The organism is Streptomyces sp. NPDC001492 (assembly GCF_053597275.1).
Genome location: NZ_JBSFHW010000010.1, coordinates 56,663 through 114,333 on the forward strand (window position 1 = coordinate 56,663; position 57,671 = coordinate 114,333).

General features: G+C 70.3%; 46 protein-coding genes and 3 pseudogenes (2 of these 49 running past the window's edge). 26 read left to right on the forward strand and 23 right to left on the reverse strand.

Annotated features, from left to right (window positions below):
- The 6 genes and pseudogenes from ACWC1K_RS15260 to ACWC1K_RS15285 all read left to right on the forward strand — a co-directional run.
- On the forward strand, window positions 1-266 hold the 3' portion of the coding sequence (locus tag ACWC1K_RS15260; RefSeq protein ID WP_450831561.1) for an alpha/beta hydrolase. It extends 1,300 nt beyond the left edge of the window; 266 of the gene's 1,566 nt are visible here — the last part of the coding sequence; its start codon lies off the left edge, out of view; it ends in the stop codon at window positions 264-266.
- 240 nt (window positions 267-506) lie between these two features.
- Window positions 507-758: pseudogene (locus tag ACWC1K_RS15265) on the forward strand (thiamine pyrophosphate-binding protein); the annotation flags it as partial.
- A 118-nt stretch (window positions 759-876) separates the two neighbouring features.
- Window positions 877-2,154 carry an AAA family ATPase gene (locus ACWC1K_RS15270; RefSeq protein WP_450831562.1) on the forward strand — a complete coding sequence of 426 codons (1,278 nt, stop codon included), beginning with the start codon at window positions 877-879 and terminating at the stop codon, window positions 2,152-2,154.
- Window positions 2,154-2,837, forward strand: a complete 684-nt coding sequence (locus ACWC1K_RS15275) for an RloB family protein (RefSeq protein WP_450831563.1) — start codon at window positions 2,154-2,156, stop codon at window positions 2,835-2,837. Before ACWC1K_RS15270 ends, ACWC1K_RS15275 begins: the two co-directional genes overlap by 1 nt.
- A gap of 97 nt (window positions 2,838-2,934) precedes the next feature.
- Window positions 2,935-5,559, forward strand: a complete 2,625-nt coding sequence (locus tag ACWC1K_RS15280; RefSeq protein ID WP_450831565.1) for an N-6 DNA methylase — start codon at window positions 2,935-2,937, stop codon at window positions 5,557-5,559.
- A gap of 46 nt (window positions 5,560-5,605) precedes the next feature.
- Window positions 5,606-6,760 (forward strand): restriction endonuclease subunit S, encoded by a 1,155-nt coding sequence (locus ACWC1K_RS15285; RefSeq protein WP_450831566.1) that lies wholly within the window; start codon window positions 5,606-5,608, stop codon window positions 6,758-6,760.
- Between the two features lie 60 nt (window positions 6,761-6,820).
- On the opposite strand, the gene ACWC1K_RS15290 is transcribed toward ACWC1K_RS15285, so the two are convergent.
- Both ACWC1K_RS15290 and ACWC1K_RS15295 read right to left on the reverse strand, forming a co-directional pair.
- The gene (locus ACWC1K_RS15290; protein ID WP_450831568.1) at window positions 6,821-6,973 is read right to left on the reverse strand and encodes a DUF397 domain-containing protein; all 153 of its coding nucleotides are present in this window, start codon (window positions 6,971-6,973) and stop codon (window positions 6,821-6,823) included.
- Window positions 6,970-8,319, reverse strand: a complete 1,350-nt coding sequence (locus ACWC1K_RS15295; protein ID WP_450831570.1) for a hypothetical protein — start codon at window positions 8,317-8,319, stop codon at window positions 6,970-6,972. The genes ACWC1K_RS15290 and ACWC1K_RS15295 overlap by 4 nt, the downstream gene beginning before the upstream one ends.
- Before the next feature lie 206 nt (window positions 8,320-8,525).
- On the opposite strand from ACWC1K_RS15295, the gene ACWC1K_RS15300 reads away from it, so the two are divergent.
- The 4 genes from ACWC1K_RS15300 to ACWC1K_RS15315 all read left to right on the forward strand — a co-directional run bounded on the left by ACWC1K_RS15300 (window position 8,526) and on the right by ACWC1K_RS15315 (window position 13,741).
- The gene (locus ACWC1K_RS15300; protein WP_450831571.1) at window positions 8,526-8,873 is read left to right on the forward strand and encodes a hypothetical protein; all 348 of its coding nucleotides are present in this window, start codon (window positions 8,526-8,528) and stop codon (window positions 8,871-8,873) included.
- Window positions 8,870-9,226 (forward strand): hypothetical protein, encoded by a 357-nt coding sequence (locus tag ACWC1K_RS15305; protein ID WP_450831573.1) that lies wholly within the window; start codon window positions 8,870-8,872, stop codon window positions 9,224-9,226. The genes ACWC1K_RS15300 and ACWC1K_RS15305 overlap by 4 nt, the downstream gene beginning before the upstream one ends.
- A 158-nt stretch (window positions 9,227-9,384) precedes the next feature.
- On the forward strand, window positions 9,385-12,957 hold the full coding sequence (locus ACWC1K_RS15310) for a type I restriction endonuclease subunit R (RefSeq protein ID WP_450831575.1): 3,573 nt from the start codon (window positions 9,385-9,387) through the stop codon (window positions 12,955-12,957).
- 4 nt (window positions 12,958-12,961) lie between these two features.
- On the forward strand, window positions 12,962-13,741 hold the full coding sequence (locus tag ACWC1K_RS15315; protein WP_450831576.1) for a M48 family metallopeptidase: 780 nt from the start codon (window positions 12,962-12,964) through the stop codon (window positions 13,739-13,741).
- 49 nt (window positions 13,742-13,790) lie between these two features.
- Here the strand turns inward: ACWC1K_RS15315 and ACWC1K_RS15320 are convergent, their stop codons facing one another.
- Both ACWC1K_RS15320 and ACWC1K_RS15325 read right to left on the reverse strand, forming a co-directional pair.
- Window positions 13,791-14,594, reverse strand: a complete 804-nt coding sequence (locus tag ACWC1K_RS15320) for an endonuclease I family protein (protein ID WP_450831578.1) — start codon at window positions 14,592-14,594, stop codon at window positions 13,791-13,793.
- Between the two features lie 136 nt (window positions 14,595-14,730).
- Entirely contained in the window at window positions 14,731-16,971 is a 2,241-nt protein-coding gene (locus ACWC1K_RS15325) for an ArnT family glycosyltransferase (protein WP_450831579.1), read from the reverse strand.
- A gap of 157 nt (window positions 16,972-17,128) precedes the next feature.
- Between ACWC1K_RS15325 and ACWC1K_RS15330 the strand changes: the two genes are divergently transcribed.
- The 5 genes from ACWC1K_RS15330 (at window position 17,129) to ACWC1K_RS15350 (ending at window position 24,897) form a co-directional block, all read left to right on the forward strand.
- Window positions 17,129-17,989 (forward strand): serine hydrolase, encoded by an 861-nt coding sequence (locus ACWC1K_RS15330; protein WP_450831581.1) that lies wholly within the window; start codon window positions 17,129-17,131, stop codon window positions 17,987-17,989.
- Window positions 17,990-18,037: 48 nt separating this feature from the next.
- Entirely contained in the window at window positions 18,038-19,063 is a 1,026-nt protein-coding gene (locus ACWC1K_RS15335) for an esterase-like activity of phytase family protein (protein WP_450831582.1), read from the forward strand.
- A 98-nt stretch (window positions 19,064-19,161) separates the two neighbouring features.
- Window positions 19,162-22,908: an ABC transporter ATP-binding protein gene (locus tag ACWC1K_RS15340; protein WP_450831584.1), complete on the forward strand. Its 3,747-nt coding sequence runs from the start codon at window positions 19,162-19,164 to the stop codon at window positions 22,906-22,908.
- A gap of 77 nt (window positions 22,909-22,985) precedes the next feature.
- Entirely contained in the window at window positions 22,986-23,378 is a 393-nt protein-coding gene (locus ACWC1K_RS15345) for a hypothetical protein (protein ID WP_450831585.1), read from the forward strand.
- A 97-nt stretch (window positions 23,379-23,475) separates the two neighbouring features.
- A complete protein-coding gene (locus ACWC1K_RS15350) occupies window positions 23,476-24,897 on the forward strand; it encodes a S28 family serine protease (RefSeq protein ID WP_450831587.1) in 1,422 nt (473 codons plus the stop codon).
- Window positions 24,898-24,931: 34 nt separating this feature from the next.
- Here ACWC1K_RS15350 and ACWC1K_RS15355 read toward each other — a convergent pair whose 3' ends face one another.
- The 3 genes from ACWC1K_RS15355 to ACWC1K_RS15365 all read right to left on the reverse strand — a co-directional run bounded on the left by ACWC1K_RS15355 (window position 24,932) and on the right by ACWC1K_RS15365 (window position 28,775).
- Window positions 24,932-25,567 (reverse strand): hypothetical protein, encoded by a 636-nt coding sequence (locus ACWC1K_RS15355; protein WP_450831589.1) that lies wholly within the window; start codon window positions 25,565-25,567, stop codon window positions 24,932-24,934.
- 165 nt (window positions 25,568-25,732) lie between these two features.
- Complete coding sequence (locus tag ACWC1K_RS15360; RefSeq protein WP_450831591.1) at window positions 25,733-27,526, reverse strand: glycoside hydrolase family 3 protein; 1,794 nt, start codon at window positions 27,524-27,526, stop codon at window positions 25,733-25,735.
- Window positions 27,527-27,857: 331 nt separating this feature from the next.
- Window positions 27,858-28,775: a LysR family transcriptional regulator gene (locus ACWC1K_RS15365; RefSeq protein WP_450831593.1), complete on the reverse strand. Its 918-nt coding sequence runs from the start codon at window positions 28,773-28,775 to the stop codon at window positions 27,858-27,860.
- An 89-nt stretch (window positions 28,776-28,864) separates the two neighbouring features.
- On the opposite strand from ACWC1K_RS15365, the gene ACWC1K_RS15370 reads away from it, so the two are divergent.
- Both ACWC1K_RS15370 and aroA read left to right on the forward strand, forming a co-directional pair.
- Complete coding sequence (locus ACWC1K_RS15370) at window positions 28,865-29,779, forward strand: EamA family transporter (RefSeq protein ID WP_450831594.1); 915 nt, start codon at window positions 28,865-28,867, stop codon at window positions 29,777-29,779.
- Between the two features lie 4 nt (window positions 29,780-29,783).
- Window positions 29,784-31,037, forward strand: coding sequence for a 3-phosphoshikimate 1-carboxyvinyltransferase (gene aroA / locus ACWC1K_RS15375; protein WP_450831596.1), 1,254 nt, complete (start codon window positions 29,784-29,786; stop codon window positions 31,035-31,037).
- Here aroA and ACWC1K_RS15380 read toward each other — a convergent pair.
- The 3 genes from ACWC1K_RS15380 to ACWC1K_RS15390 form a co-directional block, all read right to left on the reverse strand.
- Window positions 31,021-32,532 (reverse strand): caspase, EACC1-associated type, encoded by a 1,512-nt coding sequence (locus tag ACWC1K_RS15380; RefSeq protein WP_450831598.1) that lies wholly within the window; start codon window positions 32,530-32,532, stop codon window positions 31,021-31,023. The two genes, aroA and ACWC1K_RS15380, sit on opposite strands and share 17 nt — an antisense overlap.
- Before the next feature lie 16 nt (window positions 32,533-32,548).
- Window positions 32,549-32,953, reverse strand: a complete 405-nt coding sequence (locus ACWC1K_RS15385) for a hypothetical protein (RefSeq protein WP_450831600.1) — start codon at window positions 32,951-32,953, stop codon at window positions 32,549-32,551.
- A 200-nt stretch (window positions 32,954-33,153) separates the two neighbouring features.
- Window positions 33,154-34,155 (reverse strand): LysR family transcriptional regulator, encoded by a 1,002-nt coding sequence (locus ACWC1K_RS15390; RefSeq protein ID WP_450831602.1) that lies wholly within the window; start codon window positions 34,153-34,155, stop codon window positions 33,154-33,156.
- A gap of 51 nt (window positions 34,156-34,206) precedes the next feature.
- Between ACWC1K_RS15390 and ACWC1K_RS15395 the strand changes: the two genes are divergently transcribed.
- Window positions 34,207-34,812: an RBBP9/YdeN family alpha/beta hydrolase gene (locus ACWC1K_RS15395; protein ID WP_450831604.1), complete on the forward strand. Its 606-nt coding sequence runs from the start codon at window positions 34,207-34,209 to the stop codon at window positions 34,810-34,812.
- Here ACWC1K_RS15395 and ACWC1K_RS15400 read toward each other — a convergent pair.
- From ACWC1K_RS15400 to ACWC1K_RS15420, 5 genes and pseudogenes are all read right to left on the reverse strand, one after another.
- Window positions 34,763-35,110: pseudogene (locus ACWC1K_RS15400) on the reverse strand (MFS transporter); the annotation flags it as partial. The gene ACWC1K_RS15395 and the pseudogene ACWC1K_RS15400 sit on opposite strands and share 50 nt — an antisense overlap.
- Window positions 35,111-35,288: 178 nt before the next feature.
- Window positions 35,289-36,089, reverse strand: a complete 801-nt coding sequence (locus ACWC1K_RS15405; protein ID WP_450831605.1) for a sugar phosphate isomerase/epimerase family protein — start codon at window positions 36,087-36,089, stop codon at window positions 35,289-35,291.
- A gap of 11 nt (window positions 36,090-36,100) precedes the next feature.
- On the reverse strand, window positions 36,101-37,033 hold the full coding sequence (locus ACWC1K_RS15410) for a bifunctional helix-turn-helix transcriptional regulator/GNAT family N-acetyltransferase (RefSeq protein WP_450831818.1): 933 nt from the start codon (window positions 37,031-37,033) through the stop codon (window positions 36,101-36,103).
- A gap of 191 nt (window positions 37,034-37,224) precedes the next feature.
- Entirely contained in the window at window positions 37,225-38,076 is an 852-nt protein-coding gene (locus ACWC1K_RS15415; protein WP_450831607.1) for an SCO6745 family protein, read from the reverse strand.
- 129 nt (window positions 38,077-38,205) lie between these two features.
- A complete protein-coding gene (locus ACWC1K_RS15420) occupies window positions 38,206-39,252 on the reverse strand; it encodes a LacI family DNA-binding transcriptional regulator (RefSeq protein ID WP_450831609.1) in 1,047 nt (348 codons plus the stop codon).
- A 316-nt stretch (window positions 39,253-39,568) separates the two neighbouring features.
- Here ACWC1K_RS15420 and ACWC1K_RS15425 point away from each other — a divergent pair, with 316 nt between their 5' ends.
- Genes ACWC1K_RS15425 through ACWC1K_RS15445 form a run of 5 tightly spaced genes read left to right on the forward strand, consistent with a single transcriptional unit; the run spans window position 39,569 to window position 44,116 of the window.
- Window positions 39,569-40,726, forward strand: coding sequence for a Gfo/Idh/MocA family protein (locus ACWC1K_RS15425; RefSeq protein WP_450831610.1), 1,158 nt, complete (start codon window positions 39,569-39,571; stop codon window positions 40,724-40,726).
- Window positions 40,723-41,874 carry a dihydrodipicolinate synthase family protein gene (locus tag ACWC1K_RS15430; protein ID WP_450831611.1) on the forward strand — a complete coding sequence of 384 codons (1,152 nt, stop codon included), beginning with the start codon at window positions 40,723-40,725 and terminating at the stop codon, window positions 41,872-41,874. The genes ACWC1K_RS15425 and ACWC1K_RS15430 overlap by 4 nt, the downstream gene beginning before the upstream one ends.
- A 35-nt stretch (window positions 41,875-41,909) precedes the next feature.
- Entirely contained in the window at window positions 41,910-42,707 is a 798-nt protein-coding gene (locus ACWC1K_RS15435) for a sugar phosphate isomerase/epimerase family protein (protein WP_450831820.1), read from the forward strand.
- A gap of 54 nt (window positions 42,708-42,761) precedes the next feature.
- Window positions 42,762-43,304 carry a hypothetical protein gene (locus tag ACWC1K_RS15440; protein ID WP_450831613.1) on the forward strand — a complete coding sequence of 181 codons (543 nt, stop codon included), beginning with the start codon at window positions 42,762-42,764 and terminating at the stop codon, window positions 43,302-43,304.
- Entirely contained in the window at window positions 43,301-44,116 is an 816-nt protein-coding gene (locus ACWC1K_RS15445; RefSeq protein ID WP_450831615.1) for an MOSC domain-containing protein, read from the forward strand. The genes ACWC1K_RS15440 and ACWC1K_RS15445 overlap by 4 nt, the downstream gene beginning before the upstream one ends.
- A 12-nt stretch (window positions 44,117-44,128) precedes the next feature.
- Here the strand turns inward: ACWC1K_RS15445 and ACWC1K_RS15450 are convergent, their stop codons facing one another.
- From ACWC1K_RS15450 to ACWC1K_RS15470, 5 genes and pseudogenes are all read right to left on the reverse strand, one after another.
- The gene (locus tag ACWC1K_RS15450) at window positions 44,129-44,917 is read right to left on the reverse strand and encodes a type VII secretion protein (RefSeq protein WP_450831616.1); all 789 of its coding nucleotides are present in this window, start codon (window positions 44,915-44,917) and stop codon (window positions 44,129-44,131) included.
- Between the two features lie 901 nt (window positions 44,918-45,818).
- Window positions 45,819-47,207 (reverse strand): type VII secretion integral membrane protein EccD, encoded by a 1,389-nt coding sequence (gene eccD / locus ACWC1K_RS15455; RefSeq protein WP_450831821.1) that lies wholly within the window; start codon window positions 47,205-47,207, stop codon window positions 45,819-45,821.
- 312 nt (window positions 47,208-47,519) lie between these two features.
- Window positions 47,520-47,909 (reverse strand): D-ribose pyranase, encoded by a 390-nt coding sequence (gene rbsD / locus ACWC1K_RS15460; protein ID WP_450831618.1) that lies wholly within the window; start codon window positions 47,907-47,909, stop codon window positions 47,520-47,522.
- The gene (locus ACWC1K_RS15465) at window positions 47,906-48,808 is read right to left on the reverse strand and encodes a ribokinase (RefSeq protein WP_450831620.1); all 903 of its coding nucleotides are present in this window, start codon (window positions 48,806-48,808) and stop codon (window positions 47,906-47,908) included. The genes rbsD and ACWC1K_RS15465 overlap by 4 nt, the downstream gene beginning before the upstream one ends.
- 133 nt (window positions 48,809-48,941) lie before the next feature.
- A pseudogene (locus ACWC1K_RS15470) lies at window positions 48,942-49,154 on the reverse strand (substrate-binding domain-containing protein); the annotation flags it as partial.
- Between the two features lie 59 nt (window positions 49,155-49,213).
- On the opposite strand from ACWC1K_RS15470, the gene recD2 reads away from it, so the two are divergent.
- Window positions 49,214-51,472 (forward strand): SF1B family DNA helicase RecD2, encoded by a 2,259-nt coding sequence (gene recD2, locus ACWC1K_RS15475; protein WP_450831621.1) that lies wholly within the window; start codon window positions 49,214-49,216, stop codon window positions 51,470-51,472.
- 261 nt (window positions 51,473-51,733) lie between these two features.
- Window positions 51,734-53,023, forward strand: coding sequence for a citrate synthase (locus ACWC1K_RS15480; protein WP_030934849.1), 1,290 nt, complete (start codon window positions 51,734-51,736; stop codon window positions 53,021-53,023).
- A 742-nt stretch (window positions 53,024-53,765) separates the two neighbouring features.
- On the opposite strand, the gene ACWC1K_RS15485 is transcribed toward ACWC1K_RS15480, so the two are convergent.
- From ACWC1K_RS15485 to ACWC1K_RS15495, 3 genes are all read right to left on the reverse strand, one after another.
- Complete coding sequence (locus ACWC1K_RS15485) at window positions 53,766-56,015, reverse strand: heavy metal translocating P-type ATPase (protein ID WP_450831623.1); 2,250 nt, start codon at window positions 56,013-56,015, stop codon at window positions 53,766-53,768.
- A 20-nt stretch (window positions 56,016-56,035) separates the two neighbouring features.
- The gene (locus tag ACWC1K_RS15490; protein WP_450831625.1) at window positions 56,036-56,275 is read right to left on the reverse strand and encodes a heavy-metal-associated domain-containing protein; all 240 of its coding nucleotides are present in this window, start codon (window positions 56,273-56,275) and stop codon (window positions 56,036-56,038) included.
- 106 nt (window positions 56,276-56,381) lie between these two features.
- Window positions 56,382-57,053, reverse strand: a complete 672-nt coding sequence (locus tag ACWC1K_RS15495) for a TetR family transcriptional regulator (RefSeq protein WP_450831627.1) — start codon at window positions 57,051-57,053, stop codon at window positions 56,382-56,384.
- Window positions 57,054-57,184: 131 nt separating this feature from the next.
- On the opposite strand from ACWC1K_RS15495, the gene ACWC1K_RS15500 reads away from it, so the two are divergent.
- Window positions 57,185-57,671, forward strand: the 5' end (the start) of a protein-coding gene (locus ACWC1K_RS15500; protein ID WP_450831629.1) for an MMPL family transporter. 1,796 nt of this gene lie beyond the right edge of the window; 487 of the gene's 2,283 nt are visible here — the first part of the coding sequence; it begins with the start codon at window positions 57,185-57,187; its stop codon lies beyond the right edge, outside the window.

The window sequence follows — 57,671 nt, forward strand, 5'->3', positions numbered from 1 at the left end:
ACTCCCAGACGCCCCTGGCCAGCGGCCTCGGCATGCACCGCGCCCTGAAGGGCTCACGCATGGTGTACGTCAAGGGCGGCGAGGGCCACGGCGTCTACTCCGACGACCCGCACGCCTGCGCCAACCGCGCCGTCAACGCCTACCTCGGCACCGGAAAGCTGCCGGCCGAGGACATCACCTGCACCCCGTCCGGCCGCCGTGGCCTCGGTGTGGTCCAGCCCCTCATCCCGGCGCCGCAGCACGCGCCGGGAGCGCCCCGCTTCTGACGCCCCGATGCAATGGACGGTGCCATAAAACGGCGCCGCCTCGCCCACTTGGGGCGAGGCGGCGCCTTTGCGTTGACAGCCGTGGCCCGACCGCCTACCAGATCGCCTCGGCCCACTCCGGGCCTGTGCAGGATCGGGGAGGAGTGAGACAGCTCCTTCTGCCCTCTCGGGCATCGGGGACCGCCGGGGAACGTGCGTGACGAGTTCCCCCGCGATCGCCGCAGAGATATTAGGCGGCCCGTCGTCGACGAGGGTGGCTACGACGTCCGGCGCGAGTGCATGACCGACGCCTTCGGCCAGACCATGGCGACGAAACTGACCCGCCCCGATTACGTGGCCCTGGCCGAGCCCTTCGGTGCCCCAGGGGTGCGGACGACTCCCGGGCCCCTGAAGACGGACCTCGTGACGGCGTTTGCGGCACCAGGTCTGTCGGTGGTGGTGCTGCCGGCGGTCCTGCGGATGTTCGCGCCTCCACACGTGGGCTCGGACTGATCCCCCGATCGGCTGTTCGCGATGACCTTCACGGGATATGTTCCGTGAGGTCACAGACGCCCTCAGCCAGGCTGATGTCAGATGCGGCCGTTACCCTGAGCCGGGAGAGGAGGACAGCGTGCTGCTGAGGTTCCGCGTCGCGAACGTACGGTCCCTGCGAGACGAGCAGGAGCTGTCCTTTGTCGCGTCCGGCGACGAAGGGGCCGGGTCGGCGAACCCGGTAGATCTTGCGGGCGGCGGATCCATCGCCGTACTGCCACTGATCGGTGTTTTCGGGGCCAATGCCTCCGGTAAGTCGAACGTGCTGGCCGCGATGACCGACATGCGCAACGCCGTCCTCAACTCCTATGCGCGCTGGGCCTCTTACGACGGCATCCCGCGCCAGGTCTTCGCCCTGGACTCCAAGAGCGAGAATGAACCGTCCTTCTTCGAGGTCGACGTCGTCATCGACTCGATCCGCTGGACGTACGGCTTCGAGCTCGGCGCCAAACGTGTCGAGTCCGAGTGGCTGCACAGCTATCCGCGAGGCCGCCGACAGGAATGGCTCGACCGGGACGCCTCCCGGCCCGATGTCTTCAAGTGGCCGGGCGGGCGTGTCAAGGACCGGGCACAGCTCGTACGGCGTACGCGTCCGAACGCCCTGCTGCTCTCTACGGCCGGCACCGACAACCACCCGCAGCTTTCTCCTCTCTTCCACTGGTTCCGCCGCAACTTCTGGATGATCAGCCCGGAGGTCGAGCGGGACGAGCGCGCGCGCTACACCACGAGGGAGCTGTCGGGTCCGAGGGCCACTCGGATCCAGGAGCTACTGAGGGTCGCCGACCTTGGCATCACAGGGGCGACGGTCATCCAGGAGGGCCCGGGCCAGGACGCGGTGAAGCTGACACACCGTTCAGCCGCCGGGGACGTGTCCTTCGACTGGCAGGAGGAGTCCTACGGCACCCGCTCCTGGTTCGCCCTCCTCGGCCCGCTGCTCCTCGCCCTCGACGAAGGCGCGGTCCTGCTCGTCGACGAACTCGATGCCAGCCTGCACTCCCGCTTCGCCGCGGAGGTCGTACGGCTCTTCCATGATTCGTACGCGAACCCCAAAGGCGCCCAGCTGGTCTTCACCTCGCACGACGCGACGGTGCTTACCACCCCGAGCGGCGAGCGGCTCCTCGACCCCGCACAGGTCTGGTTGACGCAGAAAGACAAGGACGGGGCGACCGAGCTGTATCCGCTCACCGAGGTGGAACCGAGCGAGGACGAGGACCTCACGCAGTCGTATCTCGCTGGGGCCTTTGGTGGCGTTCCGGCTCTCCTGGAGGGGCAGATCGCGCGACGGCTGTTGGCAGCGCGCGAGACCGGTACGTACGACGAGACGGGCGATCGAGCGGACGGGGCGGGGCGCGACTGATGGGGCGGGCGCAGAAGGGCAAGGACTCGTGGGAGCGTCCGGCCCGACGAGGCGGGCAGCAGCGCAGGCGCCAGGTTTTCGTCTTCACTGAGGGCAAGGTGACCGAGCCGTCGTATCTCGACATCCTCAAGGACCAGGGTGTCCCGTACGCCGACAAGGTCCCGGTGGAGATGCACATCGCCAACCGAAAGGCGGACAGTGGGCGCAAGCCGCTCGACCTCGTCGAGCAGGCGGTCGAGCTGAAGCGCGAAGAGGACCGCAAGGCGAAGCGGGCCAAACTGGACGCGAAGTACCTGCCCGAAGTCTGGTGCCTCTTCGACCACGACAGATACAAGTACATCCGCGACGCGTTGGAGAAGGCGGAGAAGGCGGGTATCGGAGTCGCCTTCTCGCATCCGTGCTTCGAGGTGTGGCGCCTCGCGCACTACAAGCCGGTCAGCGGCTCGTTCGACGGGGTGTGCGGTGAGGCGGCCCGACGGCTGCCGTTTCAGCGAGGTTCCCAGGACGCCGACAATGCCAAGCTCGTCCTGCCGGGCCAGGTCCTGGGCCGCTACAAGACGGCGCGGAAGAACGCCGAGCGGATGAACAGCCAGCACGCAGCGCATGTGGCCAAGTGGGACAGGGACCCGTACACAGATGTGTATGAGTTCGTGGAGAAAGCGCTGCACATCGACACGTACTGACCCCGTAGGCCACCACCGCAGGCTGATTTCGGTATGACCCCGGCCGGGCAATAAAGTCTCTCCGTTGTCTCAGGTCGGGTCGTAGGGAGTCGCGTACATGGCCAAGCTCACGCTCGCCCAGCTGGAACGGCATCTGTGGGCCGCGGCGGACATTCTGCGCGGCACGATGGACGCCTCCGAGTACAAGGACTACATCTTCGGGCTGCTCTTCCTGAAGCGCGCCAACGACGAGTTCGAGGCGGCCAGGGACAAGCTCAGGGAGTATGCGGTCGAGGAGCTGAAGCTCAGCGACGAAGACCTGCCCGGCTACCTGGAGCAGGCGGGCCCCTACCGCAAGCGCGATGTGCTCTACGTGCCGAAGGAAGCGCATTGGCACGAGATCTCCGCCGTCCCTCACAACATCAACGAGAAGGCGTTGCGTCCCGCGCTGCAAGCGCTCGAGAGGCAGAACGACAAGCTCAAGGGCCTCTTCGACCACCTCGACTTCAACCGCATCGGCGGATCGGGCGCCGCGTCCGGCGCGGCCAAGCTCGCCGACCAGCGCCTGAAGCTCCTCATCGCGCACTTCGGACGGATCCGTCTGCGCACGGAGGACTTCGAGTTCCCCGACCTGATCGGTGCCGCGTACGAGTACCTGATCAAGGAGTTCGCGGACACGGCCGGACGCAAGGGCGGCGAGTTCTACACCCCGCGCGCAGTGGTCCGCATGATGGTCGAACTCCTCGCCCCCACCGAGAACATGAGGATCTACGACCCGTGCGTCGGGTCGGGCGGCATGCTCATCCACGCGGCGGAGTACGTGGAGGAGCACGGCGGCGACACGTCGTCGATGTTCTTCGCCGGACAGGACGCCAACTCCGGATCCTGGATCATGTCGACGATGAACATGGTCCTGCACGGGGTGCGCCGCTTCGACCTGGCCACCGGGGATACGCTTTCGCAGCCGGCGCATGTGCCTCGGTCTGACGAGGACCGCTTCGACGGGGTGCTCAGCAATCCGCCGTTCTCTTTGGACTACGTCGTCGAGGACCTGGCGCATCCGGCCGAGCGTGCCAAGTACGGGAAAACGAGCGAGCGCGGCAAGGCCGACCTGATGTTCCTCCAGCACATGCTGTGGGAGGCCAAGCGGGACAGCGCGCGTGGTGGCATGGTGATCACGGTCATGCCGCACGGGGTGCTGTTCCGGGGCGGCGGTGAGCAGGCCATCCGTACGGAGCTGCTGGAGAAGGACACCATCGAGGCGGTCATCGGCCTCGCCCCGAACCTCTTCTACGGGACCGGCATCCCGGCCTGCATCCTGGTGCTCCGCCCGCCGGGCCGAAAGGACCAGGCGCGGGAGCGAAAGGTGCTGTTCATCAACGCCGACCGGGAGTTCCACGCGGAGCGAGCGCAGAACATTCTGCTCCCCGAGCACGCCGAGAAGATCGTCTCGACGTTCCACGCGTACGAGGAGGTGCCCGGCTTCTCGCGGATCGTGACCCGTGAGGAACTGGCGGCCAACGACGACAACCTCAACATCCGCCGGTACGTGGACAACACGCCACCGCCCGAGCCGCAGGACGTGCGGGCACATCTGGTGGGCGGGGTCCCGCGCGCGGAGATCGAGGCGAAGAAGCCGCTGCTCGACTCCTACGGGATCGGGGTGACCGATCTGTTCGTGGAGCGGGAGCCGGCGGACCCGGCGTATGTGGACTTCCGGGACGAGACGGCGGGCGGTCCCGAGCTGGGCGAGCTGGCCCGGCCTCGGGAGGAGGAACTGCGGGCGGAGTTCGGCAAGTGGTGGGAGGAGTCCGCGGCCCGCAGGTTGGAGGCGGTGGCGGCCACACCTGAGACTCTTGCCGCGTCCACGTCCTCTGAGCGCAAGGCCGCGCTGATGGCGGTGCGGGGACAGCTGATGTCGTCGTTCGTGGAACGGCTGGGCCGGGTCGGGTTGCTGGACCGGTACGCGTTGTCCGGCGCGGTCGCGGGCTGGTGGTGGGACGCGAAGTACGACCTGCTCGCGCTGTCGGAGAACGGGTTCGGGGGTGTCGTCGACGGGTGGGTCGAGAACGTCGACACGATGCTCTCGCCCGAACAGGACGCCCGGACGAAGAAGCTGCGGGCGAGGACGGCGGCGGAGCGGCGACAGGCGTACGACCACAAGGTGGTTGCGGCCATCGCTCCCGGATTCTTGGAGAAGCTGGCGGAGGCGGACGCGCGGAAGGCGGAGGCCGACGCGCGGTTCAAGGAGCTGAGTGCGCGGCTTGCCGGGGGTGGGGAGGAACCGGATGCCGAGGCTGACGGTGACCCGTCCGAGGGTGAGGACGCCTCTGAGGAAGTCGCCCTGAGCGTCGAGGAGCTGGCAGAGCTGACGGCTGAGCTGGCGAGGGTGAAGAAGGCACGCACGAAGGCGGGCGCGGACATCAAACGCCTTGAGGCCGACTTCCACCGCTATCCGTACCCGAGCGATCCGCCGATGCTGGGGGAGGAAGCGCCGGGGCTGTTCCGGGCGCGGGAGGAGTTGGACGCGGACGGGGAGCGCCGGGTGGTGCTCGACCTGCTGCGGGACGACCTGGCGGCGAAGCTGGACGGGCATGTGGTGCGGTGGCAGCGGGAGTTGGCGGCGTCTTATGAGACGTGGGAGCAGAAGTACGCGGTTTCGCTGAGGGAGATCCGGGCGGGGCGGGAGCGGGCGGCCGGAGAGCTGGACGGGTTCTTGAAGGAGCTGGGTTATGTGGAGTGACGCATCCGTCTCCTGGGTTCCCGTCAAGGAACTCGGGGACGTCCGTATGGGTAAGCAGCTCTCGCCGGCGAGCCGTACGGGTGCAGGACAGTGGCCCTATCTCCGAGTGGCCAACGTGTATGAGGGGCGTATCGATTACTCGGACCTGAACTCCATGGCTTTCTCGGCTGCGGAGCGGGAGACGTATGGGCTCCTGCCAGGCGACATCCTGCTCAACGAAGGGCAGGAGAATCTGATGAATGTGGGGCGGAGCGCACTGTACGACGGCGCACCCGGCGAGTTCTGCTTTCAGAACACATTGATTCGGTTCCGGCCCGGTCCGGCTGTCATTCCTGAGTTCGCACAAGCGGTGTTTGTCTGGTGGCGCGCCAACGCGGTTTTCGCGGGGATCGCGGAAAAGACGAGCATCTCGCACTTGGGTGGGAACAGGTTCGGGGCGCTGTTGTTCCCCTTGATTCCGGTGGCTGCGCAGCGGCGGATCGTTGAAGTGCTCGACAGTGTCACGGAGCTGGAGCGTGCCATCGAGGCGTCGATCGCCAAACTGCGGAGTGTGCGGCAGGGGACGTTGCTTGATTTCATGGGTCGGATTCAGCCCGAGTGGACACCTGTCCGTGATCTCGGTGAAGTGCGCATGGGTAAGCAGCTTTCGCCCGACAGCCGAGCCGCGACGGAGCAGTACCCATACCTGAGGGTAGCCAACGTTCATGCTGGGTGGATCGACTACTCGGACGTCAACACCATGGGCTTCACAAAGGCGGAACGGTTGGTATACGGGCTCCTCCCCGGAGACATTCTTCTCAACGAGGGGCAGAGTTTGGAGCTTGTTGGGCGTAGCGCCATCTACAGAGACGCGCCTGGGAAGTTCTTCTTTCAGAATACATTGGTGAGGTTTCGGCCTGGGGAGCGGGTAGTCCCGGGGTATGCACAGATCATTTTCGAACACTGGCTCCAGTCCGGCGTCTTCGCTGGGATCGCCAAGAAGACAACCAGTATCGCGCACTTGGGAGGCGAGCGATTTGCGGGTTTGGAGTTTCCGCTCGTATCGCTCACTGAGCAGCGGGATCTTGTAGCTGCTGTTTCTGCCTGCGATGTAAACATTGCAGGAGAATCCAGCGAGTTGAACAAGCTCCGTCGTCTCAAGCAGGGGCTTGTGGACGACCTGTTGTCGGGGCGAGCCGCAGCTTCCGTCGCAGCGGCATGAGCAGACGACGCCCGGCCCGCACCATGAGGCGGGGGCCGGACGACTTGTGGTGGGGAGCGGTCAAGCGGCGAGGGTTCCGTCCTTGACTGCCGAAACGAACGACGTCCAGCCGGTTGACGGGAAGATCAACGCGAGGCTCTGTGGAGCCTTGGAGCCGCGGACCGGGACGCCGGTCGGGTTGCCGTCCAGGGCCTTGCACTTGCAGCTGCTCATGCCGCCTTGGCCGCAGCCACATCCCGCGCACGGCGCGCAAGCTCACGTACAGGGCTGGCAGATGAATGCCGGCGCAGTTCCTGGCTCATCGCGCGGAAGTGGTCGTCACCTCGGTTGGACGAGACGTGTTCGTACTCGTCCAGGAACCGTGACCAGCTTTCACAGGCTGCGTCCAAGTGGCCCACTCGTAGCTGGCGCTGCGCGAGAAGCGCATAGGCGTGCGTGCGGCCCTGGCGCTCCTGTTTCGGCTGGAGGCGGATCGACTGTTTCAGGGCCTTGATCGAGCCCGCGAAGTCCTTCTCCTCGCAAAGGACGTGGGAGACGTGGAACAGGTAGGCGGTCTGGTCGTAGCCGCCGATCGCATCCCTGCGGTTGTCCGCCTTCGACAGCGCGTCCTCCGCCTCCTTCAGGCGAGCGTGGGCTTGTTGCTTCAGGCCCACCATGGACGCGGAATGGGCCTGCTGGCCGCGTAGGAATGCCACGAGACGTGGGCCCGCAGAGGGAGCTGCTTGTGCTGCGGAGTCCGCGAGTTCCAGGGCCTTGGGACCGTAGCCCAGGTTGGAGGCCTGGAGGGACATGCCGCGCAGGGTCCTGCAGTACGTGACGCGGTCTTCCGCCTCGCGCGCCAGGCCAAGGGCTTGGACGTAGTAGCGCTGTCCGAGGCCGTGGGCCTTCTCGTACATGGCCATCCATCCGGTCAGGTACGTGAGGTCGGAGGCGGCGGCAAGCATGTCCTTGCGGACGGGTTCCGTGGCCTGGGCCCGGAGCCAGGGACCGACTGTGTTGACGAGGAACGCGGACGCCATAGGCATCGCGTGTCCGGCGCCGAGCTCGTCGAGGATGTCGGCGATACGGTCGGTCATGGTGCGGATCGACTGCACCTGAGAAGAGCCGATACGAACGGTTTTCTTGCCGGGAGTCACCGATTCATCCGCCGCTCGTGCGGGGAGGGCGAAGGCCGGAACTGACAGTGCGGCAGAGAAGACCGTGGCGGCCAGCACGCTGCGGCGGGACGGATCCATAGTTGCCCTTCCGAGGTCGATCAACTCCTCGACAGTGTCAGCGTTCTGCGAGCCCGTGAGTGATGGTGCAGGCTCCAGGCCGGCTTCCGCGTGGGTGACGGGTCGTCCTAGCCGTGCCGAGAGCGCCTCGACGATCAGGGCCCTGACCTGGGACTTTGGCTGGACCCCTGCAATCCAGTGCGCGACCGCGGTGCGGTCGTACGTGAGGTCGAGTCCTGCCTGAGGGCCGAGGCGATTCACCTGCTGTGCGAGCTGGGTCCTGGTCCATCGTGCCTGGTCAAGCAGGTTGTCCAGGGCGCGGTTGGGGGTGCGTTTCCGTGCCATGTCCTCAACTCCCGACGGCCTGCATGGTGTTCAACGACGGCGTTCACGGTGTTCACGGTCCTACCGTCTTCCAACGGTACCTGCGGAGGGTGTCCGAGCGGTTACCTCTTGCACAGGCGCCGAGTGATCTCGGCCGAAGCAAGGACCCCCGCGACCGCTCGCGACGGCCCGGGGGCATGGCCCTCAACTGCAATGGAGTTGAAGACGTGTTGCACCATATCGCTCGCCTCATCGAGCCCCTGCTCTGGCTGCTCTGGCCCGCCTCCGGCCAGCACCGGCGTCGGGACCGTGTCGGGGCCCCCGTACCTGCTGCCCCCGCCGAACCTGCCAGCCACCGTCCCTCCCGCCACGAAATCCCCCTCCGCGGTGAGGACTCCCGACTCATCCGCCCCTACCTCCTCACCCACGAACAGCGCGAGCGGGCCAAGGAGCAACGAGCCCGTCGCCGGGCCCTCTGTCTCGCCGTGCACGGCGTCGACGTAGGGCCACGGCGTATCCACGGTGTCGATGTCGGCTCCCGGCGGAGTCACGCCGCCGAGGTGGCCGCCGCGTGATCTACGAGAGCCACGACATCGCTGCCACCACAGCCACCCGCCCCCGCCTCCTCCCCTGGACCAACCTCGACGGCAACCCCTGCTACCTCGTCGCTGACGGCACCGGCACCGGTCATCTCTCCCGCGTCGCCGACAACGTAGAGGCCATCCAACTCGGCATGGCCGGCGACCTCCTCGACCACGCCGTCGATCTCCTCGCAGACCGCAAGGCCACCGCGCCCCAACTCCGTTTCCTCGCCGCCCGATTGACCGAATCACTGCACGACGTGCACCGCATCGCCCGTAGCCGAGGTGCCCGCCTGCACGTCTCGGACGATGACGACGAGGTCCCTGAGGAGGACTCCGGCACCTGACCCTCCCGCCCCGCCGAGCGTGCGGACGTACCGCCACAAAGCCTCGTACGTCCGCGCGCTCAGCCATGTCCTCCGGCCGGATCTCTTCCCCTCACCTCGCCCCCAGGGCGCAGAATGGATCTCCGGGAACAGAGGGACGTACGGGGAGGCGCGGGGCCGTGGTGGTGCACGTCGAGCGGGACGAGGTGGAGCGGCCGTTCGTCGCGCAACTGGAAGCGATGGGGTGGACGCACGTCCCGGGCGTGGAGCTGGACACGCTTGACGCGGCCAAGCCATTACTCGTCGACCAGCTCGGGCCCGCGCTGAGGCGCATCAACCTCCGAGGCAGTGACGGTCAGCCCTGGATGGGCGACGACGACATCCAGCGGGCGGTCAACGAACTTGCTTCTGGCTCCCTCGGCAACGGCGTCGTGCACGCAAACCTCGCCGCCACCGACATGCTGCTCCACGGCTGGACACTTCCCTCGCCCTCCGCCGCGCACGGCGGGCCGTCCGCCACCGTCCAGTACATCGAGTGGCACCCGGACCTCGTCACGCGCAACACCTTCACCGTCGTCGACCAGCTCCGCGTGCGCAGCCGTTCCGGTGAGCTGTCCATACTCGACCTCGTCCTCTTCGTGAACGGCATCCCGCTCGTCGCCGTCGAGTGCAAGAGCGCCGATCTCGCCGAGCCCGTCCGTAGTGCCGTACTCGATCTTCGGCACTACGCGGGGAATCCCGTCCTGGACCTCGACGCCGCCGGTGCCCCACTCCCCGCCGGTGTGCCGGAACTGTTCCGGACCGTGCAGCTCCTCGTCGCCGCGACCGGCGAGACCGCCCACCTGGGTACCGTCACCTCCGAGCCCGAGCACTTCCACCCGTGGCGCAGTGTCGAACCGGAGGAAGAGAGCACGCTGCGGCGGGAGTTGCGTACCGCCGGGCTGCTCGCGGACGACACCGGAGCGTCCGCGCCCGCGCCGCTCAGCGAGCAGCAGAAGCTCGTCGGAGTCGTCCTGCGGCCGGCCGCCCTGCTCAACGTCGTACGGCACTACGTAATCCCGATGGCCGTCGAGTCGGGGGCGGACGGCGGGGCCGTACGCACGGTGAAGGCCGTCGCCCGGCATCAACAGTACCGGGCCGTCGAGAAGGCAGTACGCAGACTGCTGACCGGGCGGACCCGTGCCGGGCGGGACACGGAGGACGAGCGTGGTGGGGTCATCTGGCACACACAGGGTTCCGGCAAGTCGCTAACCATGACGTTCCTGGTGCGGCGGGTCCACCTGCACCATCGGCTCAGCGAGTTCATGGTGGTCGTGGTCACCGACCGCACGCAGTTGCAGACCCAGCTCTCGCGGACGTTGAAACTCAGCGAGTCCGATGTCGAGACGGCGAAGACACGGCCGCAGATGGAAGGGCTGTTGCGGGACGGCGGGCGGCGCGTCGTCTTCGGGATGATCCAGAAGTACGGGACCGGGTTCACCTTCGCCGGGGACGCGGAAGGCAGCGGAGACGACCGGGACCTGGTCGGGGAGGGCGAACAAGGAGAGCAGGCCGAAACCCCGGGCCCCGTCCCGAACTTCCCCGAGTGCAACACCTCGCCGGACATCCTCGTCCTCGTCGACGAGGCACACCGTTCGCACACCAGCGTCCTGCACGCCGCCCTGCGCAAGGCGATCCCGAACGCCGCCAAGATCGGGTTCACGGGTACGCCGATCATCACCGGACGTGAGGAGGACACGCGCCGGATCTTCGGGCGGGGTGAGTCGCCGCGCGGCTTTCTCGACGAGTACCGGATGGAGGACGCCGAGCACGACGGCGTAGTCGTCCGTATCCGCTACGAGGGGCGGACCGGGGAAGGCGAGGTCCGTGACGGGGAGGTCCTCGACGAGGGATTCGACGACCTCGTCCGGGACCGCACCCCCGAGGAGAAGGCCGCACTGCTCAGGCGGTGGCCCACCGAGCGGGACGTCGCCGAGTCGGTTCCGATGATCGAGGCGAAGGCCGAGGACATGCTGGAGCACTGGGTGACCACCGTGCTGCCCGGCGGTTTCAAGGCCCAGGTCGCGGCCGTCAGCCGGAAGGCTGCCGTCCAGTACCACCACGCTCTGCGTAGGGCCCGGGATGAACTGCTCGCCGAACTCGCCGAGTTCGATCCGGAGTCAGTGGCCGGAACTCCGCTGGAAAGGCTTTCCCGCAAGCTGCGCTATCTCTACCAGGCCCACCACTTCCGGGCGTTGCTGCGTCGGGTCGACTTCGTGCCGGTCATCTCGCCGGGATCGGGGCACAAGCGGGGGGAGTGGCGGGAGTGGACCGATGCCGGTCGTCAGGAGGCGTACATCGAGCGTTTCCAGAAGTCGTTTCCCGAGCTGGCGCCCGATTCGGAATGGGTCGCCTTGACGCCCTTCAATGCGCCTCAAGGCCAGGCTCCGCCGACCGACCTTCAAGGCGGTATGAACGCCCCTTGGTCCGATACCGCGAGCAGTGAGATGCCGCCGCCCCCCACCTCGGTGCCCGACCCCGTGCACCCCGACAGTCCCATCGCCTTCCTGATCGTGAAGTCCATGCTGCTCACGGGGTTCGACGCTCCGCGCGAGCAGGTGCTCTACCTCGACCGGCCGATCCGTGACGCCGAGCTCCTGCAAGCGGTCGCGCGTGTCAACCGCACCTCGCCCGGCAAGGAAGTCGGCTACGTCGTCGACTACTACGGCGTCTTCGAACACCTCTCCAGCGCACTCGCCGGGTACCGCGACGCCGATGTCACCGACACCATGCGGAACTTGTCCGACGAGGTGGGCAATCTCGGTCTCGCCGCCGAAAAGGTCCGTGACTTCCTGCGGCGCAACGGCATCGACGACGCGGGACTCGACCAGCTCGCCAAGCTGGGGCCTGCGGCGCTCGCACTGCAGCCCGAGGCTTTGCGCTTCGACTTCGACGAGGTGCTTCACGCCTTCCTCGCCACCCTTGAGCGGGTCCTTCCGCACGAGGATGCCCTTGACTATGTTGCGGATGCCCGGCGTTGGGCCCTGCTCCAGAAGCGGGTGCGGCGGCTGTGCCGGGACGACGAGGGCGGTACGTTCACGCTGCGGCGGTACGGCCGCAAGGTCCGGGCAATGATCGCCGACCACCTTGAGGGTCCGGAGATCGATCAGGTCATCCCGCCTGTCTCACTCACCGCACTCAGCTTCGACGACGCCGTGCGGCGGTTGCCTCCGGAGGAGGCCGCGGCGGAGATGGGGCACGCGCTCCGATTCCATCTTGAGGAGCGGACGAAGCGGGAGGACCCCGCGAAGTACGCGCGGCTTTCCGAGCGCCTGGAAGAGATCCTGCGCACGATGCCGGGCCGCTTCGAGGAACAGGTCGAGGAGTTCGGGCCGCTGATCGCGGAGGTTAGGCAGGAGCAGGAGGAGGCACCAGAACTCGCCGGTCTCACGCCATTGGAACAGAAGGTGTACCGGCTGGTGGAGCAGATCCTGGAGGACACCCCTGGGATAAGGCTTACAGGTCAGGGCGACATCAGGCAGCTCACGGGCAAGGTGTGCGACGCGGCGACCCGGGCCATGGCGAGAGCGTCATACCAGGGGCAGCACCAGGACATCAGCATGTTGGCCGGCGACCTCCACGAAGTCCTGCTCAGCGGCGGTGTCCGGCCCGTGGGCGGGGAGTGGGGGCTGTTGGACAATGCGGCCGAGCGCCTGGCGTCCTTCGCGCAGAACAACCTTCGCCAGTTTCGGAGCAGGGCGAGGGGAGAATAGGCGGGTGACCGCACCGGCCGATCCTTCGACGTCTGCTGCTCCAGAAGCCCTGCTCACTGTGGACGGGCTGGCTCTGCGCGTGCGCGTCAGTGCCCGCAGGAAGCGGTTCGCCCTGACGGTCGAGGCCGACGCGACCCTCACTCTGCACACCCCTGTCGGACGTCCGACGGCCGAGGCGGAGCAGTTCGTACGAGCTCACTGGGACTGGTTGCTGACCAAGCGGCGGCAGCGCGAGTGCACTCGCCCGCTCAGCCCTGCCAAACAGCTCGCCGACGGAGAGGTCTTCCGCTATCTGGGGCGGACGTACCGGCTGGCTGTGTCCCGCGAGGAAGAGGCGACAGGAAGCGTCCGGTTGGTTGCAGGTCGCCTTGTCATGAGCCCGGATCTGGCGGCCGAACCGCAGGCGGGGCGGGCCGCGCTCGTCGACTGGTACTGCCGGGCCGGCCGGAACTGGACGGGACAACGGCTACAGCCCTGGGCAGCCCGCATGGGTGTGACCGAGCCGGAACTCGAGGTGCGGGACCTGGGGGACCGATGGGGTTCTTACCGGCCGCCGCAGGACGGAGCGGTCGCCAAGGGACTGATGAGTCTCGGGTGGCCGCTCTTCCAGTTGCCCATGCATCTGATCGACTACGTCATCGCGCATGAACTGGCCCACGTGAAGGTGTCCGGCCACCGGGAAGACTTCTGGCGGCTGCTGCGGACTGCGCTGCCCGAGTACGAAGAGCGGCGGGCGGACCTCGACGAGCTGGGGCGGCGACTCTGGATGGGTGATATTGGGTAAGTTTGGCTGAACTCCCCGTGTTAGTAGGGGAGTTCAGCCACTGCGATGGCTACCAGATCGCGTCCACCCACTCCGGGTGGTCGATGAACGGGTTCCGGTTGTGCTGGTAGGTGTCGTAGATGACCTGGTTGCGCTTCTCCTCGAAGGCGCTCGGCGGGTCCTCGTCGTTCCACTGCTTGAGGACCGAGAGCTTGCCGATGTACGGGTTGCTGCCGTTGTTGACCTTCTCGTCGGGCTCCAGGTCGGGGAAGCCGTCGCCGCCGTCGTAGCGGACCGCCATGTAGAGGATCATGCGCGCGACGTCGCCCTTGTCCGCGTCGCGCGGCTCGAAGGAGTCGGAGTCGACCTTGCTGCCGCCGCCGCCCGTGACCGCGCTGCCGCCGTTGTCGAAGTCCAGGTTGCCGCGGATGGCGTTGACCTGGACGTCGGCGGGGCGCAGGTGGTGCAGGTCGGTGCCGGGGCCGGTCGAGGTGCCGAAGTCGCCGTGGGACTTGGCCCATACGTGCTCGCGGTTCCAGTCGCCCGTGTCGCCGCCGTTGAGGGACTTGGCGCGGGAGACACCGCTGTAGAGCAGGATGACGTTGTTGCTGTTGTTCGGGTCCTGGTCGGTGACCTTGAGCGCGTTCCAGACCGCGTCGTACGAGATCTTCGTCTGGCTGCTGATGATCGTGTGCAGGGAGGACTTGAGGCTCGCGCCCGTCTTGCCGATCGCGTTCTTGTAGTACGTCGAGTCGTAGTCGGTCGTCGTGGCGCCGGCCGGAGTCGCCGTCAGGGCCGGGGTGGTGAGGCCGACGAGGAGGGCCGCGGTGGCCCAGGCCACCGACTTCCAGCGGCGGGTGCGTGTCGCCGTCATGTGGGGGTTCCCATCTACGCGGGTTGAATGGAGGCGGCAAGAAGGAGAGTGGCATGGACATGATGTCGGGCAGGTAAACGGAACGTAAAAAAGGGGCCCCGGCCATGTGGTCGGGGCCCCTCGGTGTCGGAGTCCGTCAGCTGACGTCCGACGGGTCGAGGCGGTAGAGCGACGACGAGCTCGAACGGGACGAGGACGACGAGGACGACGAGGGCGACGATGAGGACGAGGAGTTCATGTTCGGGGTCGCGTTCGACGTCGAACTCTTGCTGTATGCGCTCTCCTTGACCGCCGTGCCGTGCCGCTGCACCCAGTTCGACACCTCGGTGCTGAGATTGTTGCCGCCGCCGGGGCCCCCGCCCATGCCGCCGCCCATGCCTCCGCCGCCGATCTGGATGTAGTGCAGCTCGCCCTTCTTCACCAGCGCCTTGAGCCTGGCGACCGTCATCGCGTTGTCGGAGCCGGTGAAGCCCCACATGGAGATGACCGGTTCCCTGGCGCTGAGCTCGATCTGGGCGGCGCTCTGCGAGTTGGAGACCGCGAGCAGCCACTTGGCGCCGTCCTGGTGCTCCTTCAGGTACGAGATGAGTTCGCTGTCCGCGCCGCCCATACCGCCGGGGCCGCCGCCCATGCCGCCGCGGGCGAAGCCGCGCTGTCCGAAAGCACCGCTCAACTCGCCGCTGGTGCCGGGGGTTTGACGGCCGCCCTGCTGGGGCCCGCCCGGCATTGTCCGACCGCCGCCCGGCGGTTCACCGTTCTGGCCTTGCTGTCCGCCGCCGGGGAAACCGCCTGCCCGGGTGCCGCCCGGCAGCTCGCCACTGCCCGGGAAGCCGCCTCGGCTGCCGCCGGGTCCGCCGCCGAAGCCACCTCCCGTCGACGGGCCGGCCGTCGGGTTGGTGCCGCCCATCATGCCGCCGGAGGAGCCGAAGGCCGGCGAGGCCGCGTACGCCGTCGGGCCCGCGAGGGCCGCGATGACCGCCGCCGCCAGAGACGTCGTCAGCAGCCGGGCGCGGGAGCGGGACACCAGCATGCCGACGACGGCCACCACGGTCAGGACGCCGATCGTGGGCCACAGCCAGGTGTTCCAGCCCGAGGCGCGCCGGAGCAGCACGATCGCCCAGATGCCGGTGACGCCGAAGGCGGCCGGAAGCACCCACGCCCAGAGCCTGTCGCGGCGGAAGGCGTCCAGCAGCATGGCGCCCCCGCCGCCGCACAGCGCCGCGATGCCCGGGGCGAGCGCGGTCGTGTAGTACGGGTGCATGGTGCCCTGGGCGGTCGCGAAGATCACGTAGTGCAGCAGGGTCCAGCCGCCCCACAGGACCAGTGCCATCCGGCGCAGGTCGGTGCGCGGGGCGCGCCCGCACAGGACCAGTCCCCCGATCAGGGCGATCGCGGAGAAGGGCAGCAGCCAGGAGATCTGGCCGCCGAGGATGTCGTTGAACATCCGGCCCAGGCCCGCGGAACCGGAGAAGCCGCCGCCACCGCCACCGCGGCCTCCGCCGTTGCCCTCACCGCCGAAGACACGGCCGAGGCCGTCGTAGCCCATGATCAGGTCCCAGGCGGAGCCGTCCGTGGAGCCGCCGATGTAGGGCCGGTCGGAGGCCGGGACCAGGGAGACGGCGACCGCCCACCAGAAGCTGGAGACGGCCAGCACCACCGCGGCGAGAAGCAGGTTGACGACGCGCTTCACCCAGGGGGCCCTCGACGCGTGGAGGTAGAGCGCGAAGACGGCCGGGAGGGCGATCCAGCCCGCGAGCAGCTTGGTGTTGAAGGCGAGGCCGAAGCAGGCGGCCGAGCCGAGCAGCGGCAGCAGCTTCTCGTCACGGGTGGCGCGGAACGCCAGCGCCGCGCCCGCCACCATGAGGAAGACGAGCAGGGTGTCCGGGTTGTTGTCGCGGTTGATGGCGACGGTGATCGGGGTGAGCGCCAGCACCAGCGCGGCCACGGCTGCCGCGCCGTGCCCCCACACCCGCTTCACATGGGCGTGCAGGATCCAGATGGTGGCGAGGGCGACCGCGATCATCGGCGCCATCATCTGCCAGGTGCCGAAGCCGAGGACACGGCAGGACAGACCCATGACCATGAGCGCGAACGGCGGTTTGTCGACGGTCAGGAAGTTGCCCGGGTCCAGCGACCCGAAGAACCACGCCTTCCAGCTCTGCGTGCCCGCCCAGACGGCACCGCTGTAGAAGGTGTTCATGCTGGAGCCGGAGAGGTTCCAGGCATACAGGGCCGCCGCGAGGAGCAGGATCGCGACGAGCGCCGGCAGCGACCAGCGGGGCGCCTGGTCCGGGGGCACCGCGGGTGGGGCCTGCGGCGGCCGGTCGGCGGACACGGTCTCGGTGGTGTGGGGGAGTGGATCGGTGGCAGATGTCACGAGCGCATCGTGCAAAGGCGGAGTGAGTGCGCGCTGTGGCGAACCTGGCTCCCGCCTGTGAATTGGCCCAGGCCGCGGTAACGCCTTGCGCTTCCTTTGCCCAACGGGCCCGCTGATGCGTACAACCATTCAGTCGAACTCGTGCGTCAACAGAGGCATGACTCACCGGACTTCCACCAGACGTGCGAGAGCGCTCGCCACCGGAGCCCTCGGGCTCGGTGTACTCATACCCGCGGTGGCCGCCGCCTCGCCCGCCGCGGCCGCCACGACACCGACCGTCAGCTGCACGTCCTCCAAGGCCGCCCTGGCCACCAAGCTCCAGAAGGACATCACCGCCGCCCTCGCGAACCGCACGGGCACCGTCGCGGTCGGCCTCTACGACCGCTCCACCAACACGACTTGCTCCTTGCGGGCCACCTCTTCCTACGACTCCGCGAGCGTCGTGAAGGTCACCGTCCTCGCCACGCTGCTGTGGGACGCGAAGAAGCACAACCGCTATCTGACCGACACCGAGGCCTCGCTGGCCAAGGCCATGATCACCAAGTCGGACAACACCGCGACCAGCAAGCTCTGGAAGCAGCTGGGCCTGACGAAGATCAAGGGCTTCCTGAGCGCCGCCGGCATGACGAAGACCGTCCCCGGTGCGAACGGCTACTGGGGCCTGACCCAGATCAACGTCACCGACGAGCAGAAGCTGCTCAAGCTGATCACCGCGCAGAACACGGTCCTGAGCGACAACGCCCGTGCGTACATCCTCAAGTTGATGAGCCAGGTCATCTCCTCGCAGCGCTGGGGCACACCGTACGGAGCTCCCTCCGGCGTCTCGGTCCACGTCAAGAACGGCTGGCTGCAGCGCTCCACGCACGGCTGGCGCGTACACAGCGTGGGCACCTTCGACGGTGGCGGCCACGACTACATGATCACGGTGCTGACGTGGGGCAACAGCACCATGAACTACGGCGTCAACACCATCCAGGGCGTCGCCAAGGTCATTCACCGGGACCTCGCCGCGAGTTGACCCCTCCCGGTCTCCCGCCCGTCACCCACCAGCCGTACGGTGACGCCCATGCGCCTGAGAACCGTACTCGCGACCGCCACCGCGGCCCTGGCGGCGGCCACCAGCCTGACCGCCGCCGGGCCCGCCACTGCCGACACACGGCAGAGCCACGCCTGTTCGCCCTCCGTCTCCATCGACCGCTTCTCCGACGCGCTCGACAAGACGACGTACCAGGGCACCTTCGTCGGCAACTTCTCCGCGCTCGCCGTGGACCGCGACGGATCGCTGGCCGCGCTGGAGGACCGCTCCTCGCTGTTCAGCCTGGACCGGAAGACCCTCGCGCCGCGGTCCGTCGTCCCGCTCGCCGACGAGAAGGGCGCCGCGCTCGACAGCGAGGGCCTGGTCATCGACGGTGACGGCACCCGCCTGATCACCTCGGAGACCGAGCCGTCCATCCGCCGCTACAGCACGGACGGCAGGATCCTCGACCGCCTCCCGGTCCCGTCCCCGCTCCTCGTCACCCCCGCCGGACGCGCCACGGCCAACCAGACCTTCGAGGGCCTGACCCTCCTCCCCGGCGGCCACACCCTGCTGGCGTCGATGGAGAACGCCATATCCGGCGACGCCACGAACATCGTCCGCTTCCAGACCTGGGAGCGGACGAAGGGCGGGCACTTCCGGCTCGGCGCCCAGTACGCGTACCCGATCGACTCCGGTCTCGGTGTCCCGGAGGTCCAGGCCACCCCGGACGGCCGTCTGCTCGTCCTGGAGCGCGGCTTCACCCCGGGCGTCGGCAACACCGTCCGCCTCTACCTGGCCGACCCGCGCCACGCGACGGACACCAGTGGCATCGAGAACCTGACGGGGCAGTCCGGCGTACGCCTGATCAAGAAGACCCTGCTCACGGACATGGTGACCTGCCCGTCACTGGGAGCGACGGCCAGGCAGCCCCAGCCCAACCCGCTCCTCGACAACATCGAGGGAATGGCGGTCACCGGGTACTCGAAGGGCCGCCTGAAGGTGCTGCTGGTCAGCGACGACAACCAGAACGCGGCACAGACGACCCGCTTCTACCACCTGCGGGTACGTGTCTGAGCCCCGCCCCTGTTTTGTTGCGGCGGGATGAAATCCGCCCCGGTGCGTGTTGGTGCCTTCCGGTAGATCAGGACTTCTGAGCGACGGAGGGCACCCGCGTGGAACCGCAACGGGGATGGGCACGACGGCTGGCGGGATACGCCTGGCGCTACCCGAAGGACGTCCTCCTCGCCCTCGGCTCCTCCCTCGGCGGCATGGCCGTCATGGCGCTGGTCCCGCTGGTCACCAAGGTGATCATCGACGATGTCATCGGTGACCACAGCCGCCGTATGGCCCCCTGGGCGGGTGCCCTGCTCGGCGCCGCGGTCCTCGTCTACGTCCTCACCTATATACGCCGCTACTACGGCGGACGCCTCGCCCTCGACGTCCAGCACGACCTGCGGACCGAGATGTTCGAGACGATCACCCGGCTCGACGGGCGCCGCCAGGACGAGCTGTCCACCGGGCAGGTCGTCGGCCGCGCCACCAGCGACCTCCAGCTGATCCAGGGCCTGCTGTTCATGCTCCCGATGACCATCGGGAACCTCCTGCTCTTCCTGATCTCCCTCGTGATCATGGCCTGGCTGTCACTGCCGCTGACCCTGGTCGCCCTCGCCGTGGCCCCCGCCCTGTGGTGGATCGCCAAGCGCAGCCGCTCCAAGCTGCACCCCGCCACCTGGTACGCGCAGGCCCAGGCCGCCGCCGTCGCCGGTGTGGTCGACGGCGCCGTCAGCGGCGTACGCGTGGTGAAGGGCTTCGGGCAGGAGGACCAGGAGACCGGGAAGCTCAGGGAGGTCGGGCGGCGGCTGTTCGCCGGGCGGCTGCGCACCATCCGGCTGAACAGCACGTACACCCCGGCGCTCCAGGCCGTTCCCGCCCTCGGCCAGGTCGCCATGCTGGCGCTCGGCGGCTGGCTGGCCGTCCGTGGGCACATCACTCTCGGCACCTTCGTCGCCTTCTCCACCTACCTCGCCCAGCTGGTCGGGCCGGTCCGCATGCTCGCCATGGTGCTCACGGTCGGGCAGCAGGCGCGGGCGGGCACCGAGCGCGTCCTGGAGCTGATCGACACCGAGCCGTCCCTGACGGACGGGACGAAGGAACTTCCCGCCGACGCGCCCGCGACGGTCGAGTTCGACGACGTCTCCTTCGGCTACGACCGCGCCCCCGGCAAAACCAGCCCGGTCCTCGACGGGCTGAGCTTCGAGATCCGCCCCGGCGAGACCCTCGCCGTCGTCGGTTCCTCCGGCTCCGGCAAGTCCACGGTCTCCCTCCTCCTGCCGCGCTTCTACGACGTCACCCACGGCGCCGTCCTCATCGGCGGCCACGACGTCCGCGAGCTCACCCTCGACTCGCTGCGGGCCGCGATCGGACTGGTCCCCGAGGACTCCTTCCTCTTCTCGGACACCGTGCGCAACAACATCGCCTACGGCCGCCCCGACGCCACCGACGAGCAGATCGAGGCCGCCGCGCGCGCCGCCCAGGCGGACCGTTTCATCCGCGAGCTCCCGGACGGCTACGACACCAAGGTCGGCGAGCACGGGCTGACCCTCTCCGGCGGGCAGCGCCAGCGTGTCGCCCTCGCCCGCGCGATCCTCACCGACCCGCGCCTGCTCGTCCTCGACGACGCCACCTCCGCCGTGGACGCCCAGGTGGAGCACGAGATCCACGAGGCCCTGAAGCAGGTCATGCAGGGCCGCACCACCCTGCTCATCGCGCACCGCCGCTCCACCCTCAACCTCGCCGACCGCATCGCCGTCCTCGACGCCGGCCGCCTCGCCGACATCGGCACCCACGAGGAGCTGCAGGAACGGTCCGCCCTCTACCGGCGTCTGCTCACCGACCCCGACGAGCTCGGCGGCGTATCGCCCGGCCACACCCGGCCCTCCGCGCCGGCCGAGGACACCTCGGTACGGGACGAGCTGGACGCCGAGTTCGACGCCGAGCGCGGGCTGACGCCCCGCCTGTGGACCGGCGACCGCGAGCGCAAGGACACCGCGCTGACCGGGATGCCCGCCACCCCCGAACTCCTCGCCGAGGTCGACGCGCTGCCCCCGGCGGACGACACCCCGGACATCGACGAGGCACGGGCGGTGCGGCCGGAGGAGTCCTACGGCCTGAAGCGGCTGCTGCGCGGCTTCGGGCTGCCGCTGCTGGTGAGCCTGGGGCTCGTCGCCGTGGACGCGGGCATGAGCCTGCTGCTGCCGATCATGATCCGGCACGGCATCGACCAGGGCGTCTCCCAGCTGGCCCTCGGCGCGGTCTGGTCGGCCTCGCTGCTGGCCCTGCTCGCCGTGGTGGTGCAGTGGGCCGCGCAGCGCGGTGAGACCCGGATGACCGGGCGCACCGGGGAGCGGGTCCTGTACTCGCTCCGGCTGAAGATCTTCGCCCAGCTCCAGCGGCTCGGGCTCGACTACTACGAGCGGGAGCTGACCGGCCGGATCATGACGCGGATGACGACCGACGTCGACGCGCTCTCGACCTTCCTGCAGACCGGTCTGGTCACCGCGTTCGTCTCCGTCGTCACCTTCTTCGGGATCATGGTCGCCCTGCTGGTGATCGATGTGCAGCTGGCGCTCGTGGTCTTCGCCACGCTGCCGCCGCTGATCGTCGCCACGTTCTTCTTCCGCCGGGCGAGCGTGAAGGCGTACGAGCTGGCCCGTGAGCGGGTGTCGGTGGTGAACGCCGATCTCCAGGAGTCCGTCTCCGGGCTGCGGATCGTGCAGGCCTTCCGGCGCGAGGGCGACGGCGGCCGGCGGTTCGCGGAGCGCAGCGACAGCTACCGCAGGGCGCGGATCCGGGGGCAGTGGCTGATCTCGATCTACTTCCCCTTCGTGCAGCTGCTGTCGTCCGTGGCGGCCGCCGCGGTGCTGGTCGCGGGCGCGGGACGGGTCGACGACGCCACGCTCACGACCGGAGCCCTGGTCGCGTACCTGCTGTACATCGACCTGTTCTTCGCGCCGGTCCAGCAGCTCTCCCAGGTCTTCGACGGCTACCAGCAGGCCACCGTCTCCCTCGGCCGCATCCAGGAACTGCTCCAGGAGCCGACCTCCACCAAGTCCGCCGACGAACCCCTCGAGGTGCTCTCCCTGCGCGGCGAGGTCGCCTTCGAGGACGTGCACTTCGCGTACGGCTCCGCCGATGAGGCAGAAGGGGAAGAGGCGCTCAGCGGCATCGAGTTGAGCATCCCCGCCGGGCAGACCGTCGCCTTCGTCGGCGAGACCGGCGCCGGCAAGTCGACCCTCGTCAAGCTGGTGGCGCGGTTCTACGACCCCACGGGCGGCCGGGTCACGGTCGACGGCCAGGACCTGCGCACCCTCGACCTCACCTCCTACCGGCACCGTCTCGGCGTCGTCCCGCAGGAGGCGTACCTCTTCCAGGGCACCGTCCGCGACGCCATCGCCTACGGTCGCCCGGACGCCACCGACGCCGAGGTCGAGGCGGCGGCCCGCGCGGTCGGCGCCCACGAGATGATCGCCACCCTCGACGGCGGCTACCTCCACGAGGTCGCCGAACGCGGCCGCAACCTCTCGGCCGGCCAGCGCCAGCTGATCGCCCTGGCCCGCGCGGAACTCGTCGACCCCGACATCCTCCTCCTCGACGAGGCCACGGCCGCCCTCGACCTGGCCACCGAGGCCCAGGTCAACCAGGCCACCGACCGCCTCGCAGGCCGCCGCACCACGCTCGTCGTGGCCCACCGCCTGACCACGGCCGCCCGCGCGGACCGCGTCGTGGTCATGGATCACGGCCGGGTCGTCGAGGACGGCACCCACGAGGAGCTGCTGGCGCTGGAGGGGCGGTATGCCGCGCTGTGGCGGACGTTCATCGGGGAGGCCGAGCCCGAGGAGCCGGTGGGGGCGTCCTACTGATGGTCGTGCAACCATCCGACATACGTCCTGCGTCCGTACACCCGTACGTATATCGCCGGGGTACGGGAGGGATCACAGTGGACAGTGGTGCGATACGGCGGCGGCTCGGGGCGTTCCTTGCCGTGCTGGCCGCTTCCGGGCTGCTCGCGCTTGCGGCGCCGGGGGCGGCCCAGGCCGCCGACTCCTCCTGTGCGGGCCGCAAGATCAGGACGTTCACCTTCTCCACCGGCGCCGTGAAGCTGTACAAGAGCGGCAACTACCTCTGCGCCATCACCGTCCCCAAGAGCCCCGGCGGCAAGCGCCCCATGATGGTCAGCCTGCAGGCCCGCGGCTTCGAGCCCGTCGTCGACAAGGGACTGTTCACTCAGCACGCCGGCCCGGTCCGCTCGTACGTCGGACACCGCAAGGTGTGGATCAAGGGCTCGGTCGGCAGCGGGTCGTACGACTCCGGTGGCTGGAAGCGCTACTAACCCGCCAATCACAGCAGTAATCCCTCATCTCCCCTGGTGCGCAACGGAGTTGCTCCGATAGCTTCCGCTCGCACATCTGATTCACAGGGGAGGGTGCATGGGCAAGGCGCTCAGATGGCTGCTCGCGCTCGCCGTGTTCATAGGCACGTTGAGCACGGCGGGGGCGGCCACCGCCGCACAGCCGGAGGCCACCGGAACGACCGACATCAAGGATCAGCTGCTCGCCATACCGGGGATGAGCCTGATCGAGGAGAAGCCCTACACCGGCTACCGCTTCTTCGTCCTCAACTACACCCAACCGGTCGACCACCGCGACCCGTCCAAGGGCACGTTCCAGCAGCGGATCACCGTGCTGCACAAGGACGTCAGCCGCCCGACGGTCTTCTACACCGGCGGCTACAACGTCTCCACCACCCCCAGCCGCCGCGAGCCGACCCAGATCGTGGACGGCAACCAGGTCTCCATGGAGTACCGCTTCTTCACGCCCTCCCGGCCCGCCCCGGCCGACTGGAGCAAGCTGGACATCTGGCAGGCGGCCGCCGACCAGCACCGCATCTTCAAGGCGCTGAAGTCCATCTACACCAAGAAGTGGATTTCCACGGGCGGTTCGAAGGGCGGCATGACCGCCACGTACTACGAGCGCTTCTACCCGCGCGACATGGACGGAGTCGTCGCGTACGTCGCCCCGAACGACGTCGTCAACGACGAGGACTCCGCCTACGACCGCTTCTTCACCCAGGTCGGCACCAAGGAGTGCCGCGACCGGCTGAACGCCGTGCAGCGCGAGGCGCTGGTGCGCCGGGAACCGCTGGAGAAGAAGTACGCGGCCTACGCGGCGGACAACGGCTACACCTTCCACACCATCGGCAGCCTCGACCGGGCGTACGAGGCCGTCGTGCTCGACTACGTCTGGGGCTTTTGGCAGTACAGCCTGCTGAGCGACTGCGCCACGATCCCGGCGGACGCGAAGACCGCGACCGACCAGGCGATCTGGGACTCCGTGGACAACATCTCCGGCTTCTCCTTCTACACGGACCAGGGCCTGGAGCCGTACACGCCGTACTACTACCAGGCGGGCACGCAGCTGGGCGCGCCGGACATCCACTTCCCGTACATCGAGAAGCAGTACATCCGCTACGGCTACGAGTCGCCGCGCAGCCTGGTCCCGCGCGACATCCCGATGAAGTTCCAGCCGTACGCGATGCGCGACGTCGACTCCTGGGTGCGGCACCACGCGCACCACATGCTCTTCGTCTACGGCCAGAACGACCCGTGGGGCGCGGAGCGCTTCCGCGTCGACAAGGGCGCGAAGGACGCGTACGTCTTCACGGCACCGGGGCTGAACCACGGCGCCAACGTCGCCGGCCTGGTCGCCGACCAGAAGGCGCTGGCCACCGCCCGCATCCTGCAGTGGGCCGGTGTCCCCGCCGCCTCCACGGCCGCGGCGAAGCCGCTGGCCAGGTTCGACAGCAGGCTGGACGTGCGGGACGTGGAGCGCGAGCCGGCTCTGCGGCCGTAACTCCGCCAACTCCTGTGCTGCGCCCGGCGGTTGTTCACACCCGCCGGGCGCAGCCCACCGGCTGTGCGCCGTCCAGCTGGACGTACAGCGCCGTCCCCGCGGGGCACTGGGGGCGCCTGGCGACCGCCTGCACCACCTTGTACTGCGGTTTCTTCGTGCCGCTGCCGTCGCACGCCGTCTCGCGGACCTGCCCGCTCCCGGAGCCGTAGACGCAGTCGCCGACGATGGTGCGGGGGCCGCCCCCGCCGCCCGGGTCGCCGGGGTGCGGGGGCTCCAGGTTGCGCATACAGGCGTAGCCCTGCGGAATCGATCCGTCGCCGTCCTCGTCGGAGGACGGGCTCTGCCGGCTGATGTGCAGGACGAAGTCCGTGGTCGCCGGGCACAGCGGACCGTTGCCCGCCCTGCCGTCGTAGCGTGCCACGACCCGGGCCGCCGCCCGCTCGCTGGTGCACGGCACCTCGGTGAAGCTGGTCGAGCCGAACGAACTGCACTCGTCGACGGCGAGGAACACCTCCCCGTAGCCGGAGGGCTGGGTCGTGGTCGTCTTCGGTGCCGCGCCGGCCCGGCCGTCCTTGTCCGTCCCGGACTTCAGGACCTGGCAGCCGCTCAGCAGGGCGGCGACCAGTACCAGCAGTGCGCAGACCGCCCCCGCGGAACTTCTCTCACGCATCGCGAACCCCCCGGGCACCTCCCCAGATGACCCGCATCCAGCGTGACCCGCCGCAGCGGGCGCACGCCAGACGCGCGGGAGGCTTTGGGTCAGTTTGGGGTTGCGCGCCGGGTGCGTTACGTATGCGCCCTACGCCCCCTGTACCGGGCGCGGGGTGCAGGGGTTCTAGTACGTCAGTCCGTATCCGATGGGATACAGCACCTTCGCCGGATCGTCCGCCCGCTGCACCGGCACCGGCAGCCTCCCGCGTGGCACCGCCCTGCCCGCGATGACCCGAGCGGCCGCCCGCAGCTCCACGTCGGTCCATGAGTACGACGCCAAGTGGGCGGAGGCGGAGGGGAGTTGGGCCACGTCGTACGGATTGCGGATCGCGACGGCCACCACCGGTCTTCCGGTCGCCGCCAGCTGTTCGACCAGCGTGCGCTGCGAGCTGCCCGCGGTGACGTTGTAGGTGCCCACGACCACTGCGTCCGCGTCCTGCGCCGCCGCGACCGCCGCGGCGATGGCGGCCGCGGAGGGGGCCGTGCCCGTGGGCAGGGCGGTGGCCGTGAAGCCCAGTTCGGTGAGGGCGCTCGCGAGCACGCCGGTGGGCGGTCCCGTCGTACCGGACGGGGAGGCCGGGTCGGCGCCGACGACCAGGACCTTCCGGTGCGTGCGCCGGGACATCGGCAGCAGGCCACCCTTGTTGACCAGCAGGGTCGTCGTGCGCTCGGCGATACGGTCGGCGGCGGCCAGGTGTGCGGCCGTGCCCACGGTCCGGTCGACGCCCTTCTGGCTGACGTAGGGCTCGTCGAAGAGCCGCAGCCTTGCCTTGAGCTTCAGGATGCGCAGGATCGACTCGTCCAGCCGGGATTCGGTGAGTTCCCCGTCCTGTACGGCCTTCAGGACGGCGTTCCAGGCGGTCGCGAGGTCGGGCGGGTTGAGGAGCTGGTCGACGCCGGCCTTGAGCGCGAGCACGGGGACGCGGTCGTCGCCGTACTTCGTCCGTACGCCCTGCATGCCCAGGGAGTCCGTCACCACCACCCCGTCGTAACCGAGCTCCTCGCGCAGGATGCCGGTGAGGATCGGGTGGGAGAGGGTCGCCGGATCGCCGGAGTCGTCGAGGGCCGGGAACTGGATGTGCGCGGTCATGATCGAGTCGATGCCCGCCTCGACGGCCGCCCGGAACGGCACGGCGTCCAGCTTCTCCCACAGCTCCCGGCTGTGGGTGATCACCGGGAAGCCGTAGTGACTGTCGACGGCCGTGTCCCCGTGCCCGGGGAAGTGCTTGGCGGTCGCGGCGACCGACGACCTCTGGTATCCGGCGACCTCGGCGGCGACCAGTGCGGCCACCGCGTCCGGGTCGGCACCGAGGGACCGGACGCCGATGACGGGGTTGGCCGGGTTGATGTTCACATCGGCGTCGGGGGAGTAGTCCTGGTTGATGCCCATCGCGCGCAGTTCGGCGCCGGAGATGCGGCCGAGGGCGCGGGCGTCCTCGCGGGAGCCGCCGGCGCCCATGGCCATGGCGCCCGGGAAGAGGGTGGCGGGCTTGCCGACGCGGCAGACGATGCCGTGTTCCTGGTCGGTGGTGATGAGGACGGGCAGCCCGCGGGGCCGGCTGAGGGAGGCGCGCTGGATGCCGTTCGACAGCTCCGCGATCTGGTGCGGGTCCTTGGTGTTGTGCGCCCAGGTGAAGTAGATGATGCCGCCGACGCGGTATGCGGCGATCAGCTCGGCGGCCGTGCGGACGCCGATCTCCTTGAGGTTGGCGTCGATGTCGGCCTGGTCCGGGTCGGTGGCCGAGTGGCCGTAGACCCGCATGACGAAGAGCTGGCCAACCTTCTCCTCCAGGGTCATACGGGAGATGAGGGAGCGGAGTTTCTTGTCGCCGGGGGTGCCGGCGCTTGCCGTGGTGCCGACGGCCAGAGCCGCGGTGACGCCTGCGGTGGCGGCGAGAACGGTACGTCTGGAGGGCACGTGCGCTCCTTCCGGAGTGATCCGCTGGAGATCGACTGAAGGAAACTTCCGTGAGGGACTCAATATCCGGGAAGTTTCTGCCAGTCAAGGGAGCGCGCACGGCGGGGCTTTGGCGGAGGGGCCGCCATCGGCGCTGTTGGAGGGGGGCGCGCCGATGGCGGCGTGCTGCCGGCCGCTGTACGGCGGAGAGGGTGGAGTCAGCGATCGCAGCCAGCAGCGAGGGCCGACACCGCACGGCGGAGACTCATCCGGCAGCTTGCGGGTTGGACGAACCGTATGCGGGGCGGGTTCCCGCCTTCCGCGCGATTCCCGGAAGTTGATGCCCGAGGGTTCAACGGGACGGGTGGGACATGATGCCCGGCCACTGCTCCTGCAGAGTGCGTACCGTCTCTGCGATCGCCGGACGACGTGCGGCTCCTTTGCGCCACAGGGCGTACAGGCGTCGTACGGGGGTGGGTTCGAGGCGCACCTCGACGACCCCGGCGGGCAGCGGGCCGCGGCCCAGGCGCGGGACGAGACAGATGCCCAGGCCGCCGGCGACCAGCGCGACCAGGGTCGGGTTCTCGTCGGCCTGGTGCACGATCTCCGGCTCGTGCCCGGCGGCCCGCATGGTCCGCACCAGCCAGTCGTGACAGACCCGCCCCGGCGGCTGGCACACCCACCGCTCCCCGCCCAGCTCCTCGCGCCGCACGGACTCCCGCCCGGCGAAGGGGTGGCCGACGGGCACCAGCAGCGTGCTGCGGTCGTCACCGATCACCGCGTGCTCGACGCCCGGCGGCACGGGCAGCGGCGCGATGTCCCAGTCGTGCACGACGGCCAGGTCGACCGCGCCCTTGGCGACCAGGTCGACGGAGAGATGCGGGTCGATCTCGGTGAGCCGGGCGTCGAGCGCGGGGTGCCGGGCGGTCAGGTCGGCGAGCACGGCGGGCATCAGGCCGCGCGCCGCCGAGGCGAACGCGGCGATCGTCAGCCGCCCCGCAGGCACCCCGCGGCGCTCCTCCAGCGCGGTCTCGGCCCGCTCGACTATGGCGAGCAACTCCTGGGCCGTGTCGACGAGTTGATGGGCCTCGGGGGTCAGTCGCACCCCTCGTCCTTCTCTTTCGAGGAGTACGGTCCTGGTCTCCCGCTCCAGCTTGGCGATCTGCTGGGACACGGCGGAGGGCGTGTACCCGAGCGCGGCGGCCGCCGCTCCCACGGTCCCGTGGACGGAGACGGCGTGCAGGGCGCGCAGGCGTTGGAGATCGAGCACGGCAGCTCCCATTCATCAGCGTTGCTTCATCCGACCATGCAGTAATCATCGCTGGTGCTACACGGTCGTGGGGCGTGATGCTCGAACGCATGCGACCTGCACACCTCGCTCTCGCCGTGGTCGTCGCCGCCGTCTGGGGCGTGAACTTCACGGTCATCGAGATCGGCCTCGACCACTTCCCTCCGCTGCTGTTCTCGGCCCTGCGCTTCCTCGCGGCAGCGCTGCCGGCCGTCTTCTTCGTGGGCCGCCCGAAGGTGCCGTGGAGGTGGGTGCTGGCGGTGGGGCTGGTGCTCGGCGTGGCCAAGTTCGGCCTGCTGTTCATCGGCATGGACGCCGGGATGCCGGCCGGACTGTCGTCGCTGGTCGTGCAGATCCAGGCGGTGTTCACGGCCGGGGTGGCCTTCGTCGTCCTGGGCGAACGTCCCTCCGCGATACGGGTGTCGGGCATGGCGGTGGCGCTGGCGGGCATCGGTGTCGCGGCGGTGGACGAGGGCACCTCGGGCCCGCTCGGCGCCTTCGCCCTGGTGATCGGGGCTGCGGCCTGCTGGGGCGTCTCGAACGTCCTGACCCGCAAGGCCGCCCCGCCGGACGCCCTGAACTTCATGGTCTGGGTGAGCACGGTCCCGGTCCTGCCGCTGCTCTGTCTGTCCCTGCTGCTGGAGGGGCCCAGCAGGGACTACGACGCCCTGCGCGCCCTGGACTGGCAGGGCGCCGGCACGGTCGTCTACGTGGCCTGGGTGACGACGGTGTTCGGCTTCGGGGCGTGGGGGTGGCTGCTGCGCCGGTACCCGGCGTCGACGGTCGCGCCGTTCTCGCTCCTCGTCCCGGTCTTCGGGGTGTCGTCGGCGGCCGTCTTCCTGGGGGAGGGGGTGAGCCCGCTGCGGTGGTGCGCGGCGGCCCTGCTGGTGGGCGGGGTGGGCCTGGCGTCGGTGACGCGGGGGCGACGGGAAGTCGTCCATCCCGTGGACGAGGCGGCGACCGAGCCCGCACTCGGCCGATCATGAGGGCATGCCCGTAGTCACCATCCCCGGTTCCAAGTCCATCACCGCCCGTGCGCTCTTCCTGGCGGCGGCGGCCGACGGAGTCACCACCCTCGTACGACCCCTGCGCTCGGACGACACCGAGGGCTTCGCCGAGGGGCTGGTGCGGCTCGGGTATCGCGTCGGGCGGACCCGGGACGCCTGGCAGGTGGACGGCCGTCCGCAGGGCCCCGCGGTGAGCGAGGCGGACGTCTACTGCCGGGACGGCGCGACGACCGCCCGCTTCCTGCCGACCCTGGCGGCGGCGGGACACGGGACGTACCGCTTCGACGCGTCGGCCCAGATGCGGCGCCGGCCCCTGCTGCCCCTGACCCGCGCCCTGCGCGACCTCGGCGTCGACCTGCGGCACGAGGAGGCGGAGGGGCACCACCCGCTGACGGTACGGGCGGCCGGTGTCGAGGGCGGTGAGGTGGTCCTGGACGCGGGGCAGTCCTCGCAGTACCTGACGGCGTTGCTGCTGCTGGGCCCGCTGACGCGGAAGGGGTTGCGGATCCGGGTCACCGACCTGGTGTCCGTCCCCTACGTGGAGATCACGATCGCGATGATGCGGGCCTTCGGGGTGGAGGTGGAGCGGGAGGCCGATGTGTTCGTGGTCCCGCCGGGCGGCTACCGGGCGACCACGTACGCGATCGAGCCCGACGCCTCGACGGCGAGCTACTTCTTCGCGGCGGCCGCGCTGACACCGGGCGCCGAGGTGACGGTGCCGGGGCTGGGGGAGGGGGCGTTGCAGGGCGACCTGGGCTTCGTCGATGTGCTGCGGAGGATGGGTGCGGACGTGACGGTGGGCGCGGATGCGACGACGGTGCGGGGCACGGGTTCGCTACGCGGGCTGACCGTCAATATGCGGGACATCTCGGACACGATGCCGACACTGGCGGCGATCGCGCCGTTCGCTTCCGGCCCCGTCCGGATCGAGGACGTGGCGAACACGCGGGTCAAGGAGTGCGACCGGCTGGAGGCGTGCGCGGAGAACCTGCGGCGGCTGGGCGCCGAGGTCGCGACCGGCCCGGACTGGATCGAGATCCGGCCGGGGGTACGGGCGCCGGGCGGTACGGAGATCACCTCGTACGGCGACCACCGCATCGTGATGTCCTTCGCGGTCACCGGCCTGCGGGTGCCGGGTATCTCGTTCGACGACCCGGGGTGTGTCCGGAAGACGTTTCCGGGGTTTCACGAGGCGTTCGGGGAGTTGAGGGACCGGCTCCTCAGCCCTGGATGCTGAGGTGCAGCAGGAGGTCGCCTCGGCCACCCTGGTTCAGGTGGGTGGCACCGAGGTTGGCGAGCCGCAGGGACTGACCGTCGCGGATGCCCTTGGGGATACGGACCTGTTTGGGACCGTCCAGGGTGTCCACGGAGACGGTGCCGCCGTTCACCGCCGTGGAGCGCGGGATCTTCAAGGTGGTGTGCAGGTCGTCGCCGGTGCGGCGGAGGTTGGGGTGCGGAAGCTCGGCGACCTCCACGTACAGGTTGCCGGCCGGGCCGCCGCCGGGGCCGACCTCGCCCTGGCCGGCCAGGCTGATGCGCGTGCCGTTCGCGACGCCGGCCGGGATCTCCACGGTGAGGGTGCGGCGGGAGCGGACCCGGCCGGCGCCTGTGCACTCCCCGCAGACGGGGTTCATGACGATGCCGGAGCAGTCGCACTTGCGGCACATGCCGAGCCTCTTTCTGCCGGTGCCCTTGCAGGAGGAGCACGTTTCGGCTTTCGATCCCGGTGCGCCGCCGCGGCCCGAGCAGGTCGGGCAGAGCACCGCAGTGTCCACCTTGATCTCCTTGACCGTGCCGAACGCGGTTTCCTCCAGGGTGTGTTCGAGCCGGATCAGGGCGTCCTGACCGGGCCGAGTGCGGGGCAGCGGCTTCGGGAACGTGTCGAAGAAGCCGGAGAAGTCCCACCGCCGCCCGGTGTCCGCCGCGGGCGTTTCGGCGCTCCCGGCATTCCCGGCGCTTTCTGCGGGCCCGCGCACTCCCACGGTCCGCGCCACCGTCACCTGATACTCCAGGTCCGCCCACATCCGCGGCCGCTGCTTCACCCCCGCGCGATGCAGTGACTCGTACACGTAGTCGTACAACTCGGTGACGGTGATCCGCCCGTCCCCGTTCAGGTCCGCCGCCCCCGTGCTCAGCCCCTCGATCAGCGCCCCCGTGAAACGCGACGGCTGCGGCACCTTGGACTCGACGTGCGCGCCCTCCCAGGCGTACTCGGTGCGGTTGGTCGCGGTCAGTACCGCCCGCCCGTGGCCCCCGAGTTCGTCGCGCACGTGGACCTGGTCGTCGCCCTTGGCCCCCGGCAGGAACGCCCCGCTGTAGCAGCAGTCCAGCAGGACCACGACCGTGCGTGCCCGGCACCGTTCCATACGGTCCCGCAGGAACGCCGCCGGCACCGCCGTGGACGCGGGCAGGTCCCGGTCGGTGTCGCGGGCGGCGAAGTACAGGTGCCCGTCGTCGTCCTTGATGCCGTGGCAGGAGATGTGCAGGAGCAGCAGATCGTCACGGCTGCGGTCCATGAAGAAGCGCTCGACGGCACGCATCACTTGGTGCGCCTGCGCGTCCTTCAACTGCTCGGTCCGGAAGCCGCCGATACCGGGGTCCGCGAGCACACCGGCGAGGCTCGCGCAGTCCTGCCCGGGCGAGCGCAGGGTGCTCAGGGTCCGGTCGTCGTACGCGCCGGTCGCGATCAGCAGGGCGTCCCTGCGGCCCGGGCCGAAGGCGAAGTCGGTCATGGGCGGCCCGCTCCCGTCACTCCTGGCCGACGGGCGGCTGTGCGGCGGACTCGTCCCGGCTTCCCTCCAGGAATGCCTCGACCAGGAGCCTTTGCTCCTCCGGGGAGGCCTGGCCGAGTTCGAGGGTGCGGCCGTCGACCTCGATCTTCACCGTGCGCACGGGACGGTTCTGCAGCCATGTCTCCACCACCCGCAGAGCGGGCCGGAAGACGGCGGGAGCGAGGGTGACGGCGAGCGCGCCGACGGTGATGAGCCCACCGGGCTTGGCCCCGGGCGGCGGTGCCGCGTCCGACCGCTCCACCCTTACGTCATCCACGTCGAGTTCGAGCAGCCGCTTCCTCAACTGCCTGGTGAGCGAGTCGAGTTCCTCGACATCCAGCTCTTCCCCACCGGACAGCACCAGACGCATACGGTCGGCCACGGCCACCTCGTCCCCCAGTTCCCCCTGCTCATCTGCACACCCAGTCTAGGCGCGAGAGCCTCTTGAAATCCGTTCGACGGAGCAGGGTGGTACGGCGGACTCCAGCCGTGACCTTCAGATACGAAGCACCGCCGCTGCAAGGCCGGTTGATGCGGCTCGAACCCTGACGCACCGGCACGCGCGCCGCCCCGGCCGCACACTCACCGTCGCCGCGTCCTGCTCCTCGTGGACGCGTTGTGCGCGGAACGGGGCGTCAGGGAGAGGGAGTTCGGGAAGTCCGTCCGGGCGCGGGTCATCAGCTGATCCCGCACCGCTGCCAGCACCGCGTCTCCCTCCGCCCCCGCCCGTACCGCCGCGAAGACGTTACGAGACGGCGGCGAACCCTCCAACGGCACCACAGCAACCCCGCGCCCCGCGTACAGCTCCCGTACCAGCCGCGGGACGAGGGCCACCCCCACCCCCGCCTCCACCAGCGCGGCCAACGCCGACCAGTCGTTCACCGCGTGCCGTACGTCCGGTGTGAACCCCGCCGCCGCGCACACCGAACGCGCCACCGCACCGCAGCAGCTCTCCGCCGCCCCCACGATCCACGCGTCCCGCGCCAACTCCCGCAACGCCACCGGACCTCGGTCCGCCAGCCGGTGGCCGGCCGGTACCACCAGGTCCAGTACGTCCGTGAACAGGTCGACCCGCTCGTACCGCCCGTCCGTGTGCGGCGGCGCCGCGGCGAAGTCCACCGCCACCGCCACGTCCACCTGGCCGGCGTCGAGCGCGGTGAAGAGGTCCGGTGGTTCCGCCTCCCACACGTCCACCCGTACCTTCGGGAGCCGCTCGGCGAGTCCTCGCAGCACGCCCGGCAGCAGGCCCAGGATGCCGCTGGAGAAGCAGCCGATCGTCACCGAGCCGCGCCCGCCCTCCCCGTACGCCGCCAAGTCGGCGCGGACCCGCTCCAGTTGGGCCGCGATGACCTCGGCGTGGGCCAGCAGTACGCGGGCCTGACCGGTGAGCCGTACGCCCCGGCCGTCCTTCTCCGTCAGCGGTACGCCCGTCTCGCGGGCCAGCGCGGCGATCTGCTGGGAGACCGCGGAGGGGGTCAGGTGCAGGGCCTCGGCGGTGCGGGCCAGACTGCCGCGGCGCTCCAGTTCGCGCAGCACGGTCAGGCGGCGCAGGTCGACCGTGAAGGATTCGCTTACCTGTTCCACCGTAAAAGATTAACTGGATCTGCGACGGGCCGGTGGGAAACCATCGGAGCCATGACCTTCCTCATCCTCCACGGCTATCAGAACCACCGGCCCAAGGACCACTGGCAGCACTGGCTCGCCGACCGGCTGACGGAGCTGGGCCACCACGTCGTCCACCCCCAGCTGCCCGACCCCGACGACCCGAGCCTGGAGGTCTGGCTCGGCGAACTCGACCGGTACCTGGGCGAACTGCGCGGCCCCGAGCGGATCGTGATCGCGCACAGTGCCTCCGCCCTGCTGTGGCTGCACGCCGTCGCGCGCGGGTCGGTCAGAGCGGGGGCCGTGGACCGGGTGCTGCTCGTCGGGCCGCCGTCCGCGTCGATCCTGGCCCCGCTCCCCGAGGTCGTCGAATTCACCCCGCCCGCCCTCGGCTTCACCCTCCCCACGCCCACCCGGCTGGTCGCCGGCGACGACGACCCGTACTGCCCGGAGGGCGCGGGCGTCGTCTACGGCGATCCGCTCGGCATCCCCACCGACCTCCTCCCGGGCGCCGGACACCTCGACCTGGACGCCGGTTACGGCTCCTGGCCGTCCGTACTGGAGTGGTGTCTCGACCCGGCCGCCGAGCTCACCGTCCGTCCGACCGGCCTGCCCCGCCCCGCAGTTCAGGAGTCGTGACGCTCACGGCCGCGACCGCGAGCACGCACATCAGGCCACCCGAGACCATCGCCGTCGTGCCCGAGGTCCCGCCGGCCAGGAGGCCGCCGCGGACGTTGCCGAGGCTGGGGCCCGCCTGCCCGACGATCGCCTCGGCCGCGGTGACCCGGCCGAGCAGGGCGTCCGGGGTACGGGTCTGGACGATCGTGGAGCGGGAGACGACGGAGGTGGCGTCGGCGGCGCCCGCCGGCACCAGGAGGGCCGGGCCGCTCCTGGGGTTGGTGGCGAGGCCGAAGAGGACGAGCGCCGCGCCCCACGTACCCGGCCGCCGAGGGCCGTCGCGACGCCATACGGAGGATCAGCGCCGGGCGACCTGATGAGTGACGTGCTGGCAGCGCCCCGTCAGGGGCGCGGGGCTGAATCGATGTGCGGCTCCGCCGCGGGGCGCGACCAGCCGCAACGCACCCGCACGCGACCGACGGCCCACTCGCGGAGCGTCACGCGGACTCATTCAGCAGTCGCCCCAGATGCTCCCGCCCGGCCGCCAGTTGATCCGCAAGCGGCGCCGCCTCCTCGTACCACCGCTTCTCGTACTCCCAGCACAACCACCCGTCCCACTCGTTCCGCGAGAGCACATCCACGACGTCGGTGAGCGGCAGCACCCCCGCCCCAAGCCCCAGCGGCGTCTTCTCCTCCGCGGAGGCGATGTCCTTGACCTGGACATAGCCGAGGAACGGAGAGAGCGCGGCGAACGTCTCCGCGGGCTGCTCGCCGCCGAGCCAGGTGTGCATCACGTCCCAGAGCGCACCGACGTGCCGGTGCCCGACCCGGCCGAGCACACGGATCGCGTCCGCACCGGTGCGATGCGAGTCGTGGGTTTCGAGGAGGATACGTACGCCCAGGTCCGCGGCGTACTCCGCGGCGGTGCCCAGCCGCCGCGCGGCCGTCGCGTCGGCGCGCTCGCGGCTCTGCTCGTGGCCGCCGCCAGGGAAGACGCGGATGTAGGGCGCGCCGAGGTCGCGGGCGAGGTCGAGCAGCTCGCGCATCTCGTCGATCACCGGGCCGTCGTCGCCGGGCGCGGCCACCCGGGCGTACCCGGCGAGGCCCAGCACCTCGATGCCGCCGGCCTTGAACTCGGACGCCAGGTCGGCCCGTTCGGTGAGGCCGATGCCGGGGTGGACCGGTTCCTCCGGGTGCGCGCGCAGCTCGACGCCGTGGTAGCCGTGAGTGGCCGCGAGCCGGATCACGTCCGGGATGGGCAGGCCGGGGACGCCGAGGGTGGAGAACGCCAGTCTCATGACCCCTACTGTCACTCGGCTGCCCCGTGCAGGTCCAGTCGCCAGTCCTGGCCGTTCAGGTCCTTTCCGAAGGACCGGTGGGGCTTCTCGGCGACCAGGACGAAACCGTGGCGCTGGTAGATGCGGCGGGCGGAGCCGAGGACGTCGTTGGTCCACAGGACCAGGTCGTGGTAGCCGACGTCACGGGCGAAGTCGATGACCGCCCGGACCAGCCGGTCGCCGATGCCGAGCCCGCGCGCCTCCGGCTCGACGAGCAGCAGCCGCAGCCGTGCGGTGGCGGGCGCGTCGTCCCGTACGCACATCACGCACCCCACCGGCCGGCCGTCCAGCTCGGCGATCCACACCCGCTCCAGGTGCGGGTCGTGGTCCTCGGCGAAGTCGGCGACGATCCGGGCGACGAGCCCCTCGTAGTCGGCGTTCCAGCCGTACTCGGTGGCGTACAGCGCGGCGTTGCGGGACACGATCCACCCCAGGTCGCCGGGGCCGGGCTCGCGCAACAGCACGTCCTCGCGGCGCGGCGGGCGGCCGTCGGAGAGCAGCTCGCGCACGGTCCGCATCGCCTCGGAGAGGCGTGGCCGGTCGCCCGCCGGGACGGTGGCGAGGAGCGCCCCGACGGACTCGTTGGCCCGCTCGGCGAGCAGGGCGGCGGTTTCGCGGCCGTGGGCGGTGAGCGTGATGCGGGTGCGGCGCGGGTCGCGGCGGGAGGGGGTGCGCTCGATCAGGCCGTCCTTCTCGAACTTGTTCAGGATGCGGCTCAAGTAACCGGCGTCCAGCGAGAGTTCGGTGCGCAGGTCGGCCGCGTCCGTGCGTGGGGAGTGCGCGAGTTCATACAGGACGCGGGACTCGGTGAGGGTGTACGGGGCGTACAGGTGGCGGCTGTAGTCGAGGGCGCCGATGACGTTCGTATAGAAGCGGTTGAAGGCGCGGACGTCCTGGACGGTCATGGTCATCGACCCCCGGATAGTTGACTCAGTCAGAGATATCGATGGGTCGACTGTAGGACGCCCGCCCCCTGGGCGCCAGCCCTTTCCGGGGCCGGCCCTCGGAGGCGGCGGGCCGGTACCCGCTCGCGACTCATGGGAGCGGGCGGCGAGGAAGGCGGCCGAGTGCTCGCCCGGCGCCTGATGCGCCGTTGTCACTGCGAGCCTGTGGCCACCAGGGCCGCGGTGATGGGTTCGAGCTCGGTGATCAGTTCGTCGAGTTCGGCGGGGGAGAGGGCGTCGTAGGGCGCGGCGGCGAGTTCGTCGGTGAGGGTTTCGATGCGTTGTTTGGTCGCCCGGCCCGCGTCGGTGAAGTGGCCGTCGATGTCGATGAGTCCGCGTGCGCGCAGGCCGTCCATGACCGCGGCCAGGCGCTCCTTCGGCAGGTGATGGATGCGTCCGAACGACTCCGCGGGGTGGATGCCCTGGTCCAGGGCGGAGAGCACATGGGCCTCCGTGCCGCCGATGCGCGCGCCGACGAGAGCGGCGATGTGCCCGTCGCCCCGGTGCTCGCGCAGCATCGTCGCGGAGTGCCACAGCCGGGCGACCGGGTCGGCCGGCACGGGCAGAGTGCGCATGCCGGCGTACATCACCCGGCCTTCGGTGGGGGCGCCGGTCGCGGCCTTGGTGGTCAGGTCGGCGGCGCGCACCAGGCCCGGGGAGCCGGCCAGTTCGTCGCCGAGGATGCGCCGCAGGGAGGCCGCGCTGCCCCGCTCCCGCGCGGCGACGGAGGCCTCCGGCGGGATCGTCTCCCAGGCGCTGGGGATGTGCCGTGCGGCTTCCCCGTCGGCGAAGTTGTAGAAGGCCGCGTGCACGACCTGGGCCGGCACTCGTCCCAGGGGTGCGGCGCGGCTGGCGAAGTAGCCGTCCCAGTAGGTGCGGTGGCCGAGGGCGGCCAGTTCCTCGTTGCACTCGTCGGCCATGAAGGTGACCAGGCAGATCGGCTCCAGGAGCTCGAACAGGCGCCGGGCGATGTGAGTCGTCGGTTGCGAGCGCGTTGTGCCCATCGGCTTCTCCCTTTGTCTCGGTGTGCCGACTTGGACCGCCCGGCACCCCGAAACTCATCGGACATCGGCCGACGACGCACCAGGCCGCCGATCCGATGACCCAAGATCCGATGACCGAAAGGGAATGCCCTAGCCCCGAGGCACCCCCGACGACCCCCGCACCATCAGCTCGCCCCGAACCGTCGCGATACCCCCCGGCGGCGGCTCCTCGCGCCCCATGGCGATCCGCCCGGCCCGCGCCCCCGCCTCCGCGAGCGGCAGCCGCACCGTCGTCAGCGCGGGCACCGCGTCGACGCTGAACGGCAGGTCGTCGAACCCGGCGACCGACACGTCCTCGGGAATCCGCAGCCCCGACTCCCGCAGCGCCGCGCACGCCCCGAGCGCGACGGAGTCGTTCGCCGCGACCACCGCGGTGAGGGACGGGTCCCGGCGGAGCAGCTCCAGCGTCGCCTCGTACCCGGAGGTCCGGTCGTAGCGCCCCCACACCGTCAACCGCGGATCCTCCTCGATCCCCGCCGCGGCCAGCGCCGCCCGGTGCCCCTCGAGACGGTGCCGCGTCGTCGTCCGCTCCTCGGGCCCGGCGATGTAGCCGAGCCGCCGGTGCCCAAGGCCGATCAGGTGCTCGGTCAGCTGCTGTCCGCCCCCGCGGTTGTCGAAGGCCAGCGCGATCGCCCCGGTGTCCGGCGCGGGCGGCCGCCCGCACAGCACCACCCGTGTCCCCGCGTCCGTCAGCTTCCGCAGCTTCGTCGCGACCGCCGCCGCGTGCGGCTCGTTCTCCATGGCGCCGCCGGTCAGCACGACCGCCGCCGCCCGCTGCCGCTGCAGGAGGGTCAGATACGTCAGCTCACGCTCCGGCGAACCCCCCGTGTTGCAGACGACCGCGAGGCGCTCACCGCCGGCCCGGCCGCCCGGCCCCCCGATCTCCGACTGGATCGCGCTCGCCATGATCCCGAAGAACGGGTCGGCGATGTCGTTGACGAGGATTCCGACCAGATCGGAAGTCGCCGCCGCCAGCGCGCTGGCCGGCCCGTTCAGCACGTAGTCCAGCTCGTCGACCGCCTTCAGCACCCGCTCACGGGTGGAGGCGGCCACGGGATAGTTCCCGTTCAGCACGCGCGACACCGTCGCGGGGGAGACCTGCGCGCGGGCCGCCACGTCCGCCAGGGTCACCGTCATCTCGTCGTCCTCCGGTCGCGCATTTCGTCGCGCATCTCTCGTACCTCGTCGTACGTCCGTACCTCGTCGTACGTGCTCGTAGACAGGCCGACCGAGGTCCCCGGTTCCGAGCACGTCGAGCAGACCTTACGGCCAGAACCCCCCACTGTTCGTCCCCTCGAACAACTCGAAGCGGTCACGGTCTTGTCCGGACCACTGCCCAGAGGCTAACTTCTCCTTGTATAGAAAGCGCTTGCTGTGACGCTCATGAGTGGGGCCGACGCGGCGCACACCACCCGCGTACGACGCTGTGTACGACGCCTGCGAAGGGAATGACGTGACACGCAAGACGGTGCGTATCGCCATGAACGGCGTGACCGGGCGCATGGGCTACCGCCAGCACCTGGTCCGCTCCATCCTGGCCATCCGCGAACAGGGCGGCCTCGGCCTCGGCGACGGCACGGTGCTGTGGCCGGAGCCGGTCCTGGTCGGCCGCCGCGAGCACGCGCTCAGGGCGCTCGCCGAGCAGCACGGCCTGGACCCGCAGCACATCTCGACGGACCTCGACGCGGTCCTGGCGGACCCGACCGTCGACATCTACTTCGACGCCCAGGTGACCTCGGCCCGCGAGGAGGCGATCAAGAAGGCGATCGCGGCGGGCAAGCACATCTACACCGAGAAGCCGACCGCGACCGGCCTGGAGGGCGCCCTGGAGCTGGCGCGCCTCGCGAACGCCGCCGGGATCAAGCACGGCGTCGTCCAGGACAAGCTGTTCCTCCCGGGTCTGCTCAAGCTCAAGCGCCTCATCGACGGCGGCTTCTTCGGCCGCATCCTCTCCATCCGCGGAGAGTTCGGCTACTGGGTCTTCGAGGGCGACTGGCAGACCGCCCAGCGCCCGTCCTGGAACTACCGCGCCGAGGACGGCGGCGGCATCGTCGTCGACATGTTCCCGCACTGGGAGTACGTCCTGCACGAGCTGTTCGGCCGGGTGAAGTCCGTCCAGGCCCTCACCGCCACCCACATCCCGCAGCGCTGGGACGAGAACGACAAGCCCTACGACGCGACGGCGGACGACGCCGCCTACGGCATCTTCGAGCTCGAAGGCGGCGCGATCGCCCAGATCAACTCCAGCTGGGCCGTGCGCGTCAACCGCGACGAGCTGGTGGAGTTCCAGGTCGACGGCACCGAGGGCTCGGCGGTCGCGGGTCTGCGCAACTGCCGGGTCCAGCACCGCAGCATGACCCCCAAGCCGGTCTGGAACCCCGACATCCCGGCCACCTACTCCTTCCGCGACCAGTGGCAGGAGATCCCGGACAACGACGAGTTCGACAACGGCTTCAAGGCCCAGTGGGAGCTGTTCCTCAAGCACGTCTACGCCGGTGCCGACTACCACTGGGACCTCCTCGCCGGCGCCCGCGGCGTCCAGCTCGCCGAGCTGGGCCTGAGGTCCTCGGCCCAGGGCGTCCGCATCGACGTACCGGAGATCGCGCTGTGACCATCCAACTCCCGGACTTCAAGGGCGGATTGAGGGCATACGAGCCCCGCCCGGAGCCCCTCGCCGTCACGGCCGGCTCACCCTTCACCTCCCGTACGGTCTTCTCGGCGGCCCACGTCGTCGCCGACCCGTACGCGGACGTGTCGCCCGACTCGCCCGCCGCCGTCGACTGGGACGCCACCCTCGCCTTCCGCCGCCACCTGTGGTCCCACGGGCTCGGCGTCGCCGAGGCGATGGACACCGCCCAGCGCGGCATGGGCCTGGACTGGGCGGGCGCGGCCGAGCTGATCCGACGGTCGGCCGCCGAGGCCAAGGCGGTCGGCGGCCGGATCGCCTGCGGCGTCGGCACCGACCAGATCACCGCCGGGTCTCTCGTGGAGGTCCGCACGGCCTACGAGGAGCAGCTCGCGCTCGTGGAGGAGTCCGGCGCGCAGGCCATCCTGATGGCGTCCCGCGCGCTCGCGGCGGCCGCGAACGGCCCCGAGGACTACCTGGAGGTCTACGGCCACCTCCTGCGCCAGGCCTCCGAGCCGGTGATCCTGCACTGGCTCGGCCCGATGTTCGACCCGGCGCTGGACGGCTACTGGGGTTCGTCCGACCTGGACGCGGCCACCGACACCTTCCTGGACGTCATCGCCGCGCACCCGGACAAGGTGGAAGGCATCAAGGTCTCCCTGCTGGACGCCCAGCGGGAGATCGACATCCGCCGCAGGCTGCCGCAGGGCGTCCGCTGCTACACGGGCGACGACTTCAACTACCCCGAGCTGATCGCGGGCGACGACAAGGGCTTCAGTCACGCCCTGCTCGGCATCTTCGACCCGCTGGGCCCGCTGGCGGCTCAGGCGGTACGGGTCCTGGACACGGGTGATGTGGCGGGCTTCCGCGCCCTGCTCGACCCGACCGTCGAACTCTCCCGTCACCTCTTCCAGACCCCGACCCGCTTCTACAAGACGGGCGTGGTGTTCCTCGCCTGGCTGGCCGGCCACCAGTCGCACTTCACCATGGTCGGCGGCCTCCAGTCGGCCCGCTCCCTCCCGCACCTCGCCCGCGCCTACGAACTCGCCGACGGACTGGGCCTGTTCCCGGACCCGAAGCTGGCTCAGGAGCGGATGAAGAACCTTCTCGCCCTGTACGGAGTGACGCAGTGACCACCGGCGACCTCTCCCGCTTCTCCATCAACCAGATGACGGTGAAGCAGCTGTCGATGCCCGAACTGGTCGACGCCTGCCTGGAGTCGGGCGTACCGGGCGTGGGCCTGTGGCGCGAACCGGTCCAGTCGCACGGTGTGGAGGCGACGGCGAAGCTGATCCGCGACGCGGGTCTGACCGTCACCACCCTGTGCCGCGGCGGCTTCTTCACGGCGATCGACCCGGCCGAGCGCGCGGCCGCCCTCGACGACAACCGGCGCGCGATCGACGAGGCGGCCACCCTGGGAACGGACACGCTGGTGCTGGTCTCCGGCGGCCTCCCGGCGGGCTCCAAGGACCTGCACGGCGCCCGGGAGCGCATCGCGGACGCACTCGGTGAACTGGGCCCCTACGCGGAGCAGCACGGCGTACGGCTGGCCATCGAGCCGCTGCACCCGATGTACGCCGCCGACCGCTGCGTGGTCTCGACGCTCACCCAGGCCCTCGACCTCGCGGAACGCTTCCCGGCCCACCAGGTCGGCGTCACCGTCGACACGTACCACATCTGGTGGGACGACAACGCGCCCGCGCAGATCGCCCGCGCGGGTGCGGGCGGCCGTATCCACTCCTTCCAGCTCGCCGACTGGACCACGCCCTTGCCGGCGGGCGTGCTCAACGGCCGCGGACAGATCGGGGACGGCTCGATCGACATGCGGGAGTGGAAGGGGTACGTGGAGGCGGCCGGATACACCGGGCCCATCGAGGTCGAGCTGTTCAACGACGCGCTGTGGGCACGGGACGGCCGGGAGGTACTCGCGGAGACGGCCGCACGGTTCGTGGAGCACGCCGCCTGACCGCACGGGAACAACGCGCTGGAACCGTGGAGAGGTTCGTGCAAATGTGATCTCGTGAGCGAGAGCCTCGGACCACTGGAACGGGTCGACGGCCGCTGGGCGTTGGGGGACGCCCGGCGGCCGGGCCGTGCACGGGTGGAGTTCCGCCCGGACGGCCTGCACGCCATCGCGCGGGATTCCGGGGCGGAGGTGTTCCCCTGGGCCAGGGTCATGCCGGGCTTCCGCATCACCCCGGGCGGCCGCCACCCGAACCGCGACGTCTACGCCCAGCTGGGCGGCCTGCCCGGCCCCTTCAAGGGGCGCGGTGGCGGCTGTCTGCACATGACGGTGCGCCACCCGTACGAGGACCGGCAGCTGTTCTTCGACCGGCATCCCCGCCGGTACCGGACGAAGGACATCCTGACCCCGCAGTCCGTGATGACGTGGCTGGTCGAGGACGGCGAGGTGCACCGGCTCGGCGACGCCGGCTGGACGGCCCGCGTGGTCGAGCGCCTGTCGACGTTCGACGGCTGGGCGACGACCGGGGCACTGCGCCGGGCGGCGGCGCGGGCGGTGGCGGCGGCGGGGCCGCCGAGTGCCGGGACGGGCCCGGCGTGAGGCGGGCCACGGTCGCCGCGCTGTACCGCTACCCGGTGAAGTCGATGCTCGGCGAGCCGCTCAAAGCCGTCGGGATCACCGAGCGCGGGCTGAGCGGCGACCGCCGGTTCGCGCTGCTGGACGAGGAGACGGGCAAGGTCGCCAGCGCGAAGGTCCCGCGTCTGTGGCGCGAGTTGCTCAGGTGTGCCGCGACCCTCACCGAGGCCGGGCCGCGCATCACCGCACCGGACGGCACCGAGGTGCACACGGACGCCGCCCTCTCGGCCCTCGTCGGCCGCAAGGTCACGCTGACCGACGTACCACCGCCCGCCGGCACCCTGGACCGCTCCCGTCCGGAGCAGGTCCTGGCGGCGGGGCAGGAGGCCGAAGTGGAAGCGGACACCGTCCAGTTCGGCTCGGCCGCCCCACCGGGCACCTTCTTCGACTTCGCGCCAGTGCACGTCATCACGACGTCAACCCTGAGGAGGATCGCGGAACTGAGCCCCCGGGGCACGGTGGAGGCCCAGCGTTACCGCCCCAATGTGGTCATCGACACGGACGAGTCCGAAGCCTTCGCGGAACACACCTGGGCCGGCCGGGACCTGCACATCGCCGACGGCCCGATCCTCCGCGTCATCGCCTCGACACCCCGCTGCGCGATCCCCACCCTGGCCCACGGCGACCTCCCCCGCGACCCGGACGCCCTGCGCGTCCTCGCCCACCACAACCGCGTACCCGCCCTGCCCGGCCGGCCGCCCGAGCCGTGCGCCGGGGTGTATGCGCAGGTGGTGCGGGACGGGTGGGTGCGGGAAGGGGATGTCATACGGTTCTGACGCCGCCGGCGGTCAGTGCGCGCGCACCGCACGGTGCAGCGCCTCGGCCGCCAGCCGCATGGCCGAGTCCTGGGCGGCCCGGCCGAGCAGGTCCGTGCGGATGGGGCCGCCGCCGGCCAGATGCCGGTCATAGGGCAGGAGGACGACGGGAACGCCGGTCTCCTTCAGGTGAGCGGTGGCGGCCTTCACGTCGAGGATCATGTCGGGGGAACTCGCGGTGAGCGCCACCACGGTCGTCGAGAGCGCCGAGTGCGGCAACTGTCCGAGCCAGTCGAGGACTTGGCGGGTCCCGCCGACACCCTCCGCGGTCATGGGCGCGACGACCACCCGGGCGTGGGCGGTGTCCATCGCCGTCCGGGCGACGTCGCCGGGCAGTGTCTCGCAGTCGACGACCGTCACGGAGAAGTAGCGCCGCAGGGCGAGCGTCACGGTGCGGTACGTCCGTACGTCCAAGGGGGCGCCGACCTTGCCCTGGCTCCCGGGCAGCAGCCAGCCACCGTCGGCCACGGGCACCAAGTACCCGGTGACATGGGTGAGTTGCATGGCGGGCGTCAGGATCCGGGCGAGGTCGCCGCACGACCACCGCACCGACTCCGCACCCATCCGCACCGGCAGCGTGCCCAGCGCGGCGTCCGCCTCCAACGTGAGCACCGGGTCGTGCCGGTAGTGGTTGAAGGTACGGCCGAGCAGCGCGGCAACGGTCGACTTGCCGACGCCCCCGCGGATCGAGGTCACGGCGATCACCCGCCCGGTACCCACCGGCTGCTGCAACTCCCGCGCGATCCGCGTCTGTTCGCCCACGTCCTGTGAGACGGAGGTGGCCAGCCGACGCAGGGTACGCCCGGTCCGGTGGGCAAGCGAATCCCCGTGCTGGGGTCGGCCGAGAGCGAGGGCCAGCCGGGGGTCGAGGGTGGGGAGGCTTTCGGGGGTGGAGGCGGGGACGTGGGAGGCGACGGGGGCGACGGGTGCGGGTGCCCCGGGCGCCGGCGCGGCGGGATGTACCGGGACGGTAGTGGCCGACGCCGGCGCGACGGTGGATGGGCCGGAAGGCGGGGTGGGGCCGACCGCGGGGTGTGCGGGTATGGCTGTCGGGGGTTGGTGAGGTGGCGCGGGGGCGTGGGAGCGGGGCGCGGGTGCTCCGGACTCCGGCGCGACGGGGCGTACCGGGACGGTGGTGATCGGCTCAGGTGCAGCGGTGGGCGGGCCGAGAAGAGGGGTGGGGCCGACCGCGGGGCGCGCGGGTGTGGCGGTCGCGGGTTGCTGCGGTGGAGTCGGGTCGGCCATGGACCGCGTGGGGGCGGTGGTCTGCTCCATGCGTTGCGGGGCGGGTGCGGGTGTCCCGGGCGCCGGTGCGGCTGGGTGTACGGGGAAGGTGGGGGTGGGTGGGGCAAGGGGCGGGGTGGGTCCGAGCGCGGGGGTTGCGGGTATGGCAGGCGCGGTGGCCGCAGGTAGCGGACCGGCCGAGGGACCGGGCTGCACCCCGCCAGGGGCCGGGTTCTCGTCCCGTGCCGAGTGCGCGAGACGCCGGGTGGGCTCGCCGCCGGGTGCGGGAAGAGCCGGGTTCGCTGCTACGACGGCTTCGCCCGAGGGCGCCGACGCCCGCGGCTGCTCCGCCGGCCCGAGCTGGAACAGCGCATCGCGCCGCCAGTCGTCGCGGTCGTCCTGCGACTCCTGCTCCCCGTGAACCATGCCGTCCCGTCCCCTAAGCGATGGTGCCGAGCAGCCGCCCGTACACGCCGAAGGCCCCGATGAGCAGCGGAAGCAGGGCGATGGCACCGGCGGACTCCAGCAGGTCACCCGCTCGCCGCAGCCGCACCCGGACATGCTCCGCGGGCTCTACGACGAGCGTGGCGAGCGTCAGCACGGCCAGTGCCGCGAGCACGACCAGGGCCGGTCCCACCGCACCGGACCGCTCCACCCACACCGCCAACAGCCTTACGGCCACCACGGCGGCACCCACCAGCAGCACCGCAACCTCGGCGACCAGCGGAAAAGCCCGCGCCCGCAGGGCCACCACCACCGCCGTGACGAGGGCGAGCAGCACGGTCCACACACCGGGCGCCCGCAGCGCCCACACCGCCGCCACGGTCGCCGACACGGCAACGGTGACGGTGGCGAGCACCAGCCCGCGATGGGCGGCCGCCAGCGCCGCGGGCGCCTGGTACCGGCTCACGGAAACCTCACCGGCCCGCCGGTCGTCGAGCCCCGACAGCCCGGAGGCCGTGAGCGCGAGCCTCGGCAGCACACCGAGGACGACCACGGAGACCACGGCGAGCACCGCACCGGCCCGAGCCTGCTGCCCGGCCGTCCCTGCCCCCGACTCCAGGGCGACGACGCCCTCCCAGCCGAGGACGGTGACGGCGGCAGCGCCCGCGCCGACCAGGCCCGCGCGCCCCAACCGGGTGAAGAGGCCGAGCAGTACGAGCGTCACGGCACCCACCGCGGCCAACGCACCCACGTGCAGCGCACCCGACCAGTGGTGCTCATCCGCGAGCGCGGAGACCCCGAGCGCAGCAAGCACCCCGGCCGAGCAGATCAGCGTGCCGGTGACCCCGCCCCGTCGCTCGCCACGCCCCACGAGGGCCCCGACCCCGGCGGCGACAGCGCCCACGACGAGCAACACACCGGCGACGACAGAGCCGTCGTAGGCACTGCGTGCGAAGACCCCGCCCGCGCCGGCCCACCCCACGGTCATCAGCCCGGCGACGACGCGCCGCGACTCGGGCCCCCACCGCCACGCCCGCCCACCGGGATCTCCGGCGACCTCGTCGGTCATGTCGTGCACGACGGGCGCGGACGGAGCGTCCCCGGCCCGCACGAGCCGCAGTACGGCACCGTCCCGGACCCCGGCGGACTCAAGGCTGCTGTCATGGCCGACCGCGGACCCGTCCGCGGTCACGAGATGCCGCAACCCGGGCCGCTCACCGGCCCGGTCGTCCAGCACCCGCAGAATCTCGGGCAACAACACCCCTACCGGCTCACGGGCCGGCAACACGAGATCTACCCGACGCCGCTCCCCGACCAGGGTGACGCGGCTCAGAGCAACTGCGGACCCATCGGCCGCCGCACGACTCAAGGCCCCCGCAGACATCACGTATTCGAACCTATCACCGGGTGGATACCGAGCCGGCGGACGTACCGGCCCCGCCCGAACACTGCACGGAACCTCCGTACGACCGCTGCACGGAGCGCCCCTACCCCTCTGCACCATCCACCTGCTTCCCGAGGGCGAGCGCCCGGCGAAAAAAATCTGAAGACGCCGTGCAACCCTTTCCCCACCCCGCGGGTCGTACTTGGCATCAGGACTTCTCGGAGGGGGATCTGGGGGGATCGCGGGGGTTCTGATGTTGGAGGGGAAAAGCCGAGGGGGCCCGGTCGACGGACCGGGCCCCCTCGAATTCTTCTAGAAGAAGACCCCGCAGCGCAGCAGCACATTCGCGTACGGCCGTGCCTCACCGGTGCGCACGATCAGCCGTGCGTGGGCCGACAGCTCCTTGAGGTGCTCGTGCGGGACCAGTTCCAGGTCGGGGAACTCGCTCTCCAGCAGGCCGGCGACTGCCGGGTTCGCCTCCCGCATCTCCTTCGCCGCCGTGGCCCCCTCCACCACCAGCTCGGCCAGCAGGCCGTCCAGCACCACGGCGAAGGACGGTACCCCGGCCCGGAAGGCGAGGTCGACCACCCTCGGCCCGTCCGGTATCGGCATGCCCGCATCGCACACCAGCACCCCGTCCCCGTGGCCCAACTCGGCGAGCGCGCCGGAGAGATGACGGTTCAGGATTCCCGCCTTCTTCACAGGGCGTCGACCTCCTCGGCCGTCGGGAAGGACACCTGCGCGCCCTCCTTGGTGACGGCGGCCGCGCCCACCCGGGCCGCGTACGTCGCGGCCTCCACCAGGGACGCCCCCGACCCCAGCCGATACGCCAGCGCCGCCGTGAACGCGTCGCCCGCACCCGTCGTGTCCACCGCGTCCACCTTCACCGAAGGCACCCGCGTCACCCCGGCCGACGAAGCCACCAGCGCGCCCTGCGCGCCCAGGGTGACCACGACGGAGCGCGGGCCCTTGGCGAGCAGCAGCCGCGCCCAGTCCTCCGGGCGGTCGGAGACGCAGGCGTCACCGAGGACCACCTTCGCCTCGTGCTCGTTGACGATCAGCGGGTCGCAGGCCGCCAGCACCTCGGGCGGCAGCGGCCGCGGCGGGGACGGGTTCAGTACGAAGCGGTTGTCCGGAGCGAGACTCCGTACCACCTCCACGACGGACTCCAGCGGGATCTCCAGCTGGGTCGAGACCACCCGCGAGGCCAGGAACAGACTCGCGGCGGTCCGCACGTCCTGCGGGGTCAGCCGGCCGTTCGCGCCCGGCGACACCACGATGCTGTTGTCCCCGGAGGGGTCGACGGTGATGAGCGCGACCCCCGTCGGCGCCCCGCCCACCAGCACCCCCACCGTGTCGACGCCGGCCGCCCGCTGCGAGTCGAGGAGCAGCCTGCCGTACGCGTCGTCGCCGACCCGGGCCAGCAGGACCGTACGGGCCCCGAGGCGGGCGGCGGCGACGGCCTGGTTCGCGCCCTTGCCGCCCGGGTGGACGGCCAGGTCCGAGCCGAGCACCGTCTCGCCGGCGCCCGGCCGCCGCTCGACGCCGATCACCAGGTCGGCGTTGGCGGATCCCACGACCAGCAGGTCGTAGTCGTACATCGAATGACTCCCCTGAGAGATGATGAGAGATGACGTGTGGCGGGCCGTCGTCGTCACCTGGGAGCCACCCGAGCAACCCCCGGCTCCCCGGCAGCGACGACCGCCCGCCCGTTCCCCTGTTCCGGTCGCCTCGTCAGCCGCTGAAGCCGGCCACGTCCTCCTTCGTGACCACCTTCACCGGCACCGTCACCGACTTCGTGACCTTCTTGCCCTCGGCGACCCGCACTGCGTTCTGTACCGCGATTCTGCCGAGTTCCGTCGGCTGCTGGGCCACCGACGCGTAAAGCGTGCCCGCCTTGACGGCGCCGAGGCCGTCCGGGGTGCCGTCGAAGCCGATGACGGCGACCCTGCAGGGCGTGATCCCTGAGCCCCGCCGCTGTCACACCTCACCGGTACCGTCGGGCCATGGCAAAGGAAGCGGGGAACCCTGCGGAGGAGCGGCGGCTCGCCGTGGTCGAGGGCGTCCTGGAGCGGATCACGTACGCCAACGAGGAGAACGGCTACACGGTCGCCCGGGTCGACACCGGCAGAGGAGCCGGCGACCTCCTCACGGTCGTCGGCGCGCTGCTCGGCGCCCAGGTCGGCGAATCACTGCGCATGGAGGGCCGTTGGGGCTCCCACCCGCAGTACGGCAAGCAGTTCATGTGCGAGAACTACACGACGGTGCTCCCGGCCACCGTCCAGGGCATCCGCCGCTATCTCGGCTCGGGGCTGGTCAAGGGCATCGGCCCCGTCTTCGCCGACCGCATCACCCAGCACTTCGGCCTGGACACCCTGCAGATCATCGAGGAGGAGCCGAAGCGCCTCATCGAGGTCCCCGGCCTCGGCCCCAAGCGCACCAAGAAGATCGCCGACGCCTGGGAGGAGCAGAAGGCGATCAAGGAGGTCATGCTCTTCCTCCAGACCGTCGAGGTGTCCACCTCCATCGCCGTGCGCATCTACAAGAAGTACGGCGACGCCTCGATCTCCGTCGTCAAGAACCAGCCGTACCGCCTCGCGGCCGACGTCTGGGGCATCGGCTTCCTCACCGCCGACAAGATCGCCCAGTCCGTCGGCATCCCGCACGACAGCCCGGAGCGCGTCAAGGCAGGCCTGCAGTACGCACTGTCGCAGGCCACCGACCAGGGCAACTGCTATCTCCCCGAGGAGCAGTTGATCGCCGACGCGGTGAAGCTGCTGCAGGTCGACACGGGCCTGGTCATCGAGTGCCTCGCCGAACTCGCCCAGCCGCCCGAGGACGGCGAGGACCCCGGTGTCGTACGGGAGAAGGTGCCGGGACCGGACGGCGGAGACCCGGTGACGGCCGTGTATCTCGTCCCCTTCCACCGCGCCGAACTCTCCCTCTCCGCCCAGCTGTTGCGCCTGCTGCGCACCGACGAGGACCGGATGCCCGGCTTCCACGACGTGGCCTGGGACAAGGCGCTGGCCTGGCTGAAGGACCGTACGGGCGCCGAGCTCGCGCCCGAGCAGGAGGCCGCCGTCAAGCTGGCGCTGACCCAGAAGGTCGCCGTGCTCACCGGCGGCCCCGGCTGCGGCAAGTCCTTCACGGTCCGCTCGATCGTGGAGCTGGCCCGCGCCAAGAAGGCGAGGGTGGTCCTGGCCGCCCCCACGGGCCGCGCCGCCAAACGCCTGGCGGAGCTCACCGGGGCCGAGGCCTCCACCGTCCACCGCCTGCTGGAGCTGAAGCCCGGCGGTGACGCGGCGTACGACAAGGACCGCCCGCTCGACGCGGACCTGGTGGTCGTCGACGAGGCCTCCATGCTGGACCTGCTGCTCGCCAACAAGCTGGTGAAGGCGGTGCCGCCGGGCGCCCACCTCCTCTTCGTCGGGGACGTCGACCAACTGCCCAGCGTGGGCGCCGGCGAGGTGCTCCGCGACCTGCTCGCCGACGGCAGCCCGATCCCCGCCGTGCGCCTCACGCGCGTGTTCCGCCAGGCCCAGCAGTCGGGGGTGGTGACGAACGCGCACCGGATCAACTCCGGGCAGCACCCGGTCACCGACGGCATGAAGGACTTCTTCCTCTTCGTCGAGGACGACACGGAGGCGGCGGGGCGGCTCACGGTGGATGTGGCGGCCCGCCGTATTCCGGCCAAGTTCGGGCTCGACCCGCGCCGGGACGTGCAGGTCCTCGCGCCCATGCACCGCGGCCCGGCCGGCGCCGGCACGCTCAACGGCCTGCTCCAGCAGGCCATCACCCCGGGCCGCCCCGACGTGCCGGAGAAGCGGTTCGGCGGCCGGGTCTTCCGGGTCGGCGACAAGGTCACCCAGATTCGCAACAATTACGAGAAGGGCAAGAACGGTGTCTTCAACGGCACCGTCGGCGTGGTCACCTCGCTGGACCCGGTCGACCAGCGCCTGACGGTGCTGACGGACGAGGACGAGGAGGTTCCGTACGAGTTCGACGAACTGGACGAGCTGGCCCACGCGTACGCCGTCACCATTCACCGCTCCCAGGGGAGTGAATATCCCGCCGTGGTGATCCCGGTCACCACCGGAGCCTGGATGATGCTGCAGCGGAACCTGCTGTACACCGCGGTGACCCGGGCCAAGAAGCTGGTCGTCCTGGTCGGTTCGCGCAAGGCGATCGGCCAGGCGGTGCGCACGGTGTCGGCCGGGCGACGCTGCACGGCACTCGACTTCCGGCTCTCCCCGAGACCCCTGTGAGAGCTCCCGCGCCCCTTGTGCGGCCCGCCGGGTCGGGTTTGAGACAGGCATCACGAAAAATGATCGATCAAATGAGTCGTGAAGGTCACACAGCACTTCCGGATGGGGAATCAAGGGGGCAGGATGTGCAAGTTGGCGGCACTCAGTGCCGTCGATAGGCCCGATGGTCGACCCCGAGTGCACTCTCCTGAGCCAATTGGGGGAAGGTAGAGACAGTCAGGGCAACCTCGAAGATGAGGCACTACGTCGGTGAGGGAAGACGTGAGCGACAACTCTGTAGTACTGCGGTACGGCGACGGCGAGTACACCTACCCGGTGATCGACAGCACCGTCGGCGACAAGGGCTTCGACATCGGGAAGCTCCGCGCCCAGACCGGTCTGGTGACGCTGGACAGCGGTTACGGGAACACCGCCGCCTATAAATCCGCCATCACCTACCTCGACGGCGAGGCGGGCATCCTCCGGTACCGCGGCTACCCGATCGAGCAGCTGGCGGAGCGCTCCACCTTCCTGGAGGTCGCCTACCTGCTGATCAACGGCGAGCTCCCGACCGTCGACGAGCTCTCCGTGTTCAAGAACGACATCACGCAGCACACCCTGCTGCACGAGGACGTCAAGAACTTCTACAAGGGCTTCCCGCGCGACGCCCACCCGATGGCCATGCTGTCCTCGGTCGTCTCGGCGCTGTCCACGTTCTACCAGGACAGCCACAACCCGTTCGACGAGAAGCAGCGCAACCTCTCGACGATCCGCCTGCTCGCCAAGCTCCCGACGATCGCGGCGTACGCGTACAAGAAGTCGATCGGCCACCCGTTCGTCTACCCGCGCAACGACCTCGGCTACGTCGAGAACTTCCTGCGCATGACCTTCTCGGTCCCGGCGCAGGAGTACGACCTCGACCCGGTCGTCGTCGCCGCCCTGGACAAGCTGCTGATCCTGCACGCGGACCACGAGCAGAACTGTTCGACGTCCACGGTCCGCCTGGTCGGCTCCTCGCAGGCGAACATGTTCGCGTCGATCTCGGCCGGCATCAACGCCCTGTGGGGCCCGCTGCACGGCGGCGCCAACCAGTCCGTCCTGGAGATGCTCGAGGGCATCCAGGCCAACGGCGGCGATGTCGACTCCTTCATCCGCAAGGTGAAGAACAAGGAGGACGGCGTCCGCCTGATGGGCTTCGGCCACCGGGTGTACAAGTCCTTCGACCCGCGCGCGAAGATCATCAAGGCGGCGGCGCACGACGTCCTCTCGGCCCTCGGCAAGTCCGACGAGCTGCTGGACATCGCGCTGAAGCTGGAGGAGCACGCGCTCTCGGACGACTACTTCGTCCAGCGCAACCTCTACCCGAACGTGGACTTCTACACCGGCCTGATCTACCGCGCCATGGGCTTCCCGACCGAGATGTTCACGGTCCTGTTCGCCCTCGGCCGGCTCCCGGGCTGGATCGCCCAGTGGCACGAGATGATCAAGGAGCCGGGCTCCCGCATCGGCCGCCCGCGCCAGATCTACACGGGCGTGGTGGAGCGGGACTTCGTCCCGGTCGAGGAGCGCTGACACCTCCGGTGGGGCGCCGGGTGACTGGTGCCCCTGGCTTGGACTGTGTCCTGTGGAGGGGTGCGCCCAAGAGCTCGACGCGCAAAGAGTGTGGGCGGCCAAGGGCCGGTTGTGGTTGATCGCGCAGTTCCCCGCGCCCCTGGGGCGGCTGCCGCTGCCCTTGGCCAAGAATCGAGCCTGCTCCAGAAGCCGAGGCAAAACAGAAGGCGCCCTGGCGCCGGTCCCCCCACGGGCCGACGTCCAGGGCGCCTTCCCATGTCCCGGTGCGGATTCCCCCCACGGGATCCGGCCGGGCGTCTGTGAAGCCAGCGCCTGAATCGCTGTCGAGTGCGGCGAGCGTTGAGCAGAATGAGCAAAACCCGCCGTACTCATGGTTGTGCGGTCTGCCGGGACAACGCACGCTCGGGAGGGCCGCTCAAAGCACCCCGGTGTACGTGGCCCCGGCAACGCACCTCTGAGGAAGTCCCCCAAGACATCCCCAGATGCCAGGAAACGCCCCCCAAGACGCTGCCTGACATCGTCAACTTAGACCTTCGAACCCCTTCGATGGTTACGTTCACATCACTGTGATCTGCGTCTCTTGCATTTGTCCGTTAGATGCGCAAGAGCCCCGATGCGGCGATCGGTGCCCAAGCGTAAGGATGATGCATGAGCCTTGTGAAGAGCTTATGTGAGGCTGGCGCCGGACTCCAGAGGTGCTCTCACCTCGACTTCGCCTAACCGCCGGTAACCTCGCCGCGGTTCAACGGAACGTCCGCAGCCGGAGGCTGTTCGTCACCACGAACACCGACGAGAAGGCCATCGCGGCCCCGGCGATCATCGGATTCAGCAGGCCGGCGGCGGCCAGCGGCAGCGCCGCCACGTTGTACCCGAAGGCCCACACCAGGTTGCCCTTGATGGTGGCCAGCGTCCTGCGGGACAGCCGGATCGCGTCCGCGGCCACCCGCAGATCCCCGCGCACCAGCGTCAGATCGCCCGCCTCGATCGCCGCGTCCGTCCCGGTCCCCATCGCCAGACCCAGATCGGCGGTGGCCAGCGCGGCCGCGTCGTTGACCCCGTCGCCGACCATGGCGACCGTCCGCCCCTCGGCCTGCAGCCGCCGTACGGCCGCCACCTTGTCCTCGGGCAGGACCTCCGCGATCACCTGCTCGATCCCGACCTCGCGCGCCACCGCCCGGGCGACCGTCCGGTTGTCCCCGGTCAGCAGCACGGGTGTGAGCCCCAGCGCGCGCAGCTCGCGCACCGCCTGGGCGCTGGTCTCCTTGACCGCGTCGGCGACGGCGACGACACCGCGTGCCACCCCGTCCCAGCCGACCACGACGGCGGTACGTCCGTCGCTCTCGGCCTCGGCCCTGGCGCGGACCAGCTCCTCGGGGAGCCCTTCGAAGAGCCGCCCCACGGCCACCTCACGGCCCTCCACGCGGCCGCGTACGCCCCGCCCGGGCACGTTCTCGAACTCCTCGACCCCCGGAAGCCGCCCGACCCGCTCCTCGGCGCCCAGGGCGATCGCCCGGGCGACGGGATGCTCGGAGGCGTGCTCGACGGCACCCGCGAGCCGCAGCACCTCCTCCTTGTCGGTGCCGGCGACGGCGTACACCTCGTGCAGGGTCATCCGGCCGGTGGTGACCGTTCCGGTCTTGTCGAGTACGACGGTGTCGACGCGGCGCGTGGACTCCAGGACCTCCGGGCCCTTGATGAGGATGCCGAGCTGGGCGCCACGCCCCGTGCCGACCATCAGCGCGGTCGGCGTGGCCAGGCCCAGCGCGCACGGGCAGGCGATGATCAGGACCGCGACGGCCGCGGTGAACGCGGCCACGGTGTCGCCCGTGACGCCGAGCCACACCCCGAACGTGCCGAGGGCGATCAGCATCACGACGGGCACGAAGACCGCCGAGATCCGGTCGGCGAGCCGCTGCACCTCGGCCTTGCCGTTCTGCGCGTCCTCCACCAGCTTCGCCATCCGCGCGAGCTGGGTGTCGGCGCCGACCCGGGTGGCCTCGACGACCAGCCGCCCGCCGGCGTTGACCGTGGCCCCGGTGACGGCATCGCCCACGGCCACGTCCACCGGAACCGACTCGCCGGTCAGCATCGAGGCGTCCACGGCGGACGCGCCCTCGACGACGGTGCCGTCGGTCGCGATCTTCTCCCCGGGCCGTACGACGAAACGATCCCCCACCGCCAGCCGGGACACGGGGATGCGCATTTCACGGCCGTCCCGCAGGACGGACACGTCCTTGGCGCCCAGCTCCATCAGCGCCCTGAGCGCCGCGCCCGCACGGCGCTTGGAGCGGGCCTCAAGACAGCGGCCGAGCAGGATGAAGGCGACGACGCCGGCGGCGACCTCCAGGTAGATCGTGGAGGCCCCGTCCGTGCGCGAGACGGTGAACCGGAACTCGTCGTGCATGCCCGCCATGCCCGCGTCGCCGAGGAACAGCGCCCACAGCGACCAGCCGAACGCGGCCAGGGTGCCGACCGAGACCAGCGTGTCCATGGTGGCCGCGCCGTGCCGGGCGTTCGTCCAGGCCGCCTTGTGGAAGGGCAGGCCGCCCCAGACGACCACGGGCGCGGCGAGCGTGAGCGCCAGCCACTGCCAGTTGTCGAACTGCAGGGCCGGGATCATCGACAGCAGTACGACGGGGAGCGCGAGCAGGGCGGAGATGGTGAAGCGCTGCTGGTAGGAGGCCGGTTCCGGGTCCTCGGCGGCCTGCTCCTCGGCGGGCTCCGGCTGCGGCGGGGGCGGCTGCTCGGCCGTGTACCCCGTCTTCACCACGGTGGCGATCAGGTCGGCGACCTGGATGCCCGCGGGGTAGGTGACCTTCGCCTTCTCCGTCGCGAAGTTCACCGTGGCGGTGACGCCGTCCATGCGGTTGAGCTTCTTCTCGACGCGGGCCGCGCAGGAGGCGCAGGTCATCCCGCCGATGAGCAGCTCGACCTCGGAGGCGTCCGCTGCCGTGCGTATCGGTGCCGGTGTCTGAGTGGTCGTGCTGCTCATCTCGGGCTCCCGGGCCTTGGTCAGACCTGGCCGACGAGCTCGAAGCCCGCCTCGTCCACCGCGGCGCGCACGGCGGCCTCGTCGAGCGGGGCGGCGGAGACGACGGTGACCTCACCGGACGCGGCGACGGCCGTCACCGAGCTGACGCCGGGAAGCTCGCGGATCTCACTGGAGACGGAACCCTCGCAGTGTCCGCAGCTCATGCCGCTCACCTTGTAGACAGTGGTGACGGTTCCCGGGGTGTCGGTCTGGGCGGTCATGTCGTTCTCCTCGTCGAGGCGTGTGGGGCTGCGGGGGCCCACGGGAGGCCCTCCACTTCTCACACTATACCCCTAGGGGGTACCCATCCAAGGAGGGGTGCCACCCTCAGGCCGTGCGCGTCGCGGCGGCGCCCGCGCCTTCCGGGGTGCCCAGCCGGTCGCCGACCAAGGGCTCCAGATAGCGGATCAGTACGTTCTTGATCTCCTGGGTGTACGCGTCGCGCTCGGCGCCCTCGTGGGCGAGTACCAGCTCCAGGCCCGCCTTGTACATGCCGAGGCAGACATGCGCGGTGCGGGTGACGTCGGCCGGAGGTGCCTCCGGCAGCAGTGAGGACAGCAGGGCCTCGATCCGGGAGACCAGGGTCGCGTGCAGGGCGTCGTGCTCCTCGGCGATCCGGCCCGGGATGTCGGGCCCGTGCATCAGTGCGAAGAACACCGGGTGGTCGCAGTTGAAGGCGATGAAGCGGTCCACGGCGGCATCGACCGCCTCCTCCAGCGGGGTCGCCGGGTCGACCGGCGCGAGCGCCTCGCCGTACGTCTCCCGCATCTCGTGCATCAGCCGGTCGCCCAGCTCGATCGCGATCGCTTCCTTGTTCGGGAAGAACTGGTACAGGGTGCCCGGCGAGACGCCGGCCTCACGGGCGATGGCGTTGGTGCTGGCGGCCGTGTAGCCGGTGGTGCAGAAGACCGAGGCGGCGGCCTCCAGGAGCTGGGCGATGCGGCGCTCGCCGCGCGCCTGGCGGCGGCGTGGCTGTTCCTGCTGTGAGTTCTCGGGCACGCGTTATCCCCAGCTCTCCGAACGCGATTGACAAACACGAGCGGTCGCTCGCATTCTGGTTCCGGATGAAACGCGAGCGCTGTCTCGTGTTTGTCAGTTTATGGTTTCCACGGTGAAGGGGACACCGCACGATGACCGAAGTCAACAAGCCACCGCGCCCTGGCGGCTGGACCCGCTTCGTGACCGCCCGCCCGCGGCTGTCGCTGTTGGTGGCCCTGGTCATCACCGCGCTCGCCGTGCTGGCCGGAAGCGGCGTCGCCGACCGCCTCGGCAGCGGCGGCTGGGAGGACCCGGACGCCCAGTCGACCTACGCGACCAAGGCGCTGGAGCGCGAGTTCCCGGACTCCCAGCCCAACCTGCTGCTGCTCGTCGACGCGGGCCGCTCCTCGGTGGACGACCCTGCCGTCGCCGCCCGGGCCCGCCGCCTCACCGCGCGCCTGGCCGGTGAGAAGGGCGTCATAGGCGTCGGCTCCTACTGGCAGTCCAAGTCGCCGGCCCTCCGCGCGAAGGACGGCCATGAGGCGCTGATCGCCGCGCACATCACCGGCGACGAGAAGGCGATGGGCGACACCCTCGACCGCATCGCGCCCCATTACCGCGGTGCACACGGCCCGGTGC

Excerpts from the sequence above, each read along its gene's own strand:
- ACWC1K_RS15275 (WP_450831563.1), top strand. The coding sequence starts at position 2,154 with ATGGGGCGGGCGCAGAAGGGCAAGGACTCGTGGGAGCGTCCGGCCCGA.
- ACWC1K_RS15280 (WP_450831565.1), top strand. The coding sequence starts at position 2,935 with ATGGCCAAGCTCACGCTCGCCCAGCTGGAACGGCATCTGTGGGCCGCG.
- ACWC1K_RS15285 (WP_450831566.1), top strand. The coding sequence starts at position 5,606 with ATGGGTAAGCAGCTCTCGCCGGCGAGCCGTACGGGTGCAGGACAGTGG.
- ACWC1K_RS15290 (WP_450831568.1), bottom strand. The coding sequence starts at position 6,973 with ATGAGCAGCTGCAAGTGCAAGGCCCTGGACGGCAACCCGACCGGCGTC.
- ACWC1K_RS15295 (WP_450831570.1), bottom strand. The coding sequence starts at position 8,319 with ATGGCACGGAAACGCACCCCCAACCGCGCCCTGGACAACCTGCTTGAC.
- ACWC1K_RS15320 (WP_450831578.1), bottom strand. The coding sequence starts at position 14,594 with ATGACGGCGACACGCACCCGCCGCTGGAAGTCGGTGGCCTGGGCCACC.
- ACWC1K_RS15330 (WP_450831581.1), top strand. The coding sequence starts at position 17,129 with ATGACTCACCGGACTTCCACCAGACGTGCGAGAGCGCTCGCCACCGGA.
- ACWC1K_RS15335 (WP_450831582.1), top strand. The coding sequence starts at position 18,038 with ATGCGCCTGAGAACCGTACTCGCGACCGCCACCGCGGCCCTGGCGGCG.
- ACWC1K_RS15350 (WP_450831587.1), top strand. The coding sequence starts at position 23,476 with ATGGGCAAGGCGCTCAGATGGCTGCTCGCGCTCGCCGTGTTCATAGGC.
- ACWC1K_RS15355 (WP_450831589.1), bottom strand. The coding sequence starts at position 25,567 with ATGCGTGAGAGAAGTTCCGCGGGGGCGGTCTGCGCACTGCTGGTACTG.
- ACWC1K_RS15370 (WP_450831594.1), top strand. The coding sequence starts at position 28,865 with ATGCGACCTGCACACCTCGCTCTCGCCGTGGTCGTCGCCGCCGTCTGG.
- aroA (WP_450831596.1), top strand. The coding sequence starts at position 29,784 with ATGCCCGTAGTCACCATCCCCGGTTCCAAGTCCATCACCGCCCGTGCG.
- ACWC1K_RS15380 (WP_450831598.1), bottom strand. The coding sequence starts at position 32,532 with ATGACCGACTTCGCCTTCGGCCCGGGCCGCAGGGACGCCCTGCTGATC.
- ACWC1K_RS15395 (WP_450831604.1), top strand. The coding sequence starts at position 34,207 with ATGACCTTCCTCATCCTCCACGGCTATCAGAACCACCGGCCCAAGGAC.
- ACWC1K_RS15405 (WP_450831605.1), bottom strand. The coding sequence starts at position 36,089 with ATGAGACTGGCGTTCTCCACCCTCGGCGTCCCCGGCCTGCCCATCCCG.
- ACWC1K_RS15410 (WP_450831818.1), bottom strand. The coding sequence starts at position 37,033 with ATGACCGTCCAGGACGTCCGCGCCTTCAACCGCTTCTATACGAACGTC.
- ACWC1K_RS15415 (WP_450831607.1), bottom strand. The coding sequence starts at position 38,076 with ATGGGCACAACGCGCTCGCAACCGACGACTCACATCGCCCGGCGCCTG.
- ACWC1K_RS15420 (WP_450831609.1), bottom strand. The coding sequence starts at position 39,252 with ATGACGGTGACCCTGGCGGACGTGGCGGCCCGCGCGCAGGTCTCCCCC.
- ACWC1K_RS15435 (WP_450831820.1), top strand. The coding sequence starts at position 41,910 with ATGACGGTGAAGCAGCTGTCGATGCCCGAACTGGTCGACGCCTGCCTG.
- eccD (WP_450831821.1), bottom strand. The coding sequence starts at position 47,207 with ATGTCTGCGGGGGCCTTGAGTCGTGCGGCGGCCGATGGGTCCGCAGTT.
- ACWC1K_RS15465 (WP_450831620.1), bottom strand. The coding sequence starts at position 48,808 with ATGTACGACTACGACCTGCTGGTCGTGGGATCCGCCAACGCCGACCTG.
- recD2 (WP_450831621.1), top strand. The coding sequence starts at position 49,214 with ATGGCAAAGGAAGCGGGGAACCCTGCGGAGGAGCGGCGGCTCGCCGTG.
- ACWC1K_RS15485 (WP_450831623.1), bottom strand. The coding sequence starts at position 56,015 with ATGAGCAGCACGACCACTCAGACACCGGCACCGATACGCACGGCAGCG.
- ACWC1K_RS15490 (WP_450831625.1), bottom strand. The coding sequence starts at position 56,275 with ATGACCGCCCAGACCGACACCCCGGGAACCGTCACCACTGTCTACAAG.